Raw genomic sequence first — 57671 nt, 5'->3', positions numbered from 1 at the left:
CAACTGAATAAGTTGCCAAAGGAGAAGCAAAATGAAATCATCGAGCATCTCAAGCATTCTGCCGAACAGAGTGCGATAGTTGACTGTGCTGTCCAGATGAAACTGGCAGACTGCTACTACAAGCGTGCTAACTATCGCCAGGTAACAGAATTGCTTAAGACGATTCCAGAGGATAGTCTCTCGCACGAGTCTTTCCGCCAGTTGGCTCAGAGCTATAAGAAACAGAGTGATCTGGACTCTTATGTGTTTTGGGCAAGTCAGTTGTTGGCGCGTTTCCCTATGGATGGGGAGATGGTGGCAGGACTCACCTTGGCATATGCGCAGTTGGAACAACCACAAAACGGCATCAAGTGCGGACAGCAGTACTTTGCTGTTGACTCTACTAACGTTGAGGTGAATCGTGCCTTGGCCGATGCCTACTTTATGGATCGCCAGTTCGGCAAGTCGTCGTTGATGTATGAACGCCTGTTAGCTCAGGGCGACTCTACCTTCAATACCCTTTACTCGGCAGGCATGAGTTGTTCGCGTATCGACAGTCTGGAACAGGCTTATAAGTACCTGCAGATGGCTTTTCTCCTGAGTGGTATGAAGCACGCCGGCTGTGCCTATCGTTTGGGTGTGGTATGCGTGGATACACAGCGCTATCCCGAGGGACTGAACTATCTGGCACTGGCAAAGGAACTGATGCGCCCCGATACTACTGTGATGAAAGCTATCACCCTGTCTGAAGGTGAGGGGTATTATCTCACTCATCAATACCCAGAGGCAGTGGCCGCCTGGAAAGAGCACCTCGGTTATAATCCCTCGTCGGTAGCTACCTATTATAATATAGCTAATGCCTATTGCTATCTTATCAAGGATGAGGAGCAGGCAAAAAGATATTATCAACAATTCATGGAGCAGGCTGCCGGTGTAGAGAAGCCAACCAAACAACTGACTGAGATGATAGTGAAAACCAAGGAGATGCTCCGCATCTATGAACTGCGCGAGAAGTACAAAGCAAGAAGAAAATAGTAACTTAAAAAGCTATATAAGAATATGAAACTAATGATGATTTCTGCCCTGTTGGCTGTCAGTGTGATGGTGCAGGCACAACAAGTGAGTGGCATGGTGATTGACAAAAGCATGATGACTGCCGCCAAGAAAATGAGTGGGAAAAGCGATACGTTGACCATAGCTAAGGTGGCTTATCGTATCACTTATCAGTCGAAGGCTGTCAATGATACGCTAACTAAGCCCTACAAGTATCGCGACGATGAGATGCGCTTGGACATCAGTGCCGATGGCGTGTCGAAGTTCTACAGCTATTCGGCTGCGGTTCGCATGAAGTTGATGCGTGAGAAGATAGAAAAGGGGGAGTTTGACTTGAGAGACCTGCCCAAGGCTGGTATCCTCTCGATGGTGTTCTATAAGAACTATCCAGAGAAAGGTAAGACGTTGATGCTTGATGCGGCGGGTGAGGCTAAGTGCCAGATAGAGGAGAAGATGGAAACACCCGAATGGACCATACTGCCCGATTCAACGGCCGACATCATGGGTTATCCCTGCCAGTTGGCTACCACCCATTTCAAGGGCCGCCAGTGGTATGCCTGGTACACCGAGGATATCCCTCTCGACGAGGGGCCATGGAAACTGCGCGGTCTGCCTGGTCTCATTCTCAAGGCCTACGACAGCAGCCGTCAGTTCATCTTCGACGGACAGGGAATGGAACAGCCCGATGGCGAACCGATTACCTTCATTAAGATGAAACGTGAGAAAGTGAGTCAGAAGGACTTCCGTCGTTTGATGGAGAGCTACGATCCGAATGATGTGCTCAAGCAGATGGCGGGCACTGGGGCTAAGATTGTGATCATGAACTCCGACGGCTCGAAACTCGATAAGATTGATCGACCCAAGTTTAATCTCATTGAGCTGCAGTGAAAAACGGTGTCATTCTGTTGATGCTGTTGCTTATGCAGGCGCTTGGTGCCTCTGCTCAGGTAACGGTGCATGGCGTAGTCGAGGATTCTGCCACCCACGAGCGGTTGGCCAGTGCCAGTGTGATGTATCTGCGTAAGGGTAAGACCGTGAAGTTCACGCGTACCAACGTGAATGGTGAGTTTGCTATTACTGTTGATCAGGTGTTGATGGGCGACCAGCTCCAGGCTACCATGCTCGGCTATGGCAAGCGCCGGCGTGGTGTGCCGATGAAGGCCGACAAGACTGTCACACTTTCGCTTCCCTCGCAGTCGTTTGCTCTGAAGGAGGTGAAGGTGCAGGGTTGTCGTGTTACCGGACGTGACACCATCACCTTCGACTTGACACGCTTCACCAATGAGCGCGACAACTCGCTGAAGGATGTGTTGAAGAAACTGCCTGGTGTGGATGTGGCATCCAATGGTAGGATCTATTATAACAATCAGGTGGTGAAACGCTTTACCGTTGAAGGCCTCGACCTTTCGGGCGGACGCTACAATCAGCTGACGGAGAATATCCGTGCCAAGGATGTGAAGAAAGCCGAGATAGTGGAGCACGACCAGCCTGTGAAGGCCCTGCGCGACAAGGTGTACTCCGATGACGTAGGCATGAACATCACACTGAAGGATGAGGCGCGCGACCGTTTGATGGCCACACTTACGCCCTACCTGCTGGTGGACGATCCAATGCATGTGGGTGGTACGGCTAATGTCCGACAGATAGGTAAGAAAAAGCAGTTGATGTACGACATGGCCTACGACCGTAAGGGTGTCGACCTCAGTGAGTCGTACCTTATCCTGGGCTCAAACTATAACCGTCTTGATGCTGCCGATATCCCTTCATGGTATAGTGTGCCATCCCTTTCTTCACCGCTCGACGAGGATCGTCTGCGCTTTAATACCTCGCAGCGCTATGGGCTGAACAGTATCCGTAAGACCAAGGCCGACAATGAGTTGCGTGTGGCGGCGGCATACGACCGTGGCGTGATTCGCCAGACTACCGCTAACCGAACGGCTTATGATCTCGATGGCGATATGCCTACCGTGACCACCGAGCAGCAGCAGAAAACCATCATCACCGATCATTTCGCCGCAGAGGTGGAGCATAAGGTGAACACCGATAAGTCCTATGGTAACGAACTTCTCCGCATTGGTGCCAGTCAGGATGATGGCTTGTCGGTATTGGGCGGTGATGCGCCTGTGCAGCGCATTCGTGTGCCCCAGCTTAATCTGGAGGGCTCGCTGTATCGTATGTATCCGATGAAGAGTGGGGCACAGCTCACCTGGAAATCTATCCTCGACTACCATCATAGCGTTAGCGATCTCTATCTCGATGCGGAGCGTAACCGGCTGCGTACCAACCTCTGGCATACTGCCCACCTGTTAGGGTGGCAACGTAAGATTGGCTGCATTACGCAGAGCTACAATCTGAGTGTAGAAGGTGAGGATGTACACGTGAATGAGACCGACAACCTCCACCTGACAGTGGATCTCCGTCCCAGCTGGCAGTATCGTACCCAAAAAGTCAATATCTCGTTTACGCCAGTGATGACTTTTGAACGTTTTGTCCGTCAACAGGAGTCGATGCTCTATCTGCATCCTTCGTTTTCGGCCTATTGGGATCCTGATGCCCGTTCTGAGTTCCGCTTCTTTAGCTATTATAGCCAGAGTGCGGGCGGTATGCAGAACTATGCGATTGACACCTACCGTCGCAACTACCGCACGTGGTATAAGGCCAGCAATCTGATACCAGTCAGTCGTCAGCTGGCTGCCACGTTAGGCTATCGGTACAAGCGTCCCATTCGTGAGTTCTTTGCTACAGTCAACCTGTCGGCGCAGCGTAGCTGGAACAATGCTACCAACGACATGCAGATTATCGATGGCTGTTATTATTACACACTCAAGGAACTGCACAGTCAGAGCGACTGCCTGAGCGGAAGTGCTACTGTGTCGAAGGGCTTCTATACCATCAAGACCAAACTGAGCCTTGGTGTGAATGGCTCACTCAGTAAGGGCCGCCAGCTGTCGGCAGATGAGTGGTACGACTATACCACTCAGTCGCTCACGTTCACGCCTGGCATCATCGTGTCGCCCGAGTGGTGTGAGTTCGACTATGAGGGCAACTTCTCGTTGCATGCCAATAAGGCGTCTGGTAGTCAGCGTACTTCGCTATTCAACTGGCGTCAGCGTCTGTCGCTCACTTCTACCATCGGCAAGATTGATCTCTCATGGAAGTTCGTCCATCATCGCAACGAGTTGCAGGCGGGCCATACCCTGAATGCCCTGCTCAGCGACGCCTCGGTTGCCTGGCGCCTGAAGAAGGTGCGACTGAAGGTCCTGTTGCGGAATATCTTCAATAAGCAGGCCTACGAGGAGACTACTTACACTGGCATCGCCACCTCAACCACGAGCTATGTTCTCCGCCCTCGTGAACTTGTCCTCTCAGCTCAGTTCTCGCTATAGCCAATACTGATTTTACCCTGACACTAACCACGTGATGGTATGACACTAACCCCGCGATAGTATGACACTAAAGCGGGGTTAGTGTTAGGGTAGAGGGGGCTTGGCCCTCCTGTTGTCGTAGCTACACCTGGTAGAACTTTCTTTGAGTTTTTGAGTGGGGCTTTGAGTTATATAACTGCTTGAGTAACAGGTATATAACTGCTGCGTGTTGAGTTTCTTGGTATCTAACTCTATAAAATTATTTTTTTATATATAATAAAATAGAGGTTTTATAGTAAAAAACCTCCAAAAACTCAAAACAATCACCGGAAACGCCCTGTTTATGGGCGTTTCGGCTTGTCAGAGACGTGTGCAAAAACTCAAAATCAACTCATCGAAACCTAAAAAGTGTTTGATAGTTTGTGGCTGCCCAGTTGCAGGCACAGCAGCGCATAGGTAGTAACAACTATCTTAGTTCGCAGACGGATTTTAAGGGCAGAAAATGAAGATTCGACTCTCTGATAGTATAAAAAATCTTAAAAGTTACTATTAACAATTAACAAAGTTTGCGTATATTATATATTATTTGTACCTTTGCACCCGCAAAAGTGAGTATTGCGCTGGCCGTGGAGCTAACAATGCCCTGATAAATAGCGACTTAGCCTTCGAAGACGAAGTAGTTGAAGTTCCTTTTTAAGTGGGTGTTTTATGCGCGCGGAAGATGCGGGAGCCACTTAAAAAGGAACATTTATTATATATTTTATAAACATTATTAATTTTTAAACTGAAATGCCAGGATTAATTGGAAGAAAAATCGGAATGACATCCGTTTTCAGTGCCGACGGTAAGAATGTACCGTGCACTGTTATCGAAGCTGGTCCTTGTGTTGTAACTCAGGTTAAGTCTGTTGAGAAGGATGGCTACAAGGCTGTTCAGCTCGCCTTCGGTGAGAAGAAGGAGAAGAATACCACCAAAGCAATGATGGGTATCTTCAAGAAGGCTAACACTACACCAAAGGCCCACTTGGCCGAGTTCAAGTTTGATGCCGAGTTGAATCTCGGTGACACCGTTACAGTCGACATCTTTGAGGGTGCCGAGTTTGTTGACGTTGTAGGAACTTCAAAAGGTAAAGGTTTTCAGGGCGTTGTGAAGCGTCATGGTTTTGGTGGCGTAGGCCAGGCTACTCACGGTCAGGACGACCGTCTGCGTAAGCCAGGTTCTATCGGTGCCTGTTCTTATCCCGCCAAGGTATTCAAGGGAATGCGCATGGGCGGCCAGATGGGTGGCGACAGAGTTACTACTCAGAACCTCAAAGTGTTAAAGGTGATTCCAGAGCACAACCTGATTCTTGTAAAGGGTAGCTGCGCTGGTTATAATGGTTCAACTGTTTTAATTAACAAGTAAGATGGAAGTTAGCGTATTGAATATCAAAGGTCAGGAGACCGGACGTAAGGTAACTCTGAACGAGGCTATCTTCGGAATTGAACCTAATGATCACGTTATTTATCTGGATGTAAAGCAGTATCTCGCTAACCAGCGTCAGGGTACAGCTAAGTCTAAGGAGAGAAGCGAAATCTCTGGTTCTACTCGTAAGCTTGGACGTCAGAAGGGTGGCGGCGGTGCCCGTCACGGAGATATCAACTCACCTCTGCTGCGTGGTGGTGGTCGTGTATTCGGTCCTACACCTCGTGACTACAGCTTCAAGCTGAATAAGAAGGTGAAGGCTCTTGCTCGTAAGTCAGCTCTGTCATACAAGGCTCAGGAGAATGCAATCGTAGTTGTTGAGGACTTCACTATGGAGGCTCCAAAGACTAAGGAGTTCATCAACATTGCAAAGAACCTGAAGGTTGACGGCAAGAAGACTCTCTTCGTAATGTCAGGTACTAATAACAATGTATATCTGTCGGCTCGCAATCTGCAGGGTGCAGAGGTAATGGAGGCTTCACTCGTTAACACCTACAAGGTGCTGAACGCTGATGTGCTCGTTATCACTGAGAAGTCTCTCCAGACAATCGACGGTATCTTAAACAAGTAAAAGGAGGACTAAGGATATGGCATTTATCATTAAACCCCTGGTCACTGAGAAGATGACCAAGATTACAGACAAGTCTTCTGTAGAGAAAACTTATAAGGTAAAGGGCGAGGAGCGTACCAAGAAGGCTGAGGCCAAGTATGGTTTCATTGTTCGTCCTGAGGCTAATAAGCTCGAGATTAAGAATGAGGTTGAGGCTCTGTACGATGTTACAGTAATCGACGTGAACACTGTTCGTTACGCCGGCAAGCGTAGCTCACGCTACACTAAGGCTGGTCTGATCAAGGGTCAGAAGAACGCGTTCAAGAAGGCAATCGTTACTCTGAAAGAGGGCGATGTAATTGATTTTTATAGCAATATTCAGTAATAAAAATGGCAGTACGTAAATTAAAGCCCGTAACTCCGGGTCAAAGACACAAGATTATTGGCACGTTCGAGGATATTACTGCATCCGTGCCAGAGAAGTCTCTCGTTTACGGTAAGCGTTCAACCGGTGGTCGAAACAACACCGGTAAGATGACTGTTCGCTACATGGGCGGTGGTCACAAGAAGAAGTATCGTCTGATCGACTTCAAGCGAGAGAAAGATGGTGTTCCAGCTGTAGTAAAGACAATCGAGTACGATCCTAACCGTTCAGCTCGCATTGCACTCCTTTTCTACGCTGATGGTGAAAAACGTTATATCATTGCTCCTAATGGACTGCAGGTTGGTGCAACTCTGATGTCAGGTGCAGACGCAGTACCCGAAGTAGGTAATGCGCTTCCATTGGCCAACATCCCTGTTGGTACAGTGATCCACAACATCGAGATGCGTCCCGGTCAGGGTGCCAAGCTCGTTCGTTCGGCAGGTAATTTCGCTCAGTTGACTTCTCGTGAGGGTAGCTATTGTGTGATCAAGCTTCCTTCAGGCGAGACTCGTCAGATTCTCTCAGCTTGTAAGGCTACTGTAGGTAGTGTAGGTAACTCAGACCACGCTCTTGAGGCATCGGGTAAGGCCGGTCGCTCTCGCTGGTTGGGTCAGCGTCCTCACAACCGTGGTGTAGTTATGAACCCACATGATCACCCAATGGGTGGTGGTGAAGGACGTCAGTCTGGAGGTCACCCACGTTCACGTAAGGGCTTGTACGCTAAGGGTCTTAAGACTCGTGCACCTAAGAAGCTTTCAAACAAGTACATTATTGAAAGAGCTAACAAGAAGTAAACAAGTTAATTAGAGTAAATTATGAGTCGTTCATTAAAGAAGGGTCCATACATCAACGTATCACTCGAGAAGAAGATTCTCGCTATGAATGAGAGTGGTAAGAAGAATGTCGTTAAGACATGGGCCAGAGCATCAATGATCTCACCCGATTTCGTGGGACACACTGTTGCAGTTCATAACGGTAACAAATTTATCCCTGTTTACGTTACAGAAAACATGGTTGGTCACAAGCTCGGAGAGTTTGCACCTACCCGTCGTTTCGGTGGTCACGCCGGTAACAAGAAGTAATCCCAGGGAAATTTAGGAATTAAGAATTAAGAATTAAGAATTAAAATGGGAGCAAGAAAACATATTAAGGCTGAAGAAAGAAAAGCAGCACTTAAGACACAGTATTTTGCCAAGCTGAATGGCTGCCCCTCTTCACCCCGCAAGATGCGCTATGTAGTGGACATGATCCGCGGCATGGAGGTGAATCGCGCACTGGGTGTTCTGAGATTCTCAAAGAAGGCAGCTGCAGCAAATGTAGAGAAACTCCTCCGTTCGGCCATCGCCAACTGGGAAGCCAAGAATGAGCGTAAGGCAGAGGACGGTGAGCTTTATGTAACTCGCGTATTCGTTGACGAGGGTGTTACAATGAAGAGAATGAGACCTGCACCACAGGGTCGCGGCTATCGTATCCGCAAGCGTTCTAACCACGTGACTCTGTTTGTTGATGCTAAAACTAATGATGTAAAAGAATAAGTATGGGACAGAAAGTTAATCCAATTAGCAACCGTCTTGGAATCGTAAGAGGTTGGGATTCAAATTGGTTCGGAGGCAAGGACTTCGGAGATAACCTGGTAGAGGATCAGAAAATCCGTAAGTACCTGAACGAGCGCCTGGCTAAGGCTAGCGTTTCAAAGATTGTCATCGAGCGCACATTGAAGCTGGTTACCATTACTATTTGCACAGCCCGTCCAGGTCTCGTCATTGGTAAAGGTGGACAAGATGTCGACAAACTGAAGGAAGAACTGAAGAAGCTCTATGACAAGGAGATTCAGATTAATATCTTCGAGGTAAAGCGCCCTGAGCTCGATGCCACGATTGTTGCTAACAACATCGCTCGCCAGGTAGAGGGTAAGATCGCTTACCGTCGTGCCATCAAGATGGCTATCCAGAACACGATGCGTGCTGGTGCCGAGGGTATCAAGGTTCAGATCTCAGGTCGTCTTAATGGAGCTGAAATCGCACGTAGCGAGATGCTGAAGGAGGGTCGTACTCCTCTGCACACCTACCGTGCTGACATTGACTACTGCCACGCTGAGGCTCTGACCAAGGTTGGTATTCTGGGTATTAAGGTATGGATTTGCCGTGGTGAGATCTATGGTAACGTTGATCTCGCACCTAACTTCACTCAGGAGAAATCAAATGGTCGCTCTAACGGCGGTAATGGTCGTGACAGAAAGTTCCGTAATAAGAAGAAGTAATAACGATTTAAAGTAGAAACTTATTATGTTACAGCCCAAAAGAGTAAGATATAGAAGACCTCAGGATGGACGCGGCAACAAAGGCAACGCCCACAGAGGAACAACACTGGCTTTCGGATCTTTCGGTATCAAGACTATGGATGCCAAGTGGATCGACAGCCGTCAGATTGAGGCAGCTCGTGTTGCTATCAATCGTTACATGAACCGTGAAGGTCAGGTATGGATTCGCATCTTCCCTGATAAGCCAATCACCCGCAAGCCTGCTGATGTGCGAATGGGTAAAGGTAAGGGAGATCCCGCAGGATGGGTTGCACCTGTTACACCAGGCCGTATTCTCTTTGAAGTAGAGGGCGTTCCTTTCGACATCGCTAAAGAGGCTCTGCGCCTCGGTGCTCAGAAGCTGCCCGTAAAGACTAAGTTTGTTGTAAGACGTGATTTCGATAAAAACGCTTAATTGAGTATGAAGATTAAAGAAGTAAGAGAGCTCGAGACCAAGGATCTGGCAGAGCGCATTGAGGCTGAGGTTGCAAAGTACAACCAGATGAAGTTGAACCACGCAATCACCCCACTTGAGAATCCATCTCAGATTAAGGCAGCTCGTCGCGACATCGCACGTATGAAATCAGAACTTCATCAGAGAGAACTTAATAAATAACAATGGTCCAGATGGAAACAAGAAATTTAAGAAAGACAAGACAGGGTGTCGTTATCAGCAACAAGATGGATAAAACCATTGTTATTGCAGCCAAGTTCAAGGAGAAGCACCCTATGTATGGTAAGTTTGTCCAGAAGACAAAGAAGTATCACGCACACGATGAGAATAACGAGTGCAATGTAGGTGATACCGTACTCATTATGGAAACCCGTCCTCTGTCAAAGACAAAGAGATGGAGATTAGTTAACATCGTAGAAAAAGCTAAGTAATTATGATACAGACAGAATCAAGACTTACAGTAGCTGACAACAGCGGTGCACGCGAGGCTCTCTGCATCCGTGTGCTGGGCGGCACCAAGCGCCGTTATGCCAGCGTAGGTGATATCATCGTTGTGTCTATCAAGAACGCGATCCCTACAAGTGATGTAAAGAAGGGTGCAGTATCTAAGGCTTTGGTTGTTCGCACTAAGAAGGAAATCCGTCGTGCCGATGGTTCTTACATCCGTTTCGACGACAATGCCTGCGTACTGCTGAACAATGCCGGTGAGCTCCGTGGTAGCCGTATCTTCGGCCCCGTTGCCCGTGAGCTCCGTGCCGTGAATATGAAGGTCGTTTCTTTGGCACCTGAGGTACTTTAATATTTAAATGATTAGAAGAAATGGCAAAGTTCAATATTAAGAAAAACGATACAGTCATCGTTCTGGCCGGTGAGGACAAGGGCAAGACTGGTAAGGTGCTGAAGGTTTTGACCGACAAGCAGCGTGCACTCGTTGAGGGCATCAACATGGTCAACAAGAGTGCTAAGCCAAGTGCCAAGAATCCTCAGGGAGGCTTTGTGAAGATGGAGGCTCCTATTCACATTTCGAATATTAGTTTGATTGACCCAAAGAGTGGCAAGGCTACCCGTGTTGCTATCAAGCGCGAAGGTAAGAATGTCGTTCGTGTCGCTAAAAAGTCAGGAGAGGAGATTAAGTAATGGCAAATACAGCACAGTTAAAGAAAGAGTACAAGGAGAAGATCGCTCCAGCTCTTCAGAAGCAGTTCAACTACACTTCTGCAATGCAGATTCCTGTCCTGAAGAAGATTGTAGTAAACCAGGGTCTTGGTGACGCTACTCAGGATAAGAAGATCATCGAGGTTGCTATCAACGAGATTACCGCTATCTGTGGTCAGAAGGCAGTTGCTACATATTCTAAGAAGGATATCGCTAACTTCAAGCTTCGTAAGAAGATGCCTATCGGTGTGATGGTAACTCTGCGCCGTGAGCGCATGTATGAGTTCCTCGAGAAGCTCGTTCGCATCGCTCTGCCCCGTATCCGTGACTTCAAGGGTATCGAGAGCAAGTTCGATGGCCGTGGTAACTACACACTGGGTATTCAGGAGCAGATTATCTTCCCAGAGATCAATATCGATTCAGTAGACCGTATTCAGGGTATGAACATCACCTTCGTAACTTCAGCTCAGACTGACGAGGAAGGTTTCGCACTGCTGAAGGCTTTCGGTCTCCCATTCAAGAACGCTAAAGATTAAGAGATATGGCAAAAGAATCAATGAAGGCCCGCGAGGTAAAGCGCGCTAAGCTCGTGGCTCGTTTCGCTGAGAAGCGTGCTGCCCTGAAGAAGGTGATCGCAACTACTGAGGATCCCGCAGAGGCTTATGAGGCAGCTCGCAAGCTGCAGAGCATCCCCAAGAACGCTAACCCCATCCGTCTGCACAACCGTTGCAAGATCACTGGTCGTCCAAAGGGATATATGCGTCAGTTCGGTCTCTCTCGTATCCAGTTCCGTGAGATGGCATCAAACGGTCTGATCCCTGGAGTTAAGAAGGCCAGCTGGTAAGCCCAGATTTAAGCAAAAGAGATTTATTAATTTAATATTGTCGGGGTAGTCCCGATTAATTAAAACATTTATTTTATGACAGATCCAATAGCAGATTATCTGACAAGACTCAGAAACGCCATCATGGCACATCACCGTGTCGTTGAGGTTCCTGCGTCAAACTTGAAGAAAGAGATCACTAAGATCCTCTTCGAGAAGGGTTACATCCTGAACTACAAGTTCATCGAGGATGGTCCTCAGGGTACTATCAAGGTTGCCTTGAAGTATGACCCTGCAACTCGTGAAAACGCCATCAAGTGCCTCAAGCGAGTTTCAACACCAGGTCTTCGCCAGTACACTGGTTACAAAGACATGCCGAGAGTAATTAACGGACTTGGAATCGCAATCCTTTCCACGTCTAAAGGTGTAATGACAGACAAAGAGGCTGCTGCCCTGAAAATCGGTGGTGAGGTTCTTTGCTATGTATATTAATTGGAGGATAGAATATGTCAAGAATAGGAAAATTGCCAATTAGTATCCCTGCAGGCGTTACTGTTGCTCAGGACAAGGACGGTGTTGTTACCGTAAAGGGTCCAAAGGGAGAGCTGACACAGAAGGTTGACCCCTCTATCAAGATGACTATCGAGGACGGTCAGATTAAGTTTGAGATCGATGAGAACAGCCCTGTAAACATTAAGCAGAAGCAGGCTTTCCATGGTCTTTATCGTGCGCTTGTTAACAATATGGTAGTAGGCGTAAGCGAAGGTTATAAGAAGGAGATGGAGCTCGTAGGTGTTGGTTACCGTGTTTCTAACCAGGGTAACATCATCGAGTTCGCACTCGGTTATACTCACCCCATCTTCATCCAGCTTCCACAGGAGGTTAAGGTTGAGACCAAGTCTGAGCGTAACCAGAACCCTCAGATTATCCTCGAGTCATGCGACAAGGCGCTGCTCGGTCTGATTTGTGCTAAGATTCGTTCTTTCCGTATGCCTGAGCCTTATAAAGGAAAGGGTATTTTGTTCAAGGGTGAGGTTATCCGTCGTAAGTCGGGTAAGTCAGCATCTGCGAAGTAATCTTGAAAATTAAACATTAAAGATTAAAAATTAAAGATTATGACAACAAAGAAAGTAGAAAGACGAATTAAGATCAAATATAGAATTCGTAAGAGCGTGTTCGGCACAGCCGAGCGTCCTCGTCTGAGCGTTTTCCGCAGCAACAAGCAGATTTATGCTCAGGTAATCAATGATTTGGAAGGTAAAACACTTGCTTCTGCATCTTCACTGGGTCTCGAGGCTATGCCTAAGATCCAGCAGGCTGAGAAGGTTGGTGAGCTCGTAGCCCAGAAGGCTCAGGAGGCCGGCGTAACAGCTGTAGTCTTCGACCGTAACGGTTATCTGTATCACGGCCGTGTTAAGTCGCTTGCAGACGCAGCACGTAAAGGTGGACTTAAATTCTAAACGATTATGGCAATGAACAAAGTTAAAGTAAATAGTGACGTAGAGTTGAAAGACAGACTGGTTGCCATCAACCGTGTTACCAAGGTAACAAAGGGAGGTCGCACCTTTACATTCGCAGCTATTGTGGTTGTCGGCGACGGCAACGGTATCATTGGCTGGGGTCTTGGTAAGGCTGGTGAAGTAACAGCAGCTATTGCTAAGGGTGTTGAGGCAGCTAAGAAGAATCTTGTTAAAGTTCCTGTACTCAAGGGCACCATCCCTCATGAGATGGAGGCTCGCTTCGGCGGTGCTCAGGTATTCCTGAAGCCGGCTGCTGCCGGTACCGGTCTTGTGGCCGGTGGTGCTATGCGTGCCGTTCTGGAGAGCGTAGGTATCAAGGATGTGCTCGCTAAGTCAAAGGGCTCATCTAACCCTCACAACCTGGTTAAGGCTACTATCGTAGCTCTGAGCCAGATGCGTGACGCCTACACTGTAGCTGGTACACGTGGAATCAGTATGGATAAAGTATTTAGAGGATAAGGAGAAGTAACTATGGCAACAATTAAGGTAAAGCAGATTAAGAGTAAGATCGGTTATCCTGTTGATCAGAAGCGCACTCTCGAGGCTCTCGGCCTGCGTAAGATCTCTCAGGTTGTTGAGGTAGAGGATACTCCTTCTATCCGTGGTATGATCCGTAAGGTACACCACTTGGTAACCGTCGTTGAGTAATTAACATTTTAAAAGTAGATTAGATTATGAAACTGAATAATTTAAAGCCGGCTGAGGGTTCTACCCACTCAAGTCGTCGTATCGGTCGCGGACCTGGTTCAGGTCTGGGTGGTACTTCTACTCGTGGTCACAAGGGTGCCAAGGCTCGTTCTGGTTATAAGAGAAAGATTGGTTTCGAAGGTGGTCAGATGCCTCTCCAGCGTCGTGTTCCGAAGGCTGGTTTCAAGAACATCAACCACAAGGAGTACTTTGCAGTAAACCTCTCTACACTTCAGAAGCTTGCTGAGGAGAAGAACCTCACCAAGATCGGAATTGCAGAGCTGATCGCTGCCGGTCTTACCAATGGCAAGGAGCTGGTTAAGGTTCTTGGCAACGGTGAACTGAAGGCTAAGGTTGACGTAGAGGCTAACGCTTTCTCAAAGACTGCTGAAGAGGCTATCAAGGCAGTAGGTGGTAACGCAACAAAAATCTGATTTTTAAAATGAAGAAGTTAATAGAGACACTGAAGAACATTTGGAAGATCGAGGATCTGCGTCAGCGCATCCTGATTACTCTCCTGTTTGTAGCGATTTATCGTTTCGGCTCGTTTGTGGTACTTCCCGGTATCAATCCAGCCATGTTAAGCCAATTGCAGTCACAGACTGCCGGTGGTCTTATGTCGCTGCTTGACATGTTCTCCGGTGGTGCATTCTCCAATGCGTCAATCTTCGCACTTGGAATCATGCCTTACATCTCTGCTTCTATCGTAATGCAGCTTCTTGCTGTCGCTGTTCCCTACGTGCAGAAAATGCAGCGTGAGGGAGAGAGCGGCCGCAAGAAGATCAGCATGTATACCCGTTGGCTCACTGTAGCCATCCTGTGCTTCCAGGCTCCGGGTTACTTGATGAATCTGAAGATGACCTCAGGAGCTGCTCTGGCAACAGGCATCTCTTGGTCATACTTCATGATTCCTGCTGTCATCATTCTTGCCGCAGGTAGTATGTTCATCCTGTGGTTGGGTGAGCGCATTACGGATAAGGGTATAGGTAATGGTATCTCACTGATTATTATGATCGGTATCATCGCTCGTCTGCCTCAGGCATTCATCCAGGAGGTCAGCTCGCGTTTCACTGCCATCACCAGTGGTGGACTGGTTATGTTCTTGGTCGAGATCATCATTCTCTATGCAGTTGTTTGCGCATCTATCGTTCTGGTTCAGGGCGTTCGCAAGGTGCCCGTGCAGTATGCAAAGCGCCTCGTAGGTAATAAGCAGGTAGGTGGTGCTCGTCAGTACATCCCACTGAAGCTGTTCGCAGCCAATGTGATGCCTATCATTTTTGCTCAGGCTCTCATGTTCATTCCTCTGAGTATTGCTCAGTGGATGAATCCTGAAAATACCTCATGGATTCTGCGCACTCTGATGGATCACCATAGTTGGGCTTACAACGTGATTTTCGCGTTCCTGATCATCGCATTCACCTATTTCTATACAGCCATTACTCTGAATCCTACTCAGATGGCTGAGGATATGAAGCGTAACAATGGTTTCATTCCTGGCGTTAAGCCTGGCAAGGAAACTGCCGAGTATATCGATACTGTTATGTCACGTATCACACTGCCCGGTTCATTGTTTATTGCTTTCATCGCTGTGATGCCTGCATTTGCAAGCTTGCTGAATGTACAGGATGCGTTCTCTCAGTTCTTCGGTGGAACATCTCTGCTGATTCTTGTCGGTGTTGTTCTCGACACACTGGCACAGATTGAGAGTCACCTGCTGATGCGTCACTATGATGGCCTGCTCAGCTCAGGTCGTATTCATGGACGTGGAATGGCTGCTTATTAATCTTCTATGAAGATATTTCTAAAGACAGAAGATGAAATAGAGCTGATGCGCCAGGCCAACCAACTTGTTGGACGTACGCTTGGTGAATTGGCTAAACATATTAAGCCTGGTATAACGACCCTCCAGTTGGATCAGATAGCGGACGAGTTCATTAGAGATAATGGAGCTATTCCAACATTCAAGGGTTACCCCAATCCATATGGAGGGCCGTTTCCTGCCAGCATCTGTACCTCGGTGAATGACGTAGTGGTTCATGGTGTCCCCAATGCCGAGACTGTTCTCAAAGAGGGTGATATCATTTCCATTGACTGCGGAACACTGTTAAACGGCTTTAATGGCGACTCTTGTTACACATTCTGTGTAGGCGAGGTCTCCGAAGAAGTCAAACAACTGTTGAAGACTACCAAGGAGTCTCTTTACAAAGGCATTGAGAATGCCGTTGCAGGTAAACATCTTGGCGATATCAGCAGTGCGGTACAGGAGCATTGTGAGGCTCAGAAGTACGGCGTCGTTCGTGAACTGGCCGGACATGGTATCGGTCGTGAGATGCACGAGGACCCACAGGTGCCTAACTATGGCCGTCGTGGCAACGGTATTATGCTGAAAGCCGGTATGTGTATTGCGATTGAGCCGATGATTACTATGGGCAAGCGCGACATCTGGATGGATGCTGATCGCTGGACTATCCGCACACGTGACGGAAAACCAGCTGCTCACTTTGAGCATACCATCGCCATCAGAAAGGGCCAGGCCGATATCCTTTCTTCTTTCGAAGAGGTTGAATTATTAGAAGGTAAGTTATATTAAATATTAAGTATGGCAAAGCAATCCGCTATTGAGCAGGACGGAACAATCGTCGAGTCACTGTCGAATGCGATGTTCCGAGTAGAACTTGAAAATGGAGTTCAGATTATTGCGCATATCTCTGGTAAGATGAGAATGCACTATATCAAAATCCTCCCCGGAGATAAGGTAAAGGTGGAAATGAGCCCCTATGACCTGACCAAAGGACGAATTGTATTCAGATACAAATAAACAATTTGAATTAATATGAAGACAAGAGCATCATTGAAGAAGCGTACCCCAGACTGCAAAATCGTACGTCGTAAGGGCCGCCTGTTCGTTATCAACAAGAAGAACCCTAAGTACAAAATGCGTCAGGGTTAATGTTAAATAAGCATAAAATGGCGGAGAATTGAAAAATTCTTCGTAACTTTGCATGCTTTTTAGCAAGAAATGTATTTTTAAAGTAATTTATTTTTATCTTTTAATTAACAATGGCAATAAGAATTGTTGGAGTAGATTTGCCCCAGAATAAGCGTGGCGAAATCGCATTGACCTATATCTATGGTATTGGTCGAAGTAGTTCAGCAAAGATATTGGACAAGGCAGGTGTCAGCCGCGACCTGAAGGTTAGCGAGTGGAATGACGACCAGGCAGCCAAAATCCGTGAAATTATCGGCGCTGAATTCAAAGTTGAAGGTGATCTCCGTTCTGAGATCCAGTTGAATATCAAGCGACTGATGGATATTGGTTGCTATCGTGGCGTCCGTCATCGTAATGGTCTTCCCGTTCGTGGTCAGAGCACCAAGAATAATGCTCGTACTCGTAAGGGTAAGAAGAAGACTGTTGCTAATAAGAAGAAGGCTACGAAGTAATTCCTAAATTAAACATTAAACATTACAGAATTAAAGTTTAAGAATTATGGCAAAGAAAACAGTCACTTCAAAGAAGAGAAACGTGAGAGTAAATGCTATCGGCCAGCTCCACGTACACAGTTCTTTTAATAATATTATTGTATCACTGGCTAACGACGAGGGTCAGATTATTTCTTGGTCTTCAGCTGGTAAGATGGGCTTCCGTGGCTCTAAGAAGAATACTCCTTATGCTGCCCAGATGGCTGCTGAGGATTGCGCTAAGGTTGCTTACGACCTGGGTCTTCGCAAGGTTAAGGCTTATGTTAAGGGTCCTGGTAATGGCCGTGAGTCAGCTATCCGTGCCATCCATGGTGCTGGTATCGAGGTAATGGAGATCATCGATGTTACTCCACTGCCACATAACGGATGTCGTCCTCCAAAGCGTCGTCGCGTATAATTATTAGAAGGATTTTTAAAGAAGAAACATTTTTATTATTATGGCAAGATATTTAGGACCGAAATCAAAAATTGCGCGTCGTTTTGGTGAGCCCATTTTCGGCGCAGACAAAGTTTTGTCTAGGAGAAACTTCCCTCCTGGACAGCATGGCAACAACCGTCGTCGTAAGATGTCTGAGTATGCCGTCATGCTGGCAGAGAAGCAGAAGGCCAAGTATACTTATGGAGTACTTGAGCGCCAGTTCCGTAATATGTTTGAAAAGGCTGCTAAGGCTGAGGGTATTACTGGTGAGGTTCTGCTCCAGAACCTTGAGAGTCGTCTCGACAACGTAGTATTCCGTCTTGGTATTGCTCCTACACGTGCTGCTGCTCGTCAGCTCGTAGGTCATAAGCACATTACCGTTGATGGTCAGGTTGTTAATATCCCTTCTTACGCTGTTAAGCCTGGTCAGGTAGTTGCTGTTCGCGAGAAGTCTAAGTCTCTTGAGGTGATTGAGGCTGCTCTGGCAGGTTTCAACCACAGCAAGTATCCTTGGATTGAGTGGGATGAGAATGTGAAGGGCGGTAAGTTCCTGCACAAGCCTGAGCGCGCTGACATCCCCGAGAATATTAAGGAGCAGTTAATCGTTGAGTTGTACTCTAAGAACTAAAATCATTTAAATTAATGGCGATATTAGCATTTCAAAAACCCGATAAAGTCGTAATGTTGGAGGCCAACGACAAGTTCGGCAAGTTCGAATTTCGTCCTTTGGAGCCCGGCTTTGGTGTGACCATTGGTAACGCCCTGCGCCGCATTCTACTTTCATCACTTGAGGGTTATGCTATCAACACTATCCGTATTGCTGGTGTTGAGCATGAGTTCTCTTCAGTTCCCGGTGTAAAGGAAGATGTAACCAACATTATCTTGAATCTGAAGCAAGTTCGATTCAAGCAAGTAGTAGAAGAATTCGAGAACGAGAAAGTCAGTATCACGGTCGAGAATTCTACCGAATTCAAAGCCGCTGACATCGGCAAGTATCTGACTGGATTTGAAGTGTTAAATCCCGATTTGGTGATTTGTCATTTAGATTCCAAAGCATCGATGCAGATTGATCTTACAATCAACAAAGGTCGCGGATATGTACCCGCTGATGAGAATCGCGAGTTCTGCACCGACGTGAATGTAATTGCAATCGATTCTATTTACACTCCGATTCGTAACGTAAAGTTCTCAGTTGAGCCATATCGTGTTGAACAGAAGACCGACTATGACAAGCTGATTCTTGAAGTTACTACGGACGGTTCTATTCACCCAAAGGACGCTCTGAAAGAGGCCGCCAAGATTCTGATTTATCACTTCATGCTGTTCTCTGACGAGAAGATCTCTCTCGAGGCTTCAGAGACTGAGAGCAACCAGGAGTTCGATGAGGAGATTCTGCACATGCGCCAATTGCTCAAGACCCGTCTCATCGACATGAACCTCTCTGTTCGTGCGCTTAACTGTCTGAAGGCAGCTGATGTTGAGACACTTGGTGATTTGGTACAGTACAATAAGACTGACCTCCTGAAGTTCCGTAACTTTGGTAAGAAATCGCTCACTGAGCTTGATGATTTGCTCGAGAGTCTGAATCTGTCGTTTGGAACCGATATTTCAAAATACAAACTGGACAGAGATTAATCTCTTGCCCAATAAAAGAACAAAAGTAAAATGAGACATAATAAGAAATTCAATCATCTCGGTCGTACTGCATCTCACCGCAGTGCCATGCTTGCTAACATGGCTATCTCTCTGATCATGCACAAAAGAATCACTACGACCGTTGCAAAGGCTAAGGCCCTGAAGAAGTATGTAGAGCCCCTGATCACTAAGGCTAAGGAGGATTCTACTAATTCTCGTCGTGTTGTATTCAGCTACCTCCAGAACAAGGAGGCTATCAAGGAACTTTTCTCTACAGTTAGTGAGAAAGTTGGTGATCGTCCCGGTGGTTACACTCGTATCATCAAGTTGGGTACCCGTCAGGGTGACGCCGCTCAGGTTTGCTTCATCGAGTTGGTAGACTTTGATCCTGAAATGGCAAAGGAGACCAAGAAGAAGTCAACACGTCGTTCACGCAAGGCTGCTCCTAAGGCCGAGGCTGCTGTTGAGGCACCTGCTGCTGAGGAGGCAAAGGCTGAGGCTCCTGCTGAAGAGGCTAAGGCTGAGTAATCGTCAGAATTTTAAATTCTTATTATACAGGCAGAGCTCGTATCTTTTAAGGTACGGGCTCTATTTTTCTTAGAATAGGGATTCCCCTACGTGATAGTGGGGGAATTCCTTTGTCCTTTTGTCAGGATATATGTATCTTTGCTGCGTGTATCTTTAAGATTGATGGTTATGAAGAAGTTGTTTGTTTTATCGCTCGGTACTTTACTGCTGTTGAGCAGTTGTGGTACTTATACAGAAGCCGGTGCTACCACTGGTGGTTGGTTCGGCTCTATCATTGGTTCGGCCATCGGTGGTATTGCTGGCGGTCCACGTGGTAGTGATATCGGCACGCTGATTGGGATGGCTGGTGGTGCTGTCGTGGGTGCAGCTGTTGGGCAAGCAGCTGAAGAGGCACACCAAAAGAAGATGGGCGAGTACCAGCAGCGTCGTATGGAGCGTGGTGGTTCTCAACGCCAGGAGGGATATGATTATCCAGATGATCGTATCTATATGGAATGTACATCCGCCCCTTTAGAGATTCGTCGACCAATGCTGATTGATAATAGTCGCGACCAAGTGCTGACGCGTGGTGAAGAGGCTAGAATCGTGTTCGAGGTTTATAATACTACCAATGAGACTATCTACCGTATATGTCCTAACGTAAAAGAAATAACCGGAAATAAGCATTTAGAGGTGTCTGACAACGTTATGATAGAGAGTATAGCTCCAGGTAAGGGCATCAGATATACAGCGCTCGTACGGGCTGATAATGGCTTAAGAGATGGCGAGGCTGTTTTCCGTATAGGAGTTTTTCAAGGTGATAAAGAGATTGCTTCTCAGACTCGGGATTTCAGGATTCAAACAAGTAAGCGATAGGTTGGTTCCTATCGCTTCTTTTTTTCTTTTTGCTCTTGCTGTTTTTTCTTCTTCATCTGCTCGTTCAACTCTACCCAGATAGGGGTGGCAGCATCACCGTCGCTGGTACTTAAGTCCAACTCGGGTTTGCTGAATACCTCGGCAGGTTTGAACGGGATAATAGACTCATTTAATTCCTCGACTATTACGGGGGCTATACCTTGGGCGATAATTCCTAACTCTTTGGCTGCCCTATGGGATAGGTCGATGACACGTCCCTTTACATAAGGGCCACGGTCGATTACCTTTACAATGACATGGTTGCCATTGGCAGGGTTGGTAACTAACAGCAGTGTACCAAAAGGGTAGGTGCGGTGAGCGCATGTCAGACTGTCGTGATGCAGGCGCTCGCCACTGGCCGTACGACGTCCGCTGGAGCTTTTAGAATAAAATGAAGCTTTACCGCTCTCGGTCTGAGCCTGAGCGGTAAAGCATATTATTAGTGTTAGTGTCGTTGCGACTATTCTTTTTATATAGGTCATACAATACCTTGAGCAAGCATAGCTTTCGCTACTTTCATGAAGCCGGCTACGTTGGCACCCTTCACATAGTTGATGTAGTTGCCTTCCTTACCGTACTTCACGCACTGCTCATGAATGCCACTCATAATCTGGTGCAGACGCTGGTCTACCTCTTCTGCGGTCCAGCTCATGCGCATAGAGTTCTGAGTCATCTCCAAGCCCGATGTGGCAACACCACCAGCATTAACAGCCTTGCCAGGAGCGAACAGCTGACCTGCAGCGATGAACTTGTTCACAGCCTCAGCCGTGCAACCCATATTCGATACCTCGGCTACGCAAAGTGGCTTGTTGGCCAGGATCATGTCGGCGTCGGCACCATTCAACTCGTTCTGGGTAGCGCATGGCAGATAGATGTCGGCCTTCTGCTCCCATGGTTTCTTACCGGCGTAGAACTTCGAACCCTCGAATTCCTCTTCGTAAGGCTGACATACGTCATTGCCACTGGCGCGGAGCTCCAGCATGTACTCAATCTTTTCATCATCGAGACCTGCAGGATCGTAGATGTATCCATCAGGACCAGAGATGGTGATAACCTTTGCACCCAGCTCGGTGGCTTTCTTGGCAGCACCCCATGCTACGTTACCGAAACCAGACAGGGCAACGGTCTTTCCTTTGATGTCGAGTCCGTGAGTTTCCATCATGTGGTGTACAAAATAGAGTGCACCATAACCCGTTGCCTCAGGACGCAGGATAGAACCACCCCATTCCATACCCTTACCAGTGAGGGTGGCGCCATGGAACTGACTGGTGAGCTTCTTGTACATACCAAACAGATAGCCGATCTCGCGACCACCAACGCCGATATCACCAGCAGGTACGTCCATATCGGGACCAATCACCTTGTACAGCTCGGTCATAAAGGCCTGGCAGAAACGCATAATCTCGGCATCGCTCTTGCCACGGGGAGCAAAGTCTGATCCGCCCTTACCTCCACCCATGGGCAGAGTGGTAAGTGCATTCTTGAAGGTCTGCTCGAATCCGAGGAATTTCAGGATGCTGAGGTTTACTGATGGGTGGAAACGCAAACCGCCTTTGTAAGGGCCGATGGCGCTGTTAAACTGCACGCGGTAGCCGATGTTTACCTGTACCTCGCCCTTGTCGTCGACCCAGGGCACACGGAAGGTAGTGATACGCTCAGGTTCTACAATGCGCTCTATGATTTTGGCTTTCTCAAACTCGGGGTGCTGGTTGTATACATCTTTAATACTATCCAACACCTCTCTTACTGCCTGTAAGTACTCCATTTCGCCTGGATGCTTCTGCTCCAAGGCCTGCATAATTTTCTCAACTTCCATTGTCGTTAAAACGTTTTAAGTTTACATTTTGTTACTAATTATGATGCAAAAGTAGGAAAAATATCAATACCTTCCAAGGAAAAACGAGAAAAATTTTGTTGTAAAGTTACATTTTGTTAATTGTGCGCGTTTCCAGGAATTGATGGAAGGCCTCTTGATAGCCATCGGGTACATGAATAATCTCATTGCCGATATAGATGCAGTCGTTGCGGTCTACTTTTCTGATTTTGTCGACTGCTATAATATAGGAACGGTGTACTCGCAGAAATTTCTCGGGGGCTAGCATCTCTTCTACGGCTTTCATGGTCAGGTGTGTAATCAAGGGCTTGGTCTCGCCATCGAGATAGAACATCACGTAATCCTTCATGCCGTTTACATAGACGATGCTTTCGATTGTGATATTGCGTAGTTCGCCTTCGACGCGTACGAAGATGGAGGTCGGGGGCTGGGAGTTGGGCGATGGGCATTTTGTGATAGGTGAAGCTTTGGACGATTCGCTTTTGGCAAACCACTCCTTAGCCTTATCCACTGCTACCATGAACTTATTATAGCGGATGGGCTTCAATAGGAAGTCAAGTGCACTCACTTCGTAACTCTCGAAGGCATATTCCTTGAAGGCCGTCGTAAATATGACACGGGTATCGCTGGAAATCATGTGAGCCAGTTCCATACCATTCAAGTCGGGCATCTGGATGTCGAGAAACAACAGATTGGGTTTTAGCTCTTTGATGGCATTAATGGCTGCTACCGAGTCGGTGAAACTGCCTAACAATTCCAAATCGGGGGTCTTTGCTACATACGATTCCATGAGCTTAACAGCCAGTGGCTCGTCGTCTACGATGATACAAGTTAATGGCATTTCTTTTGTTTAATCTTTAATCTTTAATGTAATTCTCACGTGATAGATATCGTCTTCGATCGACTGCTCCCATTTATATCGGCCGGCGTACATCAGGTCCAGTCGACGACGGGTATTCTCTAGTCCGATACCAGAGCCGCTCCGGTCGGTATCATCTTTAGGAAAATTGGTATTTTCACAGTTGAATATCAGTTCGTTGGCGTTCTGTAACAGGCGGATATCAATCTTCGAAGGACGGTTGCTGCTCACTCCATGCTTGAAGGCGTTCTCTACCAGCGATATGAATAGTAGTGGTGCAATCTCCATGTTCTGCTTAACGTCGAAGGTGGTTGTTATTTTGGTTTTTTCATTGCAACGCAGTTTCATCAGTGAGATATAGTTGCGCATAAACTCCACTTCGCCTTCGATGGGTACCATCTTCTTATTGGTCTCGTACATGGCGTAACGCAATAAGTCGCTCAGTTGGGCGATAGCATCTTGAGCCCCATCGGCATCAATCTGACAGAGACTCGAGATGTTGTTGAGGGTGTTGAATAAGAAATGTGGGTTTATCTGATTCTTCAGCCATGCTAATTCTGCCTCGGTGTTCTTGGCTTTCTCGTCTTTCAGTTGCTGTTTAATCTGTCGGATGCGCATGAAATGTCGGATGCCAATGGCGATGGCTGCCACGAAGCAGTTAATCAGCAGGAACATGAAAAAGCCTATGAAGAAACCTATCCACATGGTCGGTGTCATCTCTGGCAGTTCGGGTATGCGGTCGCGTGCAATCCAGACGTATAGAAACTGATAGTTCAAAGCTAAAGTGAGTAGCAGGTTACATACGGCGAACAGTAAGAATTTGCGCCGGAAGAACAGGTATGGCCCGAAGATGTAGAAGTTGACAAAATACATCGCTAATGGCGAATGCAGAATGGCCCATGTGGCCATGAATGTGGTTTTGGTAGCTTGGAAATCATGTGTACTCACAAGTGTGGCCAGCAGCGGCAATAGCATGATAAATGCCCATACAGCTACTTGTACCAAAAGTATCCAGATATCTTTTCTCTCAATCTTCTTCATAACGCTTGCAAATATAGGAAATATTTTAGAATAAAGCGTTCTTTTTCTGAAAAAGAACGCTTTATGCCATGGATTTGTTAGATATTGCTGCCGATACTATTCAACATTTCACCTTGTGACTGCTGCTCAATGAAGTCATCCTGTACGCGACTGGTACGCTGTTTCTGACTCATCTTCGAATTGCCGAAGGTATAGCTGATGTTGAAAGTCACACTGTAGATAGGTACTTTGATACAGGTGTTGCTGATGAAGTCTTTGCCGCGACTCGAGGTCTCGATGTTCAGGTTGCCGCCCTTGTTCAGACCTACCAGACCGTTGATGCTCAGGTTTAGCTTGTCTTTTAACAGACTCTTCGATACGCTGGCGGTCAACAGGTTGAATCCACCGGTATAACCCTGCAGGGTGTAGCTCTTGGTTGAAGTGATGGCGAAGGCGCTCAACTTAAGATTCCAAGGCAGTGTCTGCTGTACACCGGCCATCACGTTGGCTGTCCAGCCATTGTTTTTCTGGTCGAGGGCTGTACTGCGCAGGTCGGTATAGTTCAGCCCTCCGTTGAAGAACAGGCGTGTATCCTTGGTCAGCAAGTAGCTAACGTATCCGCTTAGTCCAGTTTGATGACTCTTTACCACGTTGCCGTAAGTGGTGTTCAACAGGTTGGCATCATCGTAGAAACTGTACTGCGAGATGGCGTTATCCACAAAATTGTGATGCAGGTTCAGGTTCACCATCAACTTTGATGTAAAGGCATTGTAAACCAGTGATACGTTATGTGCCTTCTCAACATCCAGGTCGGGATTACCGTAGCTCAGGGCAATGGGGTTGGTCTTATCTACGTATGGATTAAGATATGAGATACCAGGACGACTGATTCGCATATTGTAGGTAAGACCGAGATTTGAACCTTGCGAGATGGTGTACTGCATGCTGGCTGTAGGAACCAGACTACCGTAACTGGTGCTGAAGTCCTGACCGTTACCCAAATGGTACTCTACATCCTGCCATGTGTACTCGTAACGCAAGCCTGCCTTCATACCGAACTTGCCAAAGTTGCCTACATACTCGCCATAGCCAGCCAAGATAGAGTTCTTATACTCGTATTCTGAACTTGAATTCTGATCGTACACACCTTTTAGATAGTACTTGGAGTCAGAAGTAGCATCGTGCAGCTGGAACTTACCACCCAAATTCAGTGTCTGTCCTTTGGCCAATGGCATGGTGTAGTCCAGTTGGAAGATATGGCTGGTGGTCTTGTCTTGATTATCTGAGTAGCGGTTGGTCAGGTCGATGACGGTCGAAGTCGTGGTGAAGTTGTTAGTTATCTTCGTACTGGCTGGACTGTAATCCAATTGGTAGGTCAGGGACAGACTCTTAGTATGGTCTGCATTGAAGAATCGTTGGTAGTCCAGACTTCCGCTGAATGAGGTGCGTGAGTTTTTCATGTCGGTGGTACTACCGTAGCTGAAAGTATTACCTAATGCGGCACCGCTCATAGTGGTGAGGGCGGTACCTGTACTCTTCATATTCATCGAGTTGATGGATGCAGTGGCGTTGATCACGCTCATTGAGTCGAGTTGATAACCCAGTGTCAGGCTTCCCATGGTGAATGGTGTCTTTACATCGTTGTCCGAGGTCATTGTCTGACTCGTACCATTGGCTTGTATCTGTTCCATTTCGGTAGTGGTGTTACCAGGTTTGTTGTAGCTTGTAAACACATTGGCACTGTAACTTAACTTCCCTTGCTGTCCGCTCATGAATACGCTGGCACCCATTTGCTTGTTACCTGCCCCCAGACGGATAGTTCCGTTATAGCCGTTCATACTTTCTGAGGCTTGTGCGCTCTGTTTGTTCAGTACGATGTTCAGTACACCAGCAGCCCCCTCTGCATCGTACTTGGCGCCAGGGTTAGTAATGACCTCTATACTCTTTACTGCTGTGGCAGGCATGCTCTTGAAAACCATCGACGGGTTGCTCGATAACATTGCGTTTGGCATACCATCTACATAGACCTTAAACGATGAACTACCGTTTACGGTGATATTATCCTGTCCGTCAACCGTTACCATGGGCACTTTGCGCAGCATGTCAAGCACGGTGTTCGACTTTGAGTCCTCGTCCTCGGCTACGTTGTAGCTCATCTTGTCAACCTCCATTTTTACCAATGGCTTCTGAGCAACAATCTCCACACCTTTCAGCATGGTTTCATTCTCTTTCATAAAGATCGTACCCAGATCGAGTGGTGTTTCTTTTCCCAGTTCGATGCTCTGTCGCAACTCTTCCTTACCTACGCTGCTAAACACGATGTCGAACTTGCCCTTACCTTTCACCTCCTGCTGGAAGTGACCGTTCTCGTCGGTGATAAACATGGCGATAGGCTTATCGCTTTTGCCAGCCTTAAACACACGAACGGTGGCAAATGGTTCGCCCTCATTCAAGGTTTTGTCCATCAGTACGCCACTAACAGTGGTTTTCTGTGCCATTACTACTGCTGAGAGAGTCAGCATCATTGTTACCAGGAAAAATTTAATCTGTTTCATACCTTTATTATATTTATGTTCTTTTTATCAAAATTGACGTTGCAAAGGTATGAAAAAAGGGGGCAAGCGTGAAATCTCTTTCGACGTTTACCCCCATGTGTTTCGACGTTTGCCGTCGGCTTATATCTTTTCCAACGCCTGCTTGATGTCGTCGAGTATATCCTCAACATCCTCGATACCTACCGAAAGGCGGATCAAATCGGGAGCTACACCAGCCTCGCGCAACTGCTCATCGCTCAGCTGACGGTGAGTGTGACTGGCTGGATGCAACACACAGGTGCGGGCATCGGCTACATGGGTCACGATGTTAATCATCTCTAATGAGTCCATCCACTTAATGGCTGTCTCGCGGTCGCCTTTCAGTCCGAATGCGATGACACCGCAGCTACCATTGGGCAGATACTTCTGTCCCAGATTGTAGTACTTATCTGTAGGCAGTCCGCAGTAGTGTACCCATGCCACTTTTTCGTTCGCGTTCAGGAACTCAGCCACCTTCTGGGCATTCTTACAGTGCTGGGCCATGCGCAGATGTAATGTCTGCAAGCCCATGTTCAGCAGGAACGAATTCTGTGGTGCGGGGATAGAGCCCAGGTCGCGCATCAGCTGAGCCACCAACTTGGTTATGTAGCCCATCTTGCCAAAGGCCTTTACGTAGGTCAGACCGTGGTAGCTTTCATCGGGTGTACACAGACCCGGGAACTTCTCGGCATTAGCCAGCCAGTCAAAGTTGCCGCTATCTACGACACAACCGCCAACCTGTGTGGCCAGTCCGTCCATATACTTGGTAGTGCTGTGGGTTACGATATCAGCACCCCACTCAAATGGGCGGCAGTTGACAGGTGTGGCAAAGGTGTTATCCACAATCAAGGGGACGCCATTCTTGTGAGCAATCTTAGCGAAACGCTCAATGTCGAACACGGCACAACCAGGATTCGAGATGGTCTCGCCAAACACCGCCTTCGTGTTAGGACGGAAAGCTGCCTGAATCTCTTCGTCGCTGGCCTCGGGCGATACGAAGGTACATTCGATGCCCAGCTTTTTCATGGTGACGCCGAAGAGGTTGTATGTACCACCATAAATCTCATTCGATGTGATGAAGTGGTCGCCAGCCTGACATATATTGAACATAGCATAGAAGTTGGCAGCCTGACCGCTCGATGTGAGCATAGCACCAACACCGCCTTCGAGTGTGCAGATTTTAGCAGCCACGGCATCGTTGGTTGGGTTCTGTAGTCGGGTATAGAAGTAACCCTCTTTCTCCAGATCAAACAACTTTGCCATTTCATCAGAGTCATCGTACTTGAACGTTGTACTCTGAATGATAGGCAGTTCTATTGGTTCTCCGTTTTTGGCCTTGTAGCCAGCCTGTACACAAAGCGTACCTTGTCTCAGTTTCTTATCCATTTGTCTTCCTATTTTAGCATTTTGGGCGCAAAGATACAAAAATATGACTTAATTGCTATCAATTTGCGTAACTTTTTGTGATTTGAACCTCTTTTTTTGAAATCTTTTTCTTATATTTGCACCAGATATGTATATCTATTAACTTTTGCTTTTTAATTATGTCACGACTAACTACTTACATCAAACGCGATCTGCCATTGCGTATCAGCCTGATGATTGTGTTAGCGATGTCACTTCTGCTCACAATCACACTACTCGTCATGCTGTTCTTTTCACGCAAGGCTATGAAGGAGGATGCGTTGAATCGGGCGACAGTTACACTGAACCGAGCGATGACCAATATCGACAATATTATGTTGAGTGTCGAAGAGACGGCGGGTAATACCTATATTAATATGAAGTACGACAATCCAGAGATGATGTACACCTATGCTCGACGGATTGTTGAAGCAAATCCTTATGTGAGCGGGTGCGCCATTGCGTTCAAGCCCGATTATTTCAAAGGACACCAGCTGTACATGGCCTATGTCCATCATGGTGATAGTCTTAAACCTGAGACTGCGGCGCCTCTAATCAGTGAGTCCAGCTTTGGTAACAAACCTTATACTGAACAGGCGTGGTTCACCAAGCCTATGTCAACAGGGATGGCTACCTGGCTCAATCCGTTGGCAGACTTTGATTCAACAGGCATTCAGTCCGTCACCTCGTTCTGTATGCCCATAGCCGGCAGAGACAAGCAGCCGATAGGTGTCATCAGTGTTAACGTCTCGCTCAGTTTGTTATCGGGCGTCATGGCTGCAGCCAAGCCATCACCCAATTCGTATTGCGCATTGTTGGATCGCGATGGCTCGTTTATCGTTCATCCCGTGGGTGAGTATCTGTTCAATTTTTCTGCTTTAAACATGCCTGGCGAATCGGTACATCAGGCTGTTGAGACGATGATGAACGGCGGTTCTGGCTATTTACCATTCAATATCGATGGGCGTAAGTTTTATTTGTTTTATCAACCCTTTGAACTGGTCGATTTTCCTTATCGTGACGTTGGTGATTTAGGGTGGAGTTTAGGTGTGGTTTTTTCTGAAGAGGATATATTCGGCGATTATAATCGTTTGTTTAACTACGTCTTGATCATAGCTGTTGTTGGTATGGTGCTACTGTATTTGCATATTCGCTTGATTATTCGTCATCGCTTGCGACCACTTAGCATGCTGAAGGAACGTACCGAGCGTATTGCTCAGGGACATTATGATGAGCCCATTCCTACTAGTCCGAATATCGACGAGATCGGTAAGTTGCAGTACAACTTCCAGCGTATGCAGCGGTCGGTAGCTGCTAATATCAGTGAACTTAACGAGATTACCTCTTCTATTCAGAAACATAGTACAGAGCTGCAAGAAGCTTATCAACAAGCTCGTAAGGCCGATAATATGAAGACGGTGTTCATGCATAATATGACCAATCAAATGGTTGCACCTGCATGGGCTATCGATGAAGATGTGACGGCCCTGTGTCAATACGATGAGGACAGTCAAAAGAATGAGGTAGGAACGTTAGTCGAGCATATCCAGCAAAACGGTGTAGCCATTACCCGTGTACTTAATAGTCTGATTAATAGTTCAGAGGAGGAACAAATACAGGAGAAAGGAGGTGAGTCATGATTAACATTCGTCAATCGTTCCCAGCCAAAGTTGTTCTGTGGGTATTAGGCTTGGCAATCCCTATCTTCATGGCCTCTGTCGGTGTTCTGTTTTGGCAATCGCGTAAGATGGTACGCGATGAGGCTGTTGATCTTGCAAATGGCGTACTTAATCATGCCATGCACCGTATTCGTCGTTATTTGATTACTGTCGAGACTGCAACCAATACACATGCTCGGGTGGCAGAGCAATCGTTGGTCGCCGATTCGCTGCTTCATTTGTCGAATCGCATTACACAGATGAATCCCTTTGTCGACGGCTGTGCAATCAGCACAGAACCGCATGTGGTCTCGGGCTATCCTGATCGATTCATGGCTTATTCTATCCGTGAAAAGGGTGGTGTCACCACTACGCTCGAGACTGATTACAATTATTTCGGGCGCCGATGGTATAGTGTGCCGCGCGCTCAGCAGAAACCTGGCTGGGTGGTGTATTACGACGAGGATAATACCCTCGACCTTAAAGAGGATGGTATGATGGCTGCCTATAGCCATCCGCTCTACGATGCAAAAAAGCGATTCTTGGGACTTATTACCATCGAGATGTCGCTACTGCATATTTCGCAAGTGCTCGCAGAGGAGAAACCTTATCCTCACTCTTATTTCATCATGATTGATGAGCAGGGACGCTATGTGGGACATCCTGATTCGACACGCTTGTTTAGCAAGACCATTTTTTCCGGTGCCGATCCTCAGCGCCAGTCCGATCTGTTAGCTTTGGGCTACGAGATGACCAAGGGCAATACGGGATGTATGCAGGTGCGACTACAGGACAAACTCTCGTTAGTGAGCTATATGCCAGTCGCTGGTACCAACTGGAGTCTGGCCATCGTGTGTCCCGACAGCGATATTCTCAGTGGCTATTATCGGCTCACCTATATTGTGCTTGTGTTGCTTTTCATTGGATTGGTTATCATTGTTGTCAACTGCTATGAGGCAGTCACTGTGTCGCTTCGTCCACTTGGTGAATTGCTTACTCAAGCAAGGGCTGTTTCTCAAGGGCACCTGGATGTGGATATACCTCATACGAATCGAATAGACGTGATCGGTGGCCTGCAGAATAGTTTTTCAACCATGCTCAAGTCGTTGAATTACTACATCGATAGTGTGCGGGCTGCTACCGATCAGAACAAGCGTTACAACCGTGAACTGGAGCATACCACCCAGTTAGTGGTTGAGGCTGAACGGCGTAAGACTATTTTCATTCAGAATGTTACGCATCAGATACGTACACCGCTCAACATCATCATGGGATTTGCTCAGGTATTGAATAGTCCGGTGGGCAATGGCTCTCTTAACGAGGAGTTGGGTGAGGAGGAGATCAGAGGCATTGCCCTTACCATGGACCACAACTCCAAGTTGCTGGTGCGTATGGTGATGATGCTTTTTGATAGTTCAGATACAGGTAAAGCTGAGACAGAGGGACGTGATACTTGTGAACTGATAGCATGTAATGAGGCGGCACGCGAAGCGGTTGACTTCATCAATGCACATACTCCCGAGGTTACCATCGGTTTCCAGACCGATGTGCCCGATGATTTGTGCTTGTCTACCAATCGCCAGTTGCTTGTATTCAGTCTGCAGGAGCTGTTAAACAATTCTGTGCGCTATTCCGATGGACAGCACATCCTGTTGCAGGTGGTCGGTACAGATACCTCTGTTCGTTTTATAGTGCAGGATACAGGTAAAGGCATTGCTGAGGCCGATCGCGAACATCTCTTTGAGTTCTTTACGAAGGTCGATGATTTCAGTGAAGGCTTAGGATTGGGTTTGCCGCTTACTAAGCGTCATGCGCAGACTCTTGGTGGAAACTTCTATCTCGACACCACCTATCATGAGGGATGCCGATTCGTCTTTGAACTCTACCACAGCCAATCATCTTCATCAGCATCGTAGTTGATGGGCCCTTGCCAACCGTTTCTGCGGCAAACGCTCTCAATCTGCTTTTGCTGATCGGGTGTAATCTGGCGTATACCTTTGCGCATCTCGAAATACTGTTTGCGGCCAAATACCTCAATCAGCTGGTCGCGGATGCGTTTTTCCATGTATCCCGGCATGTCGTGGTACATGTTGGTAAAGCCACGTTTCATCACCACGCGTACGTTTTGACGAAACTCCGGGCAATTATCACTTCCCATTAACGGGTTGTGCGGATTGATAGCAAGGTAGACATTACGACTTGGGTCGGCGTATTGGCCAACCAACCATCGTAGGCAGCACCTGTGGAGTGGGCACTGGTCGATAAAACAGATGGTATAGTGATCTACTTTATCTTTCATGGCGATAAAGGTAATTACTTTTCTCGACATTTTATGTATAATGTGTAATTAATTAAGATTTTTTTGTACCTTTGCCCCATGATGATGAAAAAGATAGCTATAAGTTTCATAAGTATGCTGTTGTTGACAGGTGTGGCAATGGCACAAGAATGTCATGTACCAGTAGTCAGTACTACATGTGGAAAAGTGAGTGGTATTATACAGGAAGGCACGATGGCGTGGTTGGGTATCCCCTATGCAAAGGTGGAGCGACTGATGCCACCTTTGCCTGTGGATAAGTGGAAAGGCGTACGTAAGTGCGACCACTGGGGACCGCAGGTGATGCAGCAGACGTGGGGGCAGCAGCTCTCTGAGGATGAGATGTCGGAGAAGAACTCGTGTGTACTGAATGTGTGGAGTACCGACCTGAAAGCCCGTAAGCCAGTGATGCTGTGGCTGCATGGTGGTGGTTTCGATTCGGGCACGTCTGCCTGGAATCCTGGCATGCAGTTGGCTAAGAAGGATGTGGTAGTGGTAAGCATCAACCACCGTCTGAACATCCTGGGGTTCCTCGACCTCTCGGCAGTATCTAAGAAATACGAATACTCGGGTAATGTAGGTATGCTCGATGTGGTGCAGGCCTTGAAGTGGATTCGCGATAATATCGCTAACTTTGGTGGCGACCCTAAGAACGTAACTGTGTTCGGCGAGTCGGGGGGTGGCGGTAAGGTAGGCACGCTGATGTGTATGCCTCAGGCCAAAGGTTTGTTCCATAAAGCCATTATTATGAGTGGCACTATCCTGAACGTGAACAGCCACGAGATGACACAGACACTCGGTAAGGCTGTGCTGAAGGAGCTTGGCATAGCTGAGGCCGATGTGGATAAGATAAAAGATGTGCCTTACCAGCAGTTGTATGATGCGGGTCAGCGTGCGATGGCTGCCAGTATCGGTACCCGCAAGCCTGGAACGCCCATGATGTGGGGTTTCGGACCTACGCCCGATGGCAAGGTGCTATTACAGCAGCCCTTCCAACCTTCATTCGCCTCGATATCTGATGATATCCCTGTAATGATTGGTACCACTTTCAACGAGTTGCAGCGCCTGCGTTATGATCAGCCTATGACCGAGGATGAGACTCGTGAGCAGCTGAAGGCCACCTTTGGCGATGATACCGATGCTTATATCGCAGCCTTTGCCAAGGCACATCCCGACTATGTGCCACAGGATTTGCTGTGTATCGACTGGCTGTTCCGTCCTAAAACACTGATCACCGCCGATGCCATGACCAAGAGTCGTAAGGCGCCTACCTATATGTATATGTTCACCTGGCGCTCGCCTGTAAACAAGGGCTCGGTACATGGTCACGAGTTGAAGTTCTGCTTCAACACTCTGCACCAATCACCTAATGAGTTGCCACAGCCATCGGCTCAGGATCTGCAGTTGGCTGATAAGATGAGCAGTGCTTGGGCGCAGTTTGCCCATACCGGTAACCCCAATATCAAAGACTTACCAGGCTGGCATCCTTATTCGGCAGTAAATGGCGAACTGATGGTGTTCGATCATCGTTGCTATATCCGCAACAATCCCGACCGCCAGTTGCAGCAAATCATCAACCGCCACTGCTTTAAGCAGCTTGATGCGTTTCTACATAATAAAAACAATATAACACAGAAAAACAATGATGAATAACCGACATCTTATTTTGAATGCCAACCCCATTGTTGTGGCACTCCAGAAGCCCGCAGCAGAATTTGCAAAGGACGATATTATTGATTATATCGTTAAAAACGACATCCGTATGGTGAACTTTATGTATCCAGGTGGCGATGGTAAGTTGAAAACACTTAACTTCGTAATTAACGATCTGGCTTATCTCGATACCATACTGACATGTGGTGAGCGGGTGGATGGCAGCAGCTTGTTCTCATTTGTCCAGGCTGATTCGAGCGATCTGTATGTACTGCCTCGGTTCCGTACGGCTTTCGTTGATCCGTTTGCAGAGATCCCTACGGTTTCAATGCTCTGTTCGTTCTTCGATAAGGATGGCAATCCGTTGGAGTCGTCGCCCGAGCATACTTTGCACAAAGCAGCAGAAGCATTCCGACAGGTAACAGGGATGGAGTTTCAGGCCATGGGCGAATTAGAGTATTATGTGATTAGCGACAATGAGGGTATGTTTCCTGCCCAGGATCAGCGCGGCTATCATGAGTCGGCCCCATATGCTAAGGCCAATGAGTTCCGTACCCGTTGTATGCAGTATATTGCGCAGGCAGGCGGACAGATTAAGTACGGTCACTCAGAGGTGGGCAACTTCTGTTTGGATGGTAAGAACTACGAGCAGAACGAGATAGAGTTTCTGCCAGTAGATGTGGAGCTGGCTGCTGATCAACTGATGATTGCAAAGTGGGTGATTCGCAACCTTGGCTACCAGCTAGGCTATGATGTGACTTTCGCACCAAAGATTACAACAGGGAAAGCTGGCTCTGGCCTGCATATCCACATGCGTATGATGAAGGATGGCAAGAACCAGATGCTGGAGAATGGTGTGTTGAGTCAGGCAGCCCGTAAGATGATAGCAGGCATGATGGTGCTCGCACCTTCTATAACGGCTTTTGGTAACAAGAATCCTACCAGTTACTTCCGTCTGGTTCCTCACCAGGAAGCGCCTACCAATGTGTGCTGGGGCGACAGAAACCGTTCGGTGCTGGTACGTGTGCCGTTAGGTTGGGCTGCAGATGTGGATATGTGTCATGCCGCAAATCCGTTAGAGTCACAGCATAGTTATGATACAAGTATCAAGCAGACTGTTGAGATGCGCTCGCCAGATGGTTCGGCCGACATCTATCAGTTGTTAGCCGGTCTCTGTGTGGCATGTCGTTATGGCTTCGAGATGGACGGCGCGTTGAAGTTGGCCGAGAAGACCTACGTCAATGTCAACATCCATGCAAGTGAGAATGCTGACCGATTGGCTAATCTGGCACAGTTGCCTGATTCGTGTGTAGCTTCTGCCGATTATCTCAATCGTCAGCGAAGGGTATTCGAGGATTACGGGGTTTTTTCACCAGCAATGATCGATGGTATCATCGCTCAATTGCGAGCCTTCGATGATAGGAACCTTCGTCAGACGATTGAGAATTATCCGGAGGAAATCCAAAAATTAGTAACGCAATACTTCCATTGCGGCTAAAGACATTCGTTTATTGCTTTAATAACTGCTGGGCGGCGAGGACTAGGAACATGTAATGTGACGATCCGCCGCCCAGTACGTATTCTGTCTGTTGCCATAGGAATGGGAACTCCAGAAGTTCTGGAAAGTCAGGACGTATCAGGGCTGTACCTGATACTACACCTCCTGGGATATACGACCAGTCGGCACGGTTCAGTCCATAGGCTACGGTAGCCGATTTCGCACCCACTCCTGATGCGAACGAGGCTCCATTGCTGCCAGGATGACAACCCAATATAAAGTTAAGTGCATTGTAGACTGTTGAGGCTGGGAATATGTCGGGATAAGCCGATGTGAGGAAATAATATTCGAAGCCGAAACGCTGGATATCCCATCCTGCTCCCCAGATATTGGGGCGGTAGGGTACACCATATGGTGTTTCTGCCGACTGCTTATCAAGCAAACCCTTATAGTCAGTCAGGGCAGTACGGAAATTTGCTACGAACTTACGGATGCGCTTGTCCTTGCTGCCAGTAATCTTCTGAACCAGTCGGGCTGTGAACCAGCCTGTGCGTCCGATTCCTTTTATAATCATATCCTGATGGTTGAGTACAAAGTCGAGGTATGGCTTCTCGCCTGTTGTAAGATATAGCTCAACAGCCGCTTGCAGTTTGACGGCCTCCATCCAACCAGTCACGTTGGTCTGGCTGTAAACGTCTGTGGCTATCTGTAAGCACTCCTTGCTTAGTGCATCGTTGAATCCCTTTAAGACACGTGAGGCACCTGCCAATTGGGCTACAGTTGAAAGGGCTCGCATGGGATTGTCTTCAGTGAAAATCCAGCGATCGTCGTCATTACCGCTGATACCGTCGGTCATAGCCGAAGCATCGCCCAGAAGTACATATTGGCGTACATTATTGCAGATGATACCCCGATAGAGTCTGCCTAAGGCCTGATAAGAACGGACAACGGTTAGTGCGCCGTTTTCAATCTGTTGTAGCATGTCGTTACGGCCATCAGGCTCGTGAATCTCTACACGGTGTTGTGCCTGATTGATGGCAGTAACATCTATCTCCGGATGGAATGCCTCGTAGGCAAGAGCTAAGATATAAGCTTCACCAGCTTGTGATTCTATGCGCAGGTCAAAGTCGCCAGCATCGTGCCAGCCGCCTACATTCACACCTGGTACAGGTTGCAATGCTTCAAACTTGGAAAGCCCTGGTTTTTGGTCGTAGCCGTCAATATGATTTCCTGCAGGTGCCATCAGCGCATCGTCCATGTGACAGGCATCGTGCCATACACGGTATTTCTCGGCCACACGCATGTGGCACATCTGGACAGGTAGAAAATACTCAATAACAGGCTGCCAAACTCCCCGGTCGTACACATCGTTGGCAATACGAAATACCGATGAACGACTGTTGCCATAGCTAACCTGATAGAGGCCTGGTTGGGTGATATCGCTGAAGTCGGCTGTGAGATACTGATAGCGTAAGAACTTGCCCCAGCGTTGCGGGGTAATGGTCTTGGCTACATGTTCGCCATCGGCATCTATCAGCAGAAGTCGGGCTTCATTGATGGTCTGCTCTCTGGCATCGGTCTCAATGATAGCGCGTTTGGGCTGGTTGGGATGATAACCTATCTGTGATGTCTGTACGACAGGCGTATAACGCCAATCGGGTACTACTGTCGGGGTAATCAGCCATTTTACAGCGCCTTTGGTGGCACCTTTCGCAATCTCACTTCGCAATACAAACCAACCATTGTTGTGGTTCATACGACCATCGTACAGCTTTAGGTCGCCTGTTAACGATTCGATAGTCAGTCGGCACAGTGGGTCGTCAGGTCTTGATGTGAACTTACGACCTACGGCATAAGGTGAGGCGATGATGTCATCGGCAATCATCGGGCTATACCCTTTCCCGTTCAACTGCTTCAGATTGGTTAGAGGCTTGCCGGCAGGATGGAAGTTGCCTTGATGCCCTTGGTTGGGATGGGTGGTTGTCAGCGGGCCGTTAGGCTGTTGCGGATAGATACCTGTCTGTGTGTCCATCATCCAAGGTTTGCCAAACAAATCGCCAGGGAAGAATTCAAGGTTGAATCCCACCTTTCCTATTAAGAACTCGGGTACGGGACGATCTAAGTCGACGGTTACCAGAATACTACGTCCTTGCGGTTCTACACGAACCTGATAGACTACCTGGTAGTCGGGATAGACCATCGGGTTGAATCCCGTCAGATGTCGCGAAGAGTCAGGATAGCAGAGTGTGGTTATGATATTGCCGTTGGCTACTTCGCGTTTCAGTTGTTTCGGTACGGGTTGCCATTGGCCAGGAGTGGCTTCCATGCGGATATCGCCATTGGTTGCCACTCGGTGTCCGTTCATCAGCACACTGACTCCTCCCTGATGTCCTTCTGGATAGAAGTCGCTGAATGCCATAACGTCCACACCCCCTGATGTGAAGTAACTGTCACTGTTGAGTTTGAATTGTTGGGCAGCCATGGTAGTGGCTGCCAGCAGGCATGTAAATAAGGCTTTTGTTCTCATGTTGATATTGTTAGTTGGTGAATAATAATAGCTATAGAAGTACGACGCCCGATTGTTTTTTGCCGTCCATCATGATTTTCAGCGGGTGGTCGAAGCGCACGTGGCGTACAAACTGCGTCTCTTCAACGGCGGGCATCTGGTCGAGAACCTCTTTTTGGAAAACACCATCCCCGGTAAAGGTGTTGATAGTGAAGTAGCCCACGCCGAAGGAAGTGAGATTCTGGAAGAAATGAGTACCCTGCGAGGGGTCCACACGATAGTTCTTCAGTCCAACTTCTACAATGACACGGGCAGCAGAGATGTGAGGCCACTTCACGGGAATTCCCAGCCAGTAGTCGCTCGACCCCCAGCGTCCCGGACCTATCAGCACGTAGTTCTTGTCGCTTTGCAGGAACTTGCGGTTGATCTCCTCGATTTCACAGGCGATGGTAGGATTGTTCACTGCGGTGAAGTCATCATCGGTCTTCACATAAACCACATCCACTACATCTTCTGATATACCATGCCCTAATGAGTTGTTCGATCTGAGCAGGCAATCGCTGTCGGCAATCTGTTGCAAGTCTTCATCGAGCACCTGCTTGGCATCCACAATAGGACGTATCTGTAGCAGGTAGAACTCACCCGTGCGGTCATCGTTGATATTGCAGGCAAACTCAATCTCTACGGGGCGCTTCATCTCTTCAGCGCCTAACTTCTGCGACATCTGCAATAGTTCGGGCAGTGGGAATACATCGTGCTGTAACACACCACAGAAAGATATAACCTTGCGGCCACCTTCGTAGATACCGTCGCGAATCACCTGATCGATGGGGTCATAGGTCGATGCTAAATAGGTCAGTGCACCGTCTTCGGCAGCCTGTTTTACACGTACCTTTTTGATGTTGAAACCATCGTCTACCTTGAAATCATCGCCCACATGTGCCATGTCGAGAGCGTAGAATCGGGTTTGTGTCTCGCTCAGAGCGGTTTCCATCTCCGATGTCTGGAGTACCTGTTTGGGATGGTATGGAGATACACGAAGTGTCTGTCCGCCATCTACAATGTATTTTCCTAATCCTACAGCCAACGAGGCTATACCCTCTTCGGCAGTCTCGTCGCCGATGGGGTAGTAGTTCAGTGAGCGCAGTACGCCGCTGAAGTTGGGGTAGTACAGATCACCATACTGCTTACCTACTACCTCCTGCAGAATCACTGCCATCTTCTCCTGGTCGATGACGTTCTGTGTGGCCAGCATATAGGCTTTGGAATCCTTATAGTAAACTGATGCATACACGCCCTTGATGGCGCAGGCCAGCATGCGTAGCATCTCGTACTTATCATTCAGATATGGTATCATATAGGTAGAATAGATACCTGCGAAGGGCTGGTAGTGCGAGTCCTCAAGCAGCGAACTGGAGCGTATCGCGATAGGTGACTTCACGGCATCGAAGAACGTGAAGAAGTCGGCTATCAGCGAGTCGGGCAACTGGGCACGCATAAAGTGCTGCAGAATCTCCTCGTCGCTGGCGTCGCTCAGGGCGATGGGGTAGAGGTTATTTTTCTCCATGAATTCGTCGAAGAAGTCGGTACATAGTACAACTGTCTTCGGTATCGATACTTGTGCCTGCTCAAACTGATTCAGTTCGGGATGACGCTTGATAACCTGATCGAGGAATGCCAGACCACGTCCTTTTCCACCTAACGAACCTTCACCAATACGGGCGAAGTGGGCGTAGCGGTCGAACTTCAGTCGGTCGAATACGGCTACCACGCCGATGTTCTTCATTCTGCGGTACTGTACGATGGCATCGAAGATGATCTGTCGGTGGGCATCCACATCCTGTAGCTTGTGCCATGTGACCTGCTTCAGAAAGGCCGATACGGGGAAAATGGCACGGGCTGTCAGCCAGCGACTCATGTGGTTACGACTCACGTGATAAAGCATAGAGTCGTAGGGTATCTTAAAAATGTTGTCCTGCAGCTCTTTCAAAGACGAGACACGGAACACCTCTTCTTTCGTCTTCGGATCACGGAAGATAAAATCGCCGAATCCCATATGTTCCTCCATCAGGTGGTGAAGGTCGACATTCATCTTGGTCGAGTTCTTATCAATGAAGTGGAATCCCTCGGCCTCGGCTTTGGCCTTGTTACCAATTTCTGATGAATCGAGAATCAAGGGGACATATTCGTCGCGGCGACGAATCTCACGAAGCAGTTTTAATCCTGCCTCTGGGTCGCCTTCCTCTACGTGGCTCAATCTCCCCTCATGTACTTGCATGGGGAATCGGGTATCACTAATCACGCCTAAAGTGTTCTCGTGATACTTCTCGTACAATTGCATGGCCTCCTCATAAGTGGTGGCGAGCACAACCTTGGGTCGCCCGCGCTTACGCTGGGCAGCCGCATGTGGGTTCAGCGCCTCGGTCGAGAATCGCTTACTCTGAGCCAGGATATAGTTGTAAAGGTTAGGAAGCACGCTCGAATAGAATCGGATGTTATCCTCTACCAGCATAATCATCTGTACGCCGGCCTCCTTGATGTCGTGTTCGATGTTCATCTTATCCTCAATCAGCTTGATGATGCTCATAATGAGGTTGGTGTTACCCAACCAGCAGAACACATAGTCGAACACCGACATATCCTCGTCCTGAATACGTTTAGTGATACCATGTGAGAATGGAGTTAGTACCACACAAGGGATGCTGGGGTGTACGGCCTTGATTTCTCGGGCCACAGTGAAGGCATCGTTGTCGGCATTACCAGGCATACATATCACCAGATCGATGTCGGTGGTATGTAGTACCTTATTGGCCTCTTCGGTAGTCGATACCTGCGTGAACGTGGGTGGGTATCGCAACCCCAGTTCCATATACTCGTCGAAGATCTTTTCGTCCACACGGCCGTCGTCCTCCAGCATGAATGCGTCGTAGGGATTGGCCACAATCAGTACGTTAAAGATGCGTCGTGTCATCAGGTTCACGAACGACACATCTTTCAGATAGAATTTATTCCACTCCTGTGGTATTTTGCTAACTTCTTCCATAATCGAGGGCAAAGATATAAAAAAAATGCAAAGATTGATGCGGTTTCTGAGAAAATTTGTATTTTTGCAGCCAGTATCAACTATAAGAGATAAAATTATGAATACAATGAATTCGACAATGAAACCTTATTTCCGCCCGTTGGCATACGCTGTCAGCGCATTTGTGTTGGTTATGATTCTGTTTGCCACCTGTTGCACGGTGGTCGACTCTGGTGAGGTGGGTATCCGTTTCCACAAATGGTCGCTCAATGAGCAGGACTACGGAGGCGTTGAAGGCACCTGTAAAGGTTGGGTCTTCTATAATCCCATCACCACAAATGTGTTTACCTATCCAACGTTTACCCAGCGTAAGCAGTACGAGACCTTCTCTGTGAATGCCAAGGATGCCTCACTTTTCGAAATGGATCCTACTATTGCCTATCGCATCAACCCTGATAAGGCTTGTGACATCTTTACGAAATATCGTGTAGGTGTGAAAGAACTGGAGGAGGGCTACATTCGTACCTGTATTTATGAAGCCTATCGTACCTGTGCTAATCAGTACACCTCTGATTCACTGATGTCTAACCGTGCCAACTTTGAGCGTGATGTACGTGCCCGCTTGGAGAAGTCGTTGATGTCAGAGGGATTCCTGGTTGAGGAGTTTACCTCGAAGATCACTCCACCATCATCACTGCTTTCAATGATCGATGCCAAGAATACTGCTATCCAGAGTGCCCTGAAGGCCGAAAACGAGGTGAAGGAAGCCGAGGCTAACGCCAAGATAGCTGTAGCCAAAGCCGAGGGAAATGCGCGTGCTATGAAGATTAAGGCCGATGCCGAGGCTTACTACAATCGTACTATCGCAGCATCACTCTCGCCCATGATTGTACAGGAGGATATGATCGAGAAGTGGGATGGCAAGATGCCTCAAATCATGACTGGCAATGGCGGCATGATGATGGATATCTCGAAAGTGATTGGTGGCGCTAAGAAGTAATATGTAGGTCTACTTCATGTGGACGAATCGGTAAGGTGATGAGAAAATAGACGAAAAACTTGTTTTATTCGTCGAAATGTCTTATCTTTGCCCCCAGACAAAGTAAAACTATTAATATTATGAATAAGAATGAGAAGTTTGTCATCACGATTAATCGTGAGTTGGGCAGTGGCGGTCGTACCGTTGGCCGTAAGTTAGCCGAGAAGTTAGGGGTAGAGTATTATGATAAGGCTGTCATTCAGACCTTAACGGATAAATACAATCTCAGCGTCGAAGAGATAGAGCGCTTAAAGGGGCGCAACCATAGTTGGTGGGCCGAGTTAAGACGTGCACTCTTCGAGAGTAATGGTAAGGCAGCCACTGCTAATTATACGCTGGCTGTACCTGGCGACAAGCCTTTCGAACCCACTAGTCAGGAAATGTACCAGGTAGAGCGTCAGATTCTGAATGGCATTGCCGAGAATGAGTCGTGTGTTGTAGCTGGTAGGTTAGGCTTCTTTGTGTTCCACACTCATCCCAACCACCTGAACGTTCTCATTCAGGCCTCAATGCCTTTCCGTGTTGAGCGTGTGATGCGCAAGCAGAATGTGACTGAAGAAGAGGCTCGCAAGACAATTGAGAAGGTCGACCAGATGCGTGAGAACTATGTGAAGGAATATGCTAAGACCTCGCGCTACGACACCCGCAACTACGACCTCGTTATCTCTGCCGACGGCAATACAGAGGATCAGATTGTGGATATCATTCTGCAGTATATCAACAACTCAAGCAAGTAGTTATTCGAAATCGATGAGGAAGGAAGCTAAGTCGTCGCCTTCTTTTAGGCCAAGCTTCTTTCTTAGTCGATAACGAGCTCCTTCTACGCCACGGATGGAGATGCCTGTTAGGTTTACAATCTCCTTGGAACTGAGATTGAGTCTCAGATAGGCACAGAACTTCAGGTCGTTGGCAGTTAGATTGGGGAATGCGTCGCGTAGATGGCGGAAGAACTGCTTATGTATTAAGTCGAAATTCTCACGGAATACTTTCCAATACTCGTCATCTCCCATGGCGTCCTTGCTTTTCAGGGCCTCCATGGAGATGGTAGCCAGTTCTCGCCCTTTGTCTTGTAGTTGTTTTTCCAGCAGTAGTTTCTGCTGTTGTTCGATGATTTGTTGCTGTTTGGCCAACTCGAGTTCCTGTCGAATGCGTTCTTCTTCGGCTTTCTTGTGTTGCTTCTCTAATGCTCGGCTGGTCTCCCAACGTGCATAGAGATAGCCGAACAATCCTAATAGTAGGATATAAATCGTAATCATCGGCCATGATAGTAACACGGGCTTGGCATGATTGAAACTGTATTGTGTTTCGGCGTAAACCTTTCCTTCAGAATCCTTTACTTGGCAGGTTACTTCATAATCGCCATACGCCAGGTTGTTGAGATGGATTTCCGGATCGTTACTGGTAATAGTTATCTCTGAGGTGCCATGCTTTAAATGACATACGAAAACCAGTGGCTGGTTATTGTAGTTGGGATAGCTGAAACATAGGGTGACATTCGATTCTGACAGGATGTTATTTCCACTGACAGGCATGGGGTGACGGTTGTTTGCCCAGTCTGTATAGTAGGCTGCTTGCAGTATCAGCTGGTGTTGATGTTTGCTTTGGTAGGTTTCCTGTTTCATGTCGTAGCGTCCCACACCGCCATTCAGACAGAAATAGGCCATACCGTCAAAACAGCGTACCCGATTGTGCCGACCTCCATATTCCAGCCCGAAAAGGCTGGTGGGGATATGACGTACCACGTGATAGACCTCGTCCTCGTAGGCAATCAGTGAATACCCCCTCTCTGACGAGAGCCAGAAGTGGTTGTTGTCAACCATGGTTGCCGACATAATAGCCTGTCCCGCCACATGGTTGAGTGCATCGAAAGGTGTGATTTCTCCGTGATCATCTACTGTGTAAAGCTTTTGAAGGTCGGATAATACTATCTTGCCACGTATTTTCATGACGAAGATACGCGATTGGTCTGCATCTTTATGTAGGCGTAGGATATAGTTCTCCTTCTTGACTTGTCTCAGATCGTCTGTCAGCTCCAAGCGGTAGCAGCCCTGATTCATGTTCGACAGCCACAAAGCGCCTGTGGCATCTACTTCCAGTTGGCTCACTGGTGCACTAAAACCTTTGATGACATGACTGAACTCCCAGTGCTCTCCTCGTTTCTTGTAGAGGCTCAGACTGGTATAGCCTGCTTCTATCAGATAGTCCTGTTCGCTGTTTATGTTATAATGTACCAGTGCTGTACTACCAGCCGATGGGGCGTTAGGGATGAGCGAACTGCTGCCGCCTTTCACCAGTCGTAATCCTTGGTTATTACCAACCACCAGATTGTCGTCAATACGCGACAGGTGCCAGTTCTGTCCTTGTGTGCCGGCTATGCTGTTTAATTGTTGGTCTTGTAGGTAATGTGCGCTCTGATTGGTGGCTATATAGAGTTGCTGCCCTGTCATATAGACATCGTGTACGCTACCCAGTTGTCCTGATAATAATGAATAGGGTGATCCCGTATGAACGAGTGCTATGCCGGCATCTAATGCTGCCCATATATTATTGTCATCATCACAATAGAGCCCTAATACGGTATTCTGATGTAACATCGATGCCGTGTTGAAGTGCCATGTCTTCTTGCCTTCGTGCGATAATTCGTATATACCGTTGTGTATCGTTCCTATCACGATATGTCCCTGATGAGTCATGACGGCTCTGTTGAGCTGGTCGGTACGCAGTTGCTCATCGATGTCAGTATGAAAGGTAGTAACCTTTTTGCCGTCATAGAGATACAGACCGTTATATTCTGTAACCAGAAGCAGATGATGCTTATCGTATGCTAATGCTGCCACCACATTGCTTCCGCCAACGTCTGAACGCAGGATGACCGATTTGAAATCGTTTCCACGAAGCAGACTGAAGTCGCCTCCAATGAGTTGCGCATACACGTTCTTGCCTATTCTGAAGATGTTGAGCGGGTTGGCGTTGGCTGCTGCATGTGCCTTTACGTTCTTCCCGTCGTATTCAAACCAGGAGTAGAAGGCCTGAAACAGGATACGGCCATTCGGCATCTTGATGATGCTCCATATTTCATCGTTTTGAGGTTTATAGTTCTTCAACTGATTCCATAGTGAGGTATAATGATAATGCCCGTCCTGCTTACGTTCGAAGTAGCCGAATTGCTGATAGGAACCTACATAGATGCGACTGCTATCGGCCATCAGCGATCGGGCCACCAATTGTCCTGGCAACTGCGATAAAGTCCAATGATACCCGTCAAAGGATAGCATCCCCGAGTTGTTGCCCACATGGATTATGCCGTTGTCGTCTTGTGTTATCGACCAGTTCTGTAATCCGGCATTATAGTCGAATGAGGTATAGTTGGACAGGATGGGGACGAAGCTTTCTGCACGTACCGTTTGGAACGATGCGACCACAATGGTAATCAGTAGTAGTATGTACGTCACTCGTATGCGATGATTTGAATTCATGAGTTAGAAACTTGGTTTTATGGACTGCAAAATTAACGCTTTTCATCCAATCCTCCAAACAAATCAGTAGAAATTTTGTGAGCATCTTAAAAAAGTCCTTAATTTTGTTGCTGTCTGTAACTGCTTTATTATAAGTGTGTTAAATGAGCCTGTCGTAGTAAAATCGTAGTTGGCTTACTCGCTATCGTAATTGAGTAGTACCATGTAGAGAACGAGGTTTGGAAAAAGTTAGTATCTTTGCAGCCGAAAAAATCATTATCCAATCAAATTATTAACTCATATGAAAAAATTCTTATTTTCAATTCTGCTAACTATTGTAGCTCAGTTTGCCTGGGCTCAATCTAACTCCATCAAAGGAACGGTGCTTGATGCTGTTGGCGAACCTGTAATAGGTGCCACTGTGAAGATAGCTGGCACAACAGTTGCTACAGTGACCGACCTGGATGGCAAATTCTCTCTTAACAATGTACCTAAAGGTGCCAAACTTGATATCTCATTTATTGGCATGAAGACAAAGACACTGACTGCCAGCGATAATCTGTTGGTTAATATGGAAGACGACTCAACCATGCTTGAAGAAGTGGTGGCTATCGGTTACGGTTCGGCCAAGGCTAAGGACCTGACATCTCCGATTGCTGTTGTACGTGCAGAGGATATCGCTAACATTCCGGCTACGTCGCCCATGGCAGCTATGCAGGGTAAGGTGGCTGGTGTCAATGTGGTGAGCAGTGGTATTCCTGGTGCCGGTCCTACGGTGCGCATTCGTGGTAATGGTTCGTTTAGTAACAGCGATCCCCTCTATGTGGTCGATGGTATGTTCTATGATAATATCAATTTCCTGAATCCCAGTGATATCAAGGACCTGAGTGTGCTGAAGGATGCTTCGGCTGCTGCAATCTATGGTGTACGTGCTGCCAATGGTGTGGTTATAGTCACCACCAAAAAGGGAACACGCAACCAGCAGGCGCAGATCAGATATGAGAGCTATCTGGGTGTTCAGCATGCCACTAATGTTCTGAAGATGGCCAATTCAAGTCAGTATGGACAGATGCTGATGGAGGCTGATTACGATGCATACAGTCCTTATCTCAAGGCCAGCATCGATCGTTATGGTGGCAGCTATGCCAGTGATGATTTCCATAGCTGGACTTATGGTAGCGATACCGACTGGTACAGCGAACTGCTTCGCAATGCTATCATGACCAACCATGCAGTATCAGTGAGTGGTGGTAGCGAGAAGGTCAGCTATTCTGTTGGTGCTAACTACCTGTATCAGAATGGTATCATGGATACGGAAAACAGCTATTCACGCATGAACCTGCGTGGCGCCCTCGACTTTGATGCCACTAACTGGCTGAAGGTTGGCTTCAATGGCGTTTATTCAAAGTCCAATCAGGTTAACCCCAATAATGATGCCTGGCAGCAGGCCTTCAATGCTCCTGGCATCTATCCGGTGTACGACAGTCAGAACACAGTCGCCACTCCCGAAGCGTTCGCAGCTCCATCTTCAGTAGGTTTTACTAACAACTTCTATAATCCTATCGCTACTGCTACCTATTATCATAGTAAGAACAACACAGAGCAGATGCTGAGCAATTTCTATGCTGACTTCACCTTGATTCCCAGCAAACTGCATGTCAAGACATCTGTCAATTACGATCACTCTACTATCGAGGGCTATGTCTTTATTCCTAAGTATTATATCAGCGAGCAACTGCATACCGACAACAGTAGTCTCACTAAGAGCATCACTACTTTCAATAATTATATCTGGGATAACACTTTGAACTATAATGATAGCTGGGGCAATCATAACTTTGGTGCCATGCTGGGTTACTCTATGCGCCAGGAAAAGTATCATCTGCTTTCAGGTACAGCCAAGAATGTGCCAGAAGGTAAGGAAGAATACTGGTATGTAGGTCAGGGCGACGAAGAGAGCCGTAAGTCGAGCGAGGGTGGCTATCGCTATCGTGGACAGAGCTATTTCGGTCGTCTCAGTTATAACTATGCCGAGAAGTACTATCTCATGCTCACATTCCGTGCCGATGGCTCGTCGAAGTATCAGGAACACTGGGGCTATTTCCCATCAGTAGGTGCTTCGTGGGTAATCAGTGAGGAACCATTCTTCAAGAACAACATAAAGACAATTGATTATATGAAGCTGCGTGCCAGCTGGGGTAAGTTGGGTAACGACCATGTAGCTGCCAGCGATGGCTTCGCCTCTATTGCTACTGGCAACTGGAATTCAGGCGTGTTTGGTAATGCCACCTATCCAGGTTTCCAGAATACCACTTATTTCAGTTGGTTGAGTTGGGAAATGGTTGAGGAGACTAATGTAGGTCTGAACTTAGGCGCTTTCCGTAGTCGCCTGAATCTCGATATCGACTATTTCCATCGTATGACCAAGGATGCTGTGCTCAGCACACGCCTGCCTTTCCAGAATGATACACTTGCTGGCAACAATGGTAAGATCCTGAATCAGGGTATTGACGTGAGTGCCAACTGGAACGACCGCATCGGTCACGACTTCAAGTACAATGTAGGTATGAATCTCAGCTTCCTCTGGAACGAGGTGAAGAGCCTGAATGGTGCCAATATGGTGAACAACGGTAAGGTGTATAACATCGTTGGCGAGGAGATGAACTCATTCTATGGTTACAAGGTGGTGGGCGTTTATCAGAATGCCCAGGAGGTGGCCAACGATCCTATCGCTGTAGCTAATGGACTCGAACCGGGCGATTTCAAGTACGAGGATACCAATCACGATGGTGTGCTGACTGGTGACGACCGTCAGGTGTTAGGCTCTTATCTGCCCAACTTTACTTATGGCATCAATCTGGGCTTCGAATGGAAGAACCTTGATTTCTCGCTCTCTACTTACGGACAGATGGGCGCACAGATCTTCAATCGTAAGCGTGCACTGCGCTATGCTCAGAGTAACTATAACTTCGATGAGGCTCAGTTCACCAACCGTTGGACTGGCGAGGGCTCTACTAATACCGATCCTTCGGCCAAGGCTCTCACCAAGGGCTGGAACGTCAGCGACCAGCGCCTGAATTCCTACTTCATCGAGGATGCCGACTTCTTCCGCATTCAGAATATCACGTTAGGCTATTCGCTCAAGAAGTTGAAGATTGGTAACTATACTCTGCCCAGCCTGCGCCTGAGTGTCACTGCCGACCGTCCCTTGACGCTCTTCTCTGCTAACACCTTCACCCCGGAAATCAGCGATCCCGATGGTTGGGATACCAACGTATATCCGCTTACATCTACCTATACTTTTGGTGTTCAAGTCAATTTCTAATCTATCATAATTCGATTATAACATGAAACTTTTATCATATATTTCAGCTTTTACATTGACTGCGCTCACGCTCTGCAGCTGCAGTGATTATCTCGATATCGATCCCGAGAATAAAGTGCCTGAGACTCAGGTTGACTATACTAACGTGGCCGATATGTATGCACCCGTATCAGGTGTCTATGCCAAGGTGCGTACGGGTGGAATGCACTGGGTCATCTGGCCTCTCTCTATCGTGCGCGATGATGATATGTGGTCGGGTCGTACCGACGACCAGCAGCTGTTGGTCGACTTTGGTAATTTCAATTACGATAATGCTTTCTGGGGCTTGAACGAGATGTGGAACCAGTATTATGGCATCATCAAGGTGGCCAATTCCGCGCTCGAGAGTCTTGACCAGTATGCTGCTAATGCCAAGAGCGATGCCGATATGAACAATTATCGTGCCTATTGTGGCGAAGTACGCATTCTGCGTAGTTATGCTTATTACCGACTGATGCAGGCTTTTGGTGATATTACCATCCTGCGTACTACTACTCAGGGCGACTTGACACGCTCTACCAAACAGGCTGTAGAGGCTTATGTGCTCAATGACCTCCAGTATGCTATCGACAATTGCCCCAAACTGCGTCCCAACGAGATGGAGCATGTGGGAGCAGTTACTGCCTATACGGCAGAGTTGCTGGCTGCCAAGATCCGATTGAACCGTGGTGAATACGATAAGGTGGAACAACTCACCGATGATATTATCAACAGCCAGCGTTTCCAGCTCTATGATGATTTCTATCAGCTGTTCAAGATTCCCGGAAAACTGTGCAACGAGTCGCTTTTCGAGGTGCAGTGTACCGATTTCGGTCAGAGCTCGGGCGACGTGGTGGATGCCGATCAGTGGTTTGTATTCCAGGGCCCTGGAAGCCTGGGCGGTTGGAACTTTGTGCGCTTCTATCCCGAATTCCAGCAGTGGGCAGCCGATCGTGGCGAGACTGTGCGTAGCACCACCACCTTCATGCAGGGCGATACCACTACGCCAAGTGGCGACTACGTAGGTGGAACAAAGACGGAATTCTATAATGGTAAAACCTATACCCCCACAAGTCAACTGACACCAGGTCGTTCAAAATATGGAGAAAACAATAATATCCGCATATTCCGCTATGCAGATGTGTTGTTGATGAATGCTGAAGCAAAGGTGCGTCAGGGTAAAAATGGCGATGTTCCTTTCAACCATGTTCGTAGTCGTGCGCAGATGCCTACATTGACAGGTGTTACTGTCGATCAGATTCTCGACGAGCGTCGTATGGAGTTGGCTGGCGAGTGGGGCGAGCGTTATAACGATCTGGTTCGTACAGGTAAGGCTGCTCAGGTGCTTGGTGCCAAGTGGAGTACAGAGAAGACTTATTATCCTCTTCCGCTCGATCAGTTGAACAATGTGCCTGCACTGAAGAATGAACCCTATAATGAATAACTGCATGAGAAGAAAACGTAGAATCATGATGTCCTGGGTGGTTGCCTTGTTGTTGTCCACCAGTTGTAGTGCAGCTTCAACCGAGAAAAATGGCGATACTCCTCCCTCTCAAGAGGAGTTCGCCAATGACAATCAGCTACTCGACCACATCCAGAAGATTCATCTCAACTATATGTGGGATGGGGCAGAACCCACCTCTGGCCTGGCTTGCGAGCGTATCCATACCGATGGCGACTATCCTGAGAACGATCAGGATGTGGTCACCACAGGCGGTAGTGGCTTTGGTATTGCCGGACTCATTGTGGGTATTGAGCGGGGCTTTATCCCTCGTGCCGAAGGACTGAAGCGATTCCACCAGATCGTGGATTGGCTGTCTCAGGCCGACCGGTTCCATGGTGTATGGCCACATTGGCTCTACGGCAAGACCGGCCGTGTGAAGCCTTTCGGTCAGAAGGACGATGGTGGCGATCTGGTGGAGAGTAGCTTCCTGATGACAGGTCTGCTCTGTGCCCGCCAGTATTTCAGTGGTGACAGCGATGATGAGAAATCGCTGGTTGAGAAGATCAATCAGCTGTGGCATGAAATGGAGTTCGACTGGTACACCCGTGGTGGGCAGGATGTCATCTACTGGCATTGGTCGCCCAACTACGGATGGGACATGAACTTCCCGCTTGAGGGTTATAACGAAACGTTGATAGTCTATATTCTGGCAGCAGCATCGCCTACCCACAGCGTGTCGGCCGATGCCTATCATAAAGGATGGGCACGTAGTGGCGGGATTAAATCCACTGCAGCTCCTTATAACTATCCTTTGGAGCTGAAACATAACGGTGCTGAGGCTACAGGCGGTCCGCTGTTCTGGGCGCATTATTCCTATATCGGCCTCGATCCACGGAATCTTAAGGACCAGTATGCCAACTACTGGAACGTGGTCAGGAACCATGCTCTAAGCAACTATGCTTACTGTGTGGCTAATCCCAAACAATTCAAAGGCTATGGCAAGGACTGTTGGGGACTCACTGCCAGCTATTCTGTTGATGGCTATAGCGCCCACTCACCAGGCAACGACCTGGGGGTTATCACGCCTACAGCAGCGCTCTCTTCGTTTCCCTATACCCCCGAGCAGTCGATGGCTGCGTTGAAAGGCTTCTGGAAAAAGGGTGGTTGGATTCGTGGAAAATACGGTTTCTACGATGCCTTCAGCGAACAGAAAAGCTGGACGAAGCCTCACTATCTGGCCATCGACCAGTGTACGATTGCCCCGATGATAGAGAATTATCGCAGCGGACTTCTTTGGAAACTCTTTATGAGCTGTCCGGAGGTGAAACAGGGCTTGGATAAACTGGGCTTTACATATTGAGCGTAATAATAACTATATGAAAATGACAATGATGAAATTTAAAAGAATGATGGCTCCTCTGGCGCTTGCACTGATGGCATGGCCTGTGGCTGCTCAGACCGTCGACAACACAAAGATGAATCAGTATATCGACCGCCTGATGAGCCAGATGACGCTTAAGGAGAAAATCGGTCAGCTCAACCTTCCAGTGACGGGCGATATTGTTACTGGCGAGGCTAAGAGCAGCGATTTGGCAGGCAAGATCCGTAAGGGCGAAGTGGGAGGCCTGTTCAACCTCAAAGGTGTCGATAAGATCCGTGAGGTGCAGAAGCTGGCCGTCGAGCAGAGTCGCCTGCACATTCCTCTGATATTTGGTATGGATGTTATCCATGGTTATGAGACCGTATTTCCCATTCCTCTTGCCATCTCGTGCAGTTGGGATATGGCGGCTGTTGAGCGTTCGGCTCGTGTGGCTGCTCAGGAGGCCAGTGCCGATGGCATCTGCTGGACTTTCTCGCCGATGGTCGATATCGCCCGCGATCCTCGCTGGGGACGTATGTCGGAGGGTAATGGCGAGGATCCCTATCTGGGTTCTGCCATCGCTCGTGCGATGGTGCATGGCTACCAGGGCGACGACCTGGCACTCAACAATACGGTGATGGCCTGTGTGAAGCATTTCGCCCTTTATGGTGCAGCCGAGGCTGGTCGCGATTACAACACGGTGGATATGAGCCGCTGGCGCATGTTCAATTACTATTTCCCTCCCTACGAGGCTGCTGCCAAGGCGGGTGCGGGTTCGTTCATGACCTCATTCAATGTGGTGGATGGTATTCCAGCTACCGGTAATAAGTGGTTGCTCACCGATGTGCTACGCAAGCTGTGGGGATGGGATGGATTCGTAGTGACCGATTATACGGCCATCGCCGAGATGACTGCTCATGGCATGGGCGACTTGCAGACCGTTTCAGCATTGGCACTCAATGCCGGTACGGATATGGACATGGTGGCCGATGGTTTCATCGGTACGCTGGAGAAGTCGTTGCGCGAGGGTAAGGTGAGCGAGCAGACCATCAATCAGGCCTGTCGTCGCATCCTTGAGGCTAAATACAAACTCGGTCTCTTCGACGATCCCTATCGTTATCTCAATGCCAAGCGTGCCAAGAAGGAGATTTATACCGCAGCCAATCGTGCCGATGCACGTCGCTTGGCCACAGAGTCGTTTGTGCTGCTTAAGAACGATGCACGCTTGTTGCCGCTCAAGAAGCAGGGGCGGGTGGCTGTCATTGGTCCGCTTGGTCATACACGTGCCAATATGCCCGGCACCTGGAGCGTGGCTGCTGCCTTCGATAAGTATAAGAGTCTCTATGAGGCCATGCAGCAGAAACTTTCCGGTGTGGCTACCGTGACTTATGCCAAGGGCAGCAATGTGGTTGATGATGCGCAGTTGGAGGCTAATGGCTCTATGTTCGGTCGTGAGATCCGTGACAACCGTAGTGCCGAGGAGATGCTGGACGAGGCTATGAATGTGGCGCGCCATGCTGATGTCATCATCGCAGCTGTTGGTGAAACCAGTGAGATGAGCGGTGAGTGCAGCAGTCGCTCAGATCTCACTATCCCTGAAGCTCAGAAGCGTCTGCTCACTGCGCTAAAATCCTTAGGCAAGCCCGTGGTGCTGGTCAACTTCTCTGGTCGTGCCACTGTCATGAATTGGGAGACGGCGCATTTCAGCACCATTCTGAATGTATGGTTTGGTGGTTCCGAGGCTGCCGATGCCATCTGTGATGTGCTGTTCGGCGATGCTGTGCCCAGTGGTAAACTGTCGTTCTCAATGCCTAAGAGTGTAGGTCAGATTCCTCTGTTCTACAATCATCTTAACACAGGTCGCCCGCTGGAGCAGGGAAAATGGTTCCAAAAGTTCCGTAGCAACTATCTCGATATCGATAATGAGCCACTTTATCCCTTTGGCTATGGTTTGAGCTATACCACCTTCAGCTATGACCATCTGCGCTTGAGTGCCAACAAGATGGATCGCCGTGGTAAGCTTGTAGCCAGTGTAGATGTTACGAACACAGGCGAATACGATGCTGATGAGATAGTGCAGCTCTATATTCGCGATATGGTGGGCAGTGTATCACGTCCGGTGAAGGAGCTGAAGGGCTTCGAGCGTATTCACCTGCAGAAAGGTGAAACCAAGACAGTACACTTTACCATCGACGAAGAGAAACTCAAGTTCTATAATTCTGATTTGCAATATGTCAGTGAGCCTGGTGAGTTCCAATTGATGGTCGGCCCCAACAGTCGTGACGTACAGACCTTATCGTTCGTCCTTGAATAACAACAAGAGGCTTGTTTCAATTTTACCCTAACACTAACCCTGCTTTAGTATGATACTATCGCAGGGTTAGTGTTAGGGTATCGTGTGGTTAGTGTAAACCTATCGTGGAGGTGCCTGAAAACATGCCAGACAGATTAATCTGACCATAGACCGATATCGCTCCAGATAGCAATAATGGTAGTAATAATTTCTGTTTTATATAAAACAGTCATGGTGAAAATATTGAATCAAAATCTCCGCAACTGCCTGATATTCAGGAACAAAAGCTTCCTTTTTGAAACTCGTTGAGGTGACGAAGGTGACGTGATTTACAAACTTTTTTTTATAATAAAAATCTACCACTTTTTTCTCGCGCGTATGTAGGTTGTGTTTATACGTCACCATCGTCACCTGTAAAACAGTGTAAATCTCTATGAATCAATAAGTTAAATCATATTATTTAAAAACGTCTTTTTTCTAAAAAAGAAAAAAATGGAGGAATTTGAAATCAGATCGTATTATAAGAGTGAGTTGATTTGTACTTGTTAAGGCAAGCGAGCCGCAGATAGGTCTGTTTAGGGTTGTCCAAGCGTCATCTTCCACTCGTTCCGCAGTCATCTTCGCATCGTTCCTCAGTCAGCTTGGAGGGGGAAAGTGACTGGACTACGACCGCAAGTTGACTTGCCTTCGAGTCATAGTTGCGTCATGCACGACCCATAGTTGCCCCTGTCGGCGAGCAAGCCCCAGAAAGAAATCAATCAAAGGGTCGTCAATCAAAGGGTTAGTGCCGTGGACGGCGTGGCGGACGATGCCCTTCTTATCGACAACGATGGTCAGTGGGAAGCCCTCATAGCCAATCCATGCCATCATGTCCTTGGCCTCGACGAGGTGCGTCCATGTGAAATGGTGCTTGTCGGTAATACGCTTGGCGGTTTCGGCATCGTGGTAGGTGGCCGAGAAAAACTATCGCACCAGTGTCTTGCGTCTGCCATGGATATAGAGGCCAGGCTTGGTTGGCTTGGACAGAGCACGACCGCTCAGGTCGAACCAATACTGATCATCCTTAGCCTCCGACTGAACGGGGCTAAGGATAGCAGTTGGCGTTACCGTCTGTTCAGGAAAGGTGCCACGCACATACACCCGATAGCCCTTGGCAGCGAGCGAGAAGGTATGCGAGGCTGATAACGTGGTCTGCTGACGGCTGGTGCCCTGAGCAATGGTCTCACTATCAAGCCAGAGGCTCCAATCGCCGGCAGCAATACCATCGACCGTGGCGGTGACAGCTGTGGTAGCCATATTGAGCACTACCAACACCTGACTATCGCCCAGTGTACGGGTATAGGCCAGCACGCCTGTATTGCCCGTCACATTCAGCACGGTGGTGACAGGATTGTCGGCAGCCAGTCTGGCATCGCCCAGTGCAGGCACATCGTGCTTCAGGGCAAAGAGGGTGCGCAGGGTGTTCAGCATCTTATCGTCTTTTGTGGTCCAGTTTATCTTAGTATCGTTGAAGTAGTCGAGCGCCTGATTGCCACCCGTTTCCTGACCATTATAGATAAGCGGCATACCATAGACGGTATAAGCCAGCACCGTGAGAGGATAGCGGTTGGCGCCGTATTTCTGGGTGAGGGTCTTTTTCTCCTCATTATAGTTCTGGTCGTGGTTGGTGACATAGAGCATACGACCGAACGAGAGGTCAGCCGACTTTTCGAGCAAGGTGTTGATAAATGCCTTGAGGCGCGCCGAGGTTGCACTGGTGCCGTAGTTAGCCAACGACGACTGGAACTGCCAGGCGTAATCGTAGTCGAAGCCAACGGTCTTGAGTCGGGTGGCATCGGAAGCGATATCTGCCTCGCCAAGGAAAGTAAAAGCCGCAGCCTCGCTGCCAACGGCCTGAGCCTTATAGGCCTTTATCATCGGGATGGTGGTCTGCCAGTAGCTGGCAGGTATCTTCGGACTGCTGATATAATCGCAGCGATAGCCATCGATATCAGCCTGATCGATCCAGAACTTCAGACAGTCGTTCATGGCGTTCACCAAATCAGCATTGTCGTAATCGAGCTGCCACACATCGCCATAGTTGTTGGGATGGATCATCTGTCCACCACTCTTGGCATAGTACTCTGGATGTGTGGTCACCCAATCGGCATTGGTAGCCGTGTGGTTGGGCACCCAGTCGAGCCACACTTCCATCTGCAGTTCGTGGGCACTCGCCACGAAAGCCTTGAGATCGGCAATGGTGCCGTAATTGGGATTGGTCTGCTGGAAGTTGGTAGCAGCATAGGGACTGTTGATACCTCCACCACGGGGATAGATGGGCATGAGCCACACCACATCGACACCCAACGACTTAAGCTCCTGCAAACGAACCTGTGCTGCAGCAAAGGTACCTTCGGTAGTAAACGAGCCCACATTCATCTCGTAGACAACCCGATGGCCCTCAGGGCACTTTTCGTTCGAGTTATTGATATTATCAACATAATCGACAGCAAAACCTGTGCTTGCTATCAGAGAGAACACTAACGTCATTAACAATTTCTTCATAACAACCAGATATTTTAAAGGGTAAAAATGGGGCCACCGGTCTTCACAGAGCGGTGCACCCCCTATGAGTCAACTCAAATATCAGTAATACCTTTGTTTATATGATGAAGCAGGTCATTACTGTATAACATATCATACGGATCAGGGTTGGAAAGTGGTGGGATCAATCTCCTCGACACCTGAAGTCGTGATGTGCAGATAGACATCGTGATCGATGGTGTAGCCGTAATCAGACAACTGGTTGGAACCAGCATTGCTGAAGATGAGGTTCTCGCCAAGACCAGTATTAGCCTCACCCATATCGAAGTACTTATAGGTAACACCGTTGATGGTCTGCTCGCCAGTAACCGACATGCCAGGCCAATCGCCATTCAGATTGTTGGTGTCGCCCCACATATAAAGGGTCAGGGTGTCCCAGCCTGTCTCATCGTACACAAACACAGCATAGCCATCGTGTACCACCTTAGGCGCAGCGCCAATCTCCTCGACACCTGATGTCGTGATACGGAGATAGATGTTACGATCGATGGTGAAGTTGAAGTCGGCCAGCTGCTCACCATTACCACCATTATTGAAGATGAGGTTCTCAACCAGACCAGTGTTAGCCTCACCAAGGTCGAAGTACTTCCATGTGACGCCATCATGATTCCAGGTGCCAGTGACCTGCATACCGGGCCAGTCGCCATTCAGATTGTTGACATCGCCCCACATATAGAGTGTCAATGCATCCCAACCGGTCTGATCGTCGACATACACGCAGAAGCCATCGTGAGTGGGCTCTGGTGCCTCGCCACCACTCCAGTAGTAACTCTCCCAACGCTGTCCCCAGATATTGGTAAAGGTGCCAACACCTGGATTATCAGTATGCACAGCGCCCTCGCCTGCTACAGTGAGTTCCTTACCCTGAGTGGAGGAGTAGAAACAGAAGCCATCGGCCAGCGACTTACCGGCGACGAAGGTACTGGGATCAAGATAGATGCCCCACTTCACATTACTGTCGGGCGCTTTTGTCAACAGATACTGGGGATTGCCAATGGCCTCATCCTCGCCATTGAAGGCACCCGTGATATAGATTTCCTCGCTGGCAGTAGTGCCGAAAGGCGCAATGAACTCCAGCAGGA

Annotated in this window: 55 protein-coding genes (2 of these 55 running past the window's edge); 43 read left to right on the top strand and 12 right to left on the bottom strand. The window is 48.0% G+C overall.

Annotation, left to right across the window (positions count from 1 at the left end; genetic code table 11):
* The 33 genes from T491_RS0101950 to T491_RS0101790 all read left to right on the top strand — a co-directional run.
* On the top strand, positions 1–1014 hold the 3' portion of the coding sequence (locus tag T491_RS0101950) for a lipopolysaccharide assembly protein LapB (protein ID WP_155949990.1). It extends 219 nt beyond the left edge of the window; only the last 1014 of its 1233 coding nucleotides appear in the window; its start codon lies beyond the left edge, outside the window; its stop codon occupies positions 1012–1014.
* Between the two features lie 24 nt (positions 1015–1038).
* Positions 1039–1920: a GLPGLI family protein gene (locus tag T491_RS15475; protein WP_081773195.1), complete on the top strand. Its 882-nt coding sequence runs from the start codon at positions 1039–1041 to the stop codon at positions 1918–1920.
* The gene (locus tag T491_RS15470; RefSeq protein ID WP_051522917.1) at positions 1917–4418 is read left to right on the top strand and encodes a hypothetical protein; all 2502 of its coding nucleotides are present in this window, start codon (positions 1917–1919) and stop codon (positions 4416–4418) included. Before T491_RS15475 ends, T491_RS15470 begins: the two co-directional genes overlap by 4 nt.
* Positions 4419–5186: 768 nt before the next feature.
* Positions 5187–5801, top strand: a complete 615-nt coding sequence (rplC, locus tag T491_RS0101935) for a 50S ribosomal protein L3 (RefSeq protein WP_028902378.1) — start codon at positions 5187–5189, stop codon at positions 5799–5801.
* A gap of 1 nt (position 5802) precedes the next feature.
* On the top strand, positions 5803–6432 hold the full coding sequence (rplD, locus tag T491_RS0101930; protein WP_028902377.1) for a 50S ribosomal protein L4: 630 nt from the start codon (positions 5803–5805) through the stop codon (positions 6430–6432).
* 16 nt (positions 6433–6448) lie between these two features.
* Positions 6449–6796 (top strand): 50S ribosomal protein L23, encoded by a 348-nt coding sequence (rplW, locus tag T491_RS0101925; RefSeq protein ID WP_028902376.1) that lies wholly within the window; start codon positions 6449–6451, stop codon positions 6794–6796.
* A gap of 5 nt (positions 6797–6801) precedes the next feature.
* On the top strand, positions 6802–7629 hold the full coding sequence (gene rplB, locus T491_RS0101920; RefSeq protein ID WP_013064908.1) for a 50S ribosomal protein L2: 828 nt from the start codon (positions 6802–6804) through the stop codon (positions 7627–7629).
* A gap of 21 nt (positions 7630–7650) precedes the next feature.
* Positions 7651–7917, top strand: coding sequence for a 30S ribosomal protein S19 (rpsS, locus tag T491_RS0101915; RefSeq protein WP_013065476.1), 267 nt, complete (start codon positions 7651–7653; stop codon positions 7915–7917).
* 45 nt (positions 7918–7962) lie between these two features.
* Entirely contained in the window at positions 7963–8370 is a 408-nt protein-coding gene (rplV, locus tag T491_RS0101910; protein ID WP_028902375.1) for a 50S ribosomal protein L22, read from the top strand.
* 2 nt (positions 8371–8372) lie between these two features.
* The gene (gene rpsC, locus T491_RS0101905; RefSeq protein ID WP_013064542.1) at positions 8373–9095 is read left to right on the top strand and encodes a 30S ribosomal protein S3; all 723 of its coding nucleotides are present in this window, start codon (positions 8373–8375) and stop codon (positions 9093–9095) included.
* A 25-nt stretch (positions 9096–9120) separates the two neighbouring features.
* The gene (gene rplP / locus T491_RS0101900) at positions 9121–9549 is read left to right on the top strand and encodes a 50S ribosomal protein L16 (protein WP_028902374.1); all 429 of its coding nucleotides are present in this window, start codon (positions 9121–9123) and stop codon (positions 9547–9549) included.
* 6 nt (positions 9550–9555) lie between these two features.
* Positions 9556–9750, top strand: coding sequence for a 50S ribosomal protein L29 (gene rpmC / locus T491_RS0101895; protein WP_013065209.1), 195 nt, complete (start codon positions 9556–9558; stop codon positions 9748–9750).
* A gap of 2 nt (positions 9751–9752) precedes the next feature.
* On the top strand, positions 9753–10019 hold the full coding sequence (gene rpsQ / locus T491_RS0101890; RefSeq protein WP_013063072.1) for a 30S ribosomal protein S17: 267 nt from the start codon (positions 9753–9755) through the stop codon (positions 10017–10019).
* Positions 10020–10021: 2 nt separating this feature from the next.
* Entirely contained in the window at positions 10022–10387 is a 366-nt protein-coding gene (gene rplN, locus T491_RS0101885) for a 50S ribosomal protein L14 (RefSeq protein WP_013065032.1), read from the top strand.
* A 20-nt stretch (positions 10388–10407) separates the two neighbouring features.
* Positions 10408–10725, top strand: a complete 318-nt coding sequence (rplX, locus tag T491_RS0101880) for a 50S ribosomal protein L24 (protein WP_028902372.1) — start codon at positions 10408–10410, stop codon at positions 10723–10725.
* Positions 10725–11279: a 50S ribosomal protein L5 gene (gene rplE, locus T491_RS0101875; RefSeq protein ID WP_028902371.1), complete on the top strand. Its 555-nt coding sequence runs from the start codon at positions 10725–10727 to the stop codon at positions 11277–11279. The genes rplX and rplE overlap by 1 nt, the downstream gene beginning before the upstream one ends.
* 5 nt (positions 11280–11284) lie before the next feature.
* On the top strand, positions 11285–11587 hold the full coding sequence (gene rpsN, locus T491_RS0101870) for a 30S ribosomal protein S14 (RefSeq protein ID WP_028902370.1): 303 nt from the start codon (positions 11285–11287) through the stop codon (positions 11585–11587).
* Between the two features lie 75 nt (positions 11588–11662).
* Complete coding sequence (rpsH, locus tag T491_RS0101865) at positions 11663–12058, top strand: 30S ribosomal protein S8 (protein ID WP_028902369.1); 396 nt, start codon at positions 11663–11665, stop codon at positions 12056–12058.
* 14 nt (positions 12059–12072) lie between these two features.
* Positions 12073–12642, top strand: a complete 570-nt coding sequence (gene rplF, locus T491_RS0101860; protein ID WP_028902368.1) for a 50S ribosomal protein L6 — start codon at positions 12073–12075, stop codon at positions 12640–12642.
* Positions 12643–12681: 39 nt separating this feature from the next.
* Entirely contained in the window at positions 12682–13026 is a 345-nt protein-coding gene (gene rplR, locus T491_RS0101855) for a 50S ribosomal protein L18 (protein ID WP_028902367.1), read from the top strand.
* Positions 13027–13032: 6 nt separating this feature from the next.
* Positions 13033–13545 (top strand): 30S ribosomal protein S5, encoded by a 513-nt coding sequence (gene rpsE, locus T491_RS0101850; RefSeq protein WP_028902366.1) that lies wholly within the window; start codon positions 13033–13035, stop codon positions 13543–13545.
* A gap of 12 nt (positions 13546–13557) precedes the next feature.
* Positions 13558–13734: a 50S ribosomal protein L30 gene (gene rpmD / locus T491_RS0101845; RefSeq protein WP_013063208.1), complete on the top strand. Its 177-nt coding sequence runs from the start codon at positions 13558–13560 to the stop codon at positions 13732–13734.
* 26 nt (positions 13735–13760) lie between these two features.
* A complete protein-coding gene (gene rplO, locus T491_RS0101840; RefSeq protein ID WP_028902365.1) occupies positions 13761–14207 on the top strand; it encodes a 50S ribosomal protein L15 in 447 nt (148 codons plus the stop codon).
* Positions 14208–14215: 8 nt separating this feature from the next.
* Positions 14216–15556 carry a preprotein translocase subunit SecY gene (secY, locus tag T491_RS0101835; protein WP_028902364.1) on the top strand — a complete coding sequence of 447 codons (1341 nt, stop codon included), beginning with the start codon at positions 14216–14218 and terminating at the stop codon, positions 15554–15556.
* A 6-nt stretch (positions 15557–15562) separates the two neighbouring features.
* Positions 15563–16363 (top strand): type I methionyl aminopeptidase, encoded by an 801-nt coding sequence (map, locus tag T491_RS0101830; RefSeq protein ID WP_028902363.1) that lies wholly within the window; start codon positions 15563–15565, stop codon positions 16361–16363.
* Positions 16364–16372: 9 nt separating this feature from the next.
* Positions 16373–16591 carry a translation initiation factor IF-1 gene (gene infA, locus T491_RS0101825; RefSeq protein ID WP_004341775.1) on the top strand — a complete coding sequence of 73 codons (219 nt, stop codon included), beginning with the start codon at positions 16373–16375 and terminating at the stop codon, positions 16589–16591.
* A 15-nt stretch (positions 16592–16606) separates the two neighbouring features.
* Positions 16607–16723 (top strand): 50S ribosomal protein L36, encoded by a 117-nt coding sequence (gene rpmJ, locus T491_RS0101820; RefSeq protein WP_009160995.1) that lies wholly within the window; start codon positions 16607–16609, stop codon positions 16721–16723.
* A 110-nt stretch (positions 16724–16833) separates the two neighbouring features.
* Complete coding sequence (gene rpsM / locus T491_RS0101815) at positions 16834–17214, top strand: 30S ribosomal protein S13 (RefSeq protein WP_027448994.1); 381 nt, start codon at positions 16834–16836, stop codon at positions 17212–17214.
* A gap of 46 nt (positions 17215–17260) precedes the next feature.
* Positions 17261–17650 carry a 30S ribosomal protein S11 gene (gene rpsK / locus T491_RS0101810; protein ID WP_013063216.1) on the top strand — a complete coding sequence of 130 codons (390 nt, stop codon included), beginning with the start codon at positions 17261–17263 and terminating at the stop codon, positions 17648–17650.
* A gap of 40 nt (positions 17651–17690) precedes the next feature.
* On the top strand, positions 17691–18299 hold the full coding sequence (rpsD, locus tag T491_RS0101805; protein WP_013064747.1) for a 30S ribosomal protein S4: 609 nt from the start codon (positions 17691–17693) through the stop codon (positions 18297–18299).
* Between the two features lie 14 nt (positions 18300–18313).
* Positions 18314–19306 (top strand): DNA-directed RNA polymerase subunit alpha, encoded by a 993-nt coding sequence (locus T491_RS0101800; RefSeq protein ID WP_028902362.1) that lies wholly within the window; start codon positions 18314–18316, stop codon positions 19304–19306.
* A gap of 30 nt (positions 19307–19336) precedes the next feature.
* Positions 19337–19834, top strand: a complete 498-nt coding sequence (gene rplQ / locus T491_RS0101795; RefSeq protein ID WP_028902361.1) for a 50S ribosomal protein L17 — start codon at positions 19337–19339, stop codon at positions 19832–19834.
* 168 nt (positions 19835–20002) lie between these two features.
* Positions 20003–20689 carry a hypothetical protein gene (locus T491_RS0101790; RefSeq protein ID WP_028902360.1) on the top strand — a complete coding sequence of 229 codons (687 nt, stop codon included), beginning with the start codon at positions 20003–20005 and terminating at the stop codon, positions 20687–20689.
* An 8-nt stretch (positions 20690–20697) separates the two neighbouring features.
* Here the strand turns inward: T491_RS0101790 and T491_RS0101785 are convergent, their stop codons facing one another.
* The 6 genes from T491_RS0101785 to T491_RS0101760 form a co-directional block, all read right to left on the bottom strand.
* Complete coding sequence (locus T491_RS0101785) at positions 20698–21210, bottom strand: septal ring lytic transglycosylase RlpA family protein (protein WP_028902359.1); 513 nt, start codon at positions 21208–21210, stop codon at positions 20698–20700.
* Positions 21207–22544: an NADP-specific glutamate dehydrogenase gene (gene gdhA, locus T491_RS0101780; protein ID WP_028902358.1), complete on the bottom strand. Its 1338-nt coding sequence runs from the start codon at positions 22542–22544 to the stop codon at positions 21207–21209. The genes T491_RS0101785 and gdhA overlap by 4 nt, the downstream gene beginning before the upstream one ends.
* A 106-nt stretch (positions 22545–22650) precedes the next feature.
* Entirely contained in the window at positions 22651–23403 is a 753-nt protein-coding gene (locus T491_RS0101775; protein WP_028902357.1) for a LytTR family DNA-binding domain-containing protein, read from the bottom strand.
* A gap of 9 nt (positions 23404–23412) precedes the next feature.
* Entirely contained in the window at positions 23413–24462 is a 1050-nt protein-coding gene (locus T491_RS0101770; RefSeq protein WP_028902356.1) for a sensor histidine kinase, read from the bottom strand.
* A gap of 77 nt (positions 24463–24539) precedes the next feature.
* Positions 24540–26996, bottom strand: coding sequence for an outer membrane beta-barrel family protein (locus tag T491_RS0101765; protein WP_028902355.1), 2457 nt, complete (start codon positions 26994–26996; stop codon positions 24540–24542).
* 120 nt (positions 26997–27116) lie between these two features.
* On the bottom strand, positions 27117–28400 hold the full coding sequence (locus T491_RS0101760) for an O-acetylhomoserine aminocarboxypropyltransferase/cysteine synthase family protein (RefSeq protein WP_028902354.1): 1284 nt from the start codon (positions 28398–28400) through the stop codon (positions 27117–27119).
* A 158-nt stretch (positions 28401–28558) separates the two neighbouring features.
* Between T491_RS0101760 and T491_RS0101755 the strand changes: the two genes are divergently transcribed.
* Both T491_RS0101755 and T491_RS0101750 read left to right on the top strand, forming a co-directional pair.
* Positions 28559–30058: a cache domain-containing protein gene (locus T491_RS0101755; RefSeq protein ID WP_028902353.1), complete on the top strand. Its 1500-nt coding sequence runs from the start codon at positions 28559–28561 to the stop codon at positions 30056–30058.
* On the top strand, positions 30055–31992 hold the full coding sequence (locus T491_RS0101750; protein ID WP_028902352.1) for an ATP-binding protein: 1938 nt from the start codon (positions 30055–30057) through the stop codon (positions 31990–31992). Before T491_RS0101755 ends, T491_RS0101750 begins: the two co-directional genes overlap by 4 nt.
* On the opposite strand, the gene T491_RS17570 is transcribed toward T491_RS0101750, so the two are convergent.
* Positions 31959–32405: a DUF6078 family protein gene (locus T491_RS17570; protein ID WP_231480158.1), complete on the bottom strand. Its 447-nt coding sequence runs from the start codon at positions 32403–32405 to the stop codon at positions 31959–31961. The genes T491_RS0101750 and T491_RS17570 overlap by 34 nt on opposite strands.
* An 84-nt stretch (positions 32406–32489) precedes the next feature.
* On the opposite strand from T491_RS17570, the gene T491_RS15465 reads away from it, so the two are divergent.
* Complete coding sequence (locus T491_RS15465; protein ID WP_197018772.1) at positions 32490–34046, top strand: carboxylesterase/lipase family protein; 1557 nt, start codon at positions 32490–32492, stop codon at positions 34044–34046.
* Entirely contained in the window at positions 34039–35544 is a 1506-nt protein-coding gene (locus T491_RS0101735) for a glutamine synthetase family protein (RefSeq protein ID WP_028902350.1), read from the top strand. The genes T491_RS15465 and T491_RS0101735 overlap by 8 nt, the downstream gene beginning before the upstream one ends.
* 10 nt (positions 35545–35554) lie before the next feature.
* Here T491_RS0101735 and T491_RS0101730 read toward each other — a convergent pair whose 3' ends face one another.
* Both T491_RS0101730 and T491_RS0101725 read right to left on the bottom strand, forming a co-directional pair.
* On the bottom strand, positions 35555–38071 hold the full coding sequence (locus T491_RS0101730) for a glycoside hydrolase family 9 protein (protein WP_028902349.1): 2517 nt from the start codon (positions 38069–38071) through the stop codon (positions 35555–35557).
* A 31-nt stretch (positions 38072–38102) separates the two neighbouring features.
* On the bottom strand, positions 38103–41093 hold the full coding sequence (locus T491_RS0101725; RefSeq protein WP_028902348.1) for a PEP/pyruvate-binding domain-containing protein: 2991 nt from the start codon (positions 41091–41093) through the stop codon (positions 38103–38105).
* A gap of 97 nt (positions 41094–41190) precedes the next feature.
* Here T491_RS0101725 and T491_RS0101720 point away from each other — a divergent pair, with 97 nt between their 5' ends.
* Both T491_RS0101720 and T491_RS0101715 read left to right on the top strand, forming a co-directional pair.
* Complete coding sequence (locus T491_RS0101720) at positions 41191–42072, top strand: prohibitin family protein (RefSeq protein WP_231480157.1); 882 nt, start codon at positions 41191–41193, stop codon at positions 42070–42072.
* A gap of 119 nt (positions 42073–42191) precedes the next feature.
* Complete coding sequence (locus tag T491_RS0101715) at positions 42192–42848, top strand: AAA family ATPase (protein ID WP_028902346.1); 657 nt, start codon at positions 42192–42194, stop codon at positions 42846–42848.
* Here T491_RS0101715 and T491_RS0101710 read toward each other — a convergent pair whose 3' ends face one another.
* Positions 42849–45563, bottom strand: a complete 2715-nt coding sequence (locus T491_RS0101710) for a hypothetical protein (protein WP_028902345.1) — start codon at positions 45561–45563, stop codon at positions 42849–42851.
* Between the two features lie 304 nt (positions 45564–45867).
* On the opposite strand from T491_RS0101710, the gene T491_RS0101705 reads away from it, so the two are divergent.
* Genes T491_RS0101705 through bglX form a run of 4 tightly spaced genes read left to right on the top strand, consistent with a single transcriptional unit; the run spans position 45868 to position 54027 of the window.
* A complete protein-coding gene (locus T491_RS0101705) occupies positions 45868–48891 on the top strand; it encodes a TonB-dependent receptor (RefSeq protein ID WP_028902344.1) in 3024 nt (1007 codons plus the stop codon).
* Positions 48892–48913: 22 nt separating this feature from the next.
* Positions 48914–50353 (top strand): RagB/SusD family nutrient uptake outer membrane protein, encoded by a 1440-nt coding sequence (locus T491_RS0101700; RefSeq protein ID WP_028902343.1) that lies wholly within the window; start codon positions 48914–48916, stop codon positions 50351–50353.
* A 4-nt stretch (positions 50354–50357) separates the two neighbouring features.
* On the top strand, positions 50358–51713 hold the full coding sequence (locus T491_RS0101695) for a glucoamylase family protein (protein WP_369699734.1): 1356 nt from the start codon (positions 50358–50360) through the stop codon (positions 51711–51713).
* Between the two features lie 28 nt (positions 51714–51741).
* Positions 51742–54027: a beta-glucosidase BglX gene (bglX, locus tag T491_RS0101690; protein ID WP_036915131.1), complete on the top strand. Its 2286-nt coding sequence runs from the start codon at positions 51742–51744 to the stop codon at positions 54025–54027.
* A gap of 942 nt (positions 54028–54969) precedes the next feature.
* On the opposite strand, the gene T491_RS0101675 is transcribed toward bglX, so the two are convergent.
* Entirely contained in the window at positions 54970–56550 is a 1581-nt protein-coding gene (locus tag T491_RS0101675) for an alpha-amylase family glycosyl hydrolase (RefSeq protein WP_028902338.1), read from the bottom strand.
* A gap of 141 nt (positions 56551–56691) precedes the next feature.
* Positions 56692–57671: the 3' portion of a starch-binding protein gene (locus tag T491_RS15460; RefSeq protein WP_051522913.1), read on the bottom strand. The gene runs 130 nt beyond the window's last position; the window shows 980 of its 1110 coding nt (coding positions 131–1110); the start codon falls outside the window, past its right edge; its stop codon occupies positions 56692–56694.

Source organism: Prevotella sp. P6B4, assembly GCF_000619985.1.
Classification (GTDB): domain Bacteria; phylum Bacteroidota; class Bacteroidia; order Bacteroidales; family Bacteroidaceae; genus Prevotella.
Note: the sequence above shows the minus strand (reverse complement) of the source record. Positions and strands in the feature narration are given on the sequence as shown.

Excerpts from the sequence above, each read along its gene's own strand:
- T491_RS15475 (WP_081773195.1), top strand. The coding sequence starts at position 1,039 with ATGAAACTAATGATGATTTCTGCCCTGTTGGCTGTCAGTGTGATGGTG.
- rplC (WP_028902378.1), top strand. The coding sequence starts at position 5,187 with ATGCCAGGATTAATTGGAAGAAAAATCGGAATGACATCCGTTTTCAGT.
- rplD (WP_028902377.1), top strand. The coding sequence starts at position 5,803 with ATGGAAGTTAGCGTATTGAATATCAAAGGTCAGGAGACCGGACGTAAG.
- rplW (WP_028902376.1), top strand. The coding sequence starts at position 6,449 with ATGGCATTTATCATTAAACCCCTGGTCACTGAGAAGATGACCAAGATT.
- rplB (WP_013064908.1), top strand. The coding sequence starts at position 6,802 with ATGGCAGTACGTAAATTAAAGCCCGTAACTCCGGGTCAAAGACACAAG.
- rpsS (WP_013065476.1), top strand. The coding sequence starts at position 7,651 with ATGAGTCGTTCATTAAAGAAGGGTCCATACATCAACGTATCACTCGAG.
- rplV (WP_028902375.1), top strand. The coding sequence starts at position 7,963 with ATGGGAGCAAGAAAACATATTAAGGCTGAAGAAAGAAAAGCAGCACTT.
- rpsC (WP_013064542.1), top strand. The coding sequence starts at position 8,373 with ATGGGACAGAAAGTTAATCCAATTAGCAACCGTCTTGGAATCGTAAGA.
- rplP (WP_028902374.1), top strand. The coding sequence starts at position 9,121 with ATGTTACAGCCCAAAAGAGTAAGATATAGAAGACCTCAGGATGGACGC.
- rpmC (WP_013065209.1), top strand. The coding sequence starts at position 9,556 with ATGAAGATTAAAGAAGTAAGAGAGCTCGAGACCAAGGATCTGGCAGAG.
- rpsQ (WP_013063072.1), top strand. The coding sequence starts at position 9,753 with ATGGTCCAGATGGAAACAAGAAATTTAAGAAAGACAAGACAGGGTGTC.
- rplN (WP_013065032.1), top strand. The coding sequence starts at position 10,022 with ATGATACAGACAGAATCAAGACTTACAGTAGCTGACAACAGCGGTGCA.
- rplX (WP_028902372.1), top strand. The coding sequence starts at position 10,408 with ATGGCAAAGTTCAATATTAAGAAAAACGATACAGTCATCGTTCTGGCC.
- rplE (WP_028902371.1), top strand. The coding sequence starts at position 10,725 with ATGGCAAATACAGCACAGTTAAAGAAAGAGTACAAGGAGAAGATCGCT.
- rpsN (WP_028902370.1), top strand. The coding sequence starts at position 11,285 with ATGGCAAAAGAATCAATGAAGGCCCGCGAGGTAAAGCGCGCTAAGCTC.
- rpsH (WP_028902369.1), top strand. The coding sequence starts at position 11,663 with ATGACAGATCCAATAGCAGATTATCTGACAAGACTCAGAAACGCCATC.
- rplF (WP_028902368.1), top strand. The coding sequence starts at position 12,073 with ATGTCAAGAATAGGAAAATTGCCAATTAGTATCCCTGCAGGCGTTACT.
- rplR (WP_028902367.1), top strand. The coding sequence starts at position 12,682 with ATGACAACAAAGAAAGTAGAAAGACGAATTAAGATCAAATATAGAATT.
- rpsE (WP_028902366.1), top strand. The coding sequence starts at position 13,033 with ATGGCAATGAACAAAGTTAAAGTAAATAGTGACGTAGAGTTGAAAGAC.
- rpmD (WP_013063208.1), top strand. The coding sequence starts at position 13,558 with ATGGCAACAATTAAGGTAAAGCAGATTAAGAGTAAGATCGGTTATCCT.
- rplO (WP_028902365.1), top strand. The coding sequence starts at position 13,761 with ATGAAACTGAATAATTTAAAGCCGGCTGAGGGTTCTACCCACTCAAGT.
- secY (WP_028902364.1), top strand. The coding sequence starts at position 14,216 with ATGAAGAAGTTAATAGAGACACTGAAGAACATTTGGAAGATCGAGGAT.
- map (WP_028902363.1), top strand. The coding sequence starts at position 15,563 with ATGAAGATATTTCTAAAGACAGAAGATGAAATAGAGCTGATGCGCCAG.
- infA (WP_004341775.1), top strand. The coding sequence starts at position 16,373 with ATGGCAAAGCAATCCGCTATTGAGCAGGACGGAACAATCGTCGAGTCA.
- rpmJ (WP_009160995.1), top strand. The coding sequence starts at position 16,607 with ATGAAGACAAGAGCATCATTGAAGAAGCGTACCCCAGACTGCAAAATC.
- rpsM (WP_027448994.1), top strand. The coding sequence starts at position 16,834 with ATGGCAATAAGAATTGTTGGAGTAGATTTGCCCCAGAATAAGCGTGGC.
- rpsK (WP_013063216.1), top strand. The coding sequence starts at position 17,261 with ATGGCAAAGAAAACAGTCACTTCAAAGAAGAGAAACGTGAGAGTAAAT.
- rpsD (WP_013064747.1), top strand. The coding sequence starts at position 17,691 with ATGGCAAGATATTTAGGACCGAAATCAAAAATTGCGCGTCGTTTTGGT.
- T491_RS0101800 (WP_028902362.1), top strand. The coding sequence starts at position 18,314 with ATGGCGATATTAGCATTTCAAAAACCCGATAAAGTCGTAATGTTGGAG.
- rplQ (WP_028902361.1), top strand. The coding sequence starts at position 19,337 with ATGAGACATAATAAGAAATTCAATCATCTCGGTCGTACTGCATCTCAC.
- T491_RS0101790 (WP_028902360.1), top strand. The coding sequence starts at position 20,003 with ATGAAGAAGTTGTTTGTTTTATCGCTCGGTACTTTACTGCTGTTGAGC.
- T491_RS0101785 (WP_028902359.1), bottom strand. The coding sequence starts at position 21,210 with ATGACCTATATAAAAAGAATAGTCGCAACGACACTAACACTAATAATA.
- gdhA (WP_028902358.1), bottom strand. The coding sequence starts at position 22,544 with ATGGAAGTTGAGAAAATTATGCAGGCCTTGGAGCAGAAGCATCCAGGC.
- T491_RS0101775 (WP_028902357.1), bottom strand. The coding sequence starts at position 23,403 with ATGCCATTAACTTGTATCATCGTAGACGACGAGCCACTGGCTGTTAAG.
- T491_RS0101770 (WP_028902356.1), bottom strand. The coding sequence starts at position 24,462 with ATGAAGAAGATTGAGAGAAAAGATATCTGGATACTTTTGGTACAAGTA.
- T491_RS0101765 (WP_028902355.1), bottom strand. The coding sequence starts at position 26,996 with ATGAAACAGATTAAATTTTTCCTGGTAACAATGATGCTGACTCTCTCA.
- T491_RS0101760 (WP_028902354.1), bottom strand. The coding sequence starts at position 28,400 with ATGGATAAGAAACTGAGACAAGGTACGCTTTGTGTACAGGCTGGCTAC.
- T491_RS0101755 (WP_028902353.1), top strand. The coding sequence starts at position 28,559 with ATGTCACGACTAACTACTTACATCAAACGCGATCTGCCATTGCGTATC.
- T491_RS0101750 (WP_028902352.1), top strand. The coding sequence starts at position 30,055 with ATGATTAACATTCGTCAATCGTTCCCAGCCAAAGTTGTTCTGTGGGTA.
- T491_RS17570 (WP_231480158.1), bottom strand. The coding sequence starts at position 32,405 with ATGTCGAGAAAAGTAATTACCTTTATCGCCATGAAAGATAAAGTAGAT.
- T491_RS15465 (WP_197018772.1), top strand. The coding sequence starts at position 32,490 with ATGCTGTTGTTGACAGGTGTGGCAATGGCACAAGAATGTCATGTACCA.
- T491_RS0101735 (WP_028902350.1), top strand. The coding sequence starts at position 34,039 with ATGAATAACCGACATCTTATTTTGAATGCCAACCCCATTGTTGTGGCA.
- T491_RS0101730 (WP_028902349.1), bottom strand. The coding sequence starts at position 38,071 with ATGAGAACAAAAGCCTTATTTACATGCCTGCTGGCAGCCACTACCATG.
- T491_RS0101725 (WP_028902348.1), bottom strand. The coding sequence starts at position 41,093 with ATGGAAGAAGTTAGCAAAATACCACAGGAGTGGAATAAATTCTATCTG.
- T491_RS0101720 (WP_231480157.1), top strand. The coding sequence starts at position 41,191 with ATGAATACAATGAATTCGACAATGAAACCTTATTTCCGCCCGTTGGCA.
- T491_RS0101715 (WP_028902346.1), top strand. The coding sequence starts at position 42,192 with ATGAATAAGAATGAGAAGTTTGTCATCACGATTAATCGTGAGTTGGGC.
- T491_RS0101705 (WP_028902344.1), top strand. The coding sequence starts at position 45,868 with ATGAAAAAATTCTTATTTTCAATTCTGCTAACTATTGTAGCTCAGTTT.
- T491_RS0101700 (WP_028902343.1), top strand. The coding sequence starts at position 48,914 with ATGAAACTTTTATCATATATTTCAGCTTTTACATTGACTGCGCTCACG.
- T491_RS0101695 (WP_369699734.1), top strand. The coding sequence starts at position 50,358 with ATGAGAAGAAAACGTAGAATCATGATGTCCTGGGTGGTTGCCTTGTTG.
- bglX (WP_036915131.1), top strand. The coding sequence starts at position 51,742 with ATGATGAAATTTAAAAGAATGATGGCTCCTCTGGCGCTTGCACTGATG.
- T491_RS0101675 (WP_028902338.1), bottom strand. The coding sequence starts at position 56,550 with ATGAAGAAATTGTTAATGACGTTAGTGTTCTCTCTGATAGCAAGCACA.